Origin of the sequence: Chryseobacterium sp. AG363, from assembly GCF_003610675.1 — a bacterium.
Classification (GTDB): Bacteria; Bacteroidota; Bacteroidia; order Flavobacteriales; family Weeksellaceae; genus Chryseobacterium; species Chryseobacterium cucumeris.
On record NZ_RAQF01000004.1, the window covers coordinates 222,629 to 280,299 of the forward strand.

Consider the following 57,671-nt stretch of genomic DNA (forward strand, 5'->3'; position numbering starts at 1 on the left):
ATAGTTTTGGAAACAAAATTGCGGAAGTAGCTCAGTTGGTAGAGCGTCAGCCTTCCAAGCTGAATGTCGCGGGTTCGACCCCCGTCTTCCGCTCAACAAAAAATCATGCTGCTTAGTATGATTTTTTTAGTTGATGCCGACTTAGCTCAGCGGTAGAGTGCTTCCTTGGTAAGGAAGAGGTCACGGGTTCAAGTCCCGTAGTTGGCTCTCGATTTTCCCGAATCTCTTCGGGATTTTTTTATGCCCAAAAGAATTTAATTTTACTATCTGATCATTTTACAGTTAAACATCTGCTTAGATAAATCCTAAAATTATTTCCTTCTTCAATTTTTTTTTAGATTCGTTTCTTGATGATAGCGCTATCATGAAAACTTTTACTTCATCTTTAGAATCACAATCATAAAATTTTCTTTAAATTCGTGTAAAATAATTTTTTGATGAATATTCTTTTACTGGAAGATGATCTCATTCTGTCTGCGGAATTGTGCAGATTTTTAGAATCAAATAATTTTAACTGTGATAAGATCTATGACGGGGAGACTTTTCTTCGTCAGATAAAAAATAGTACTTATGATCTGTATTTACTAGACATTAATGTTCCTAAAATAAATGGACTTGATGTCTGTCAGACGATCCGTTCTTTTGATAAAAATACTCCTATCATTATCATTTCTGCTTATGGGGATATCTCTGATAAAAAAGATGCCTTCACCAGGCTGGCTGATGATTATCTTGTAAAGCCATTCCAGTTTGAGGAACTTCTGTTAAGAATCAATTCACTATTAAGAAGAAAAGCACCTTCTGATAATTCTGATCAGGATATTTTAAGAATTGATGATCTTATTATCAACAAAACAGAGCAGAAGGTTTATCGTGGAGGAAATGAAATAACCCTTACCTTAAAAGAATTCCAATTGTTGGTTTATCTTGCGGAAGCGCAGGGAAGAACGGTTTCCAAGCAACAGATCACAGAACATGTCTGGGAACACAATTTCAATACAAATACCAATACGGTGGAAGTTTATATCAATTTCCTGAGGAAGAAGATCGATAAAGATTTTAAAATAAAACTGATCCACACCCGTTCAGGTTTCGGATATTACCTAAGTCCATTATAAATGTCTTTAAAAAGAAAGATCGCTTTAACAATAAGTATTGCCTTTTCATTATTATTTGGAATGGTGATGGCGGTCATTTATTTATCTTTTAATGATTTCAGAAGAGATGAGTTTAAAGAAAGATTCAGGCAGAGACTTGAGTTTACTTCTCATTTCATCTCAAAATCCAAAGACTTTGAAGAGGAAGCACCCGTTTTTTTCAATGAAAATTCAGATAACATTCTTTTGAATGAAAAGATTTTAATTTTCAATGAAAAAAAAGAATTGATCTACAGTACGATCAAAGACAGAAATGTCATCTGGGACAGTGCAATGCTTAAAGAGCTGGATAAAAAGAAGATTATCTATACCGAAAAAACCGTTCCCGAAATCTATGCAGCCCTCAGGAATATCAACGGTGAAAATTATTATATCCTTACCAGTGCTTTTGATACCAATGGGAAATCCAAATTGGGATATCTTAAATATCTTTTGATTACAGCTTATGTGATGAGCACTATGCTTATTGGGTTCTTTAGCTATTATTTTGTGGAAAAGTTCCTACGTCCTCTTGAAGATTTGAACAAAGAAATTTCTGAAGTTACGGCTCATAAGCTTACCACACAGATTCCGGTAGAGCAATCCAATGATGAAGTAAGTGTTCTTGCAAAATCTTTTAATACAATGATTGGGAGGCTGGATGATGTATTTCAGTCACAAAAAGATTTTACGGCCAGTGCTTCACATGAGATCAGAACTCCTATAACAAGAATGGCATTTCAGCTGGAAAACCTTATCAAGTTTGAAGAGCATTCTCCGGAAACTCTGTCTTCTTTAAAACAAATTCAGAGAGATGTCTATCAGCTGTCGGATCTGACAAATTCACTTTTACTGCTTACAAAATTTGATAAAGAAAATATCCAGAGTATTTATGAGGAAGTAAGGATTGACGAAGTTATTTTTGAAGCTTTTGAAGCGGTGGAGAAAAGTTATCCGCAACTTAAGCTGGATTTTCTGATTAATGAAGAAAGTTCTGAAAATGCTTTTCTGACTATAAAAGGAATTCAGTCACTATTGGTAATTGTATTTATCAACTTGTTTAAAAATGCAGCGGTGTACTCAGATAATACAGAAGTGAATGTTCTCATCACTGAAACCAATGATAATCTTTCCATCGAAGTTATTTCCCATGGTAATACTATTTCTGAAGATGAGCAGGCTAAACTGTTTGAAGCTTTCACGAGAGGGAATAATGCACAGAATATAGCAGGATCAGGATTAGGTCTTAGAATCGTCAAAAGAATTCTGGAATATCATGATGCAGATATTGTATATTCTTCACCTAAGGAGTATATGAATAAGTTTACCTTATTTTTTAAAAAATAAAATGAAAAGCAACTGATATGAAAAACAGTTGTTTTTTTTGTTAAACTCCTGATTGAAATTTTTAATAAAAATTCAATAGTTGGAGAAAAATTCACTGCTTTTTGTATGATGGGTTATTGCATAAACAGCTTGTTCAGGCCTATTTTAATATTTTTTTAAGCGTCATTTAAGTTTCTTTTAATAGCATCAAAGCAATTTTGTAATTTAAAAAGAAAAATAATGAACAGAATTGCAGTGCTGTGCCTAGCCGTTTCCTCATTCATGGCAGCACAACAGCAGATGTCTCTTTTGGATTGCGAAGAAGCTTTCCAGAAGAACAACCTCCAGCTGCTCGCCGAACAGTACAATATCAATATGGCTGATGCGGATATTCTGCAGGCTAAAATCTGGGAGTTACCTCAATTAAGCGGGCAGTTCAATGCTTATAATCCTCAGGACAAGAAGTTTTTTGATGTAGGACATTCTAAAGGAGCGGGTATTACTCAATTGATTTATATGGGGGGGAAAAAGAAAAACGAAATCGCTTTTGCCAAATCCAATAAAGAACTTGCGCAGCTTCAGTTTTCACAATTGCTGGTAGATTTAAGATCTCAGCTCCGTTCTACCTATTTCAATCTTTATTATGAAAAACTAAAACTGGAGAATACCAACAGGCAGCTGGGGTATATGAATGATCTTTTAAATGCCTATCGTGTGCAGTCAGCAAAAGGAAATGTTTCCCTTAAAGACGCTGTAAGACTGCAGAGTATTGTGATCCAGCTGAATCATGATAAACTGGAGATCAATAAAAATATTCTTGATTTTGAACAGAATTTGAAAGTTCTGACAGGAGTTACTGAAGAAATAGAGCCTACGATGTCTGAAACCGAAGCTAAAGAAGCTCTGGTGGCACAGCCTTTCGGTGATGAAGAAGAACTGAAAAGCAAAGCCTTGGAAAATAATGCGGATTACCGATATAATTTGAAACTTATTGATAACAGTAAGTTGTATGCACAATGGCAGAAATCATTGAATGTACCGGATGTTACCGTAGGTGCTGCATGGGACCAGGCAGGCGGAACCTTCAATAACGAAGCGAATCTTACCTTGGGAATTCCTTTACCGCTATGGAAAGCCAATCAGGGAAATGTAGTGAAAGCAAACTATGCTATCCAGCAGAATCAGAAAAATGCAGACTTTCAAAAACTGACTTTGGAAACTAAAGTTCAATCTGCCTATAAAACCTGGAAAGCACAATATGACCAACTTCTGGATGTGAAAACGACTGACCTTCAGAATATGGAACTTGTTTACAACGGAATGCTGACCAATTTCAGAAAAGGAAATGTCAGCCTGATTGAATTTACAGACTTTATGGACAGTTACAGGGAGACAGACCTTCAGATCTATGATATGAAAAATGAAATCATGCAGTCCGCAGAACAGCTTAATCAACTAGTACAAACGAAAATCTTCTATTAAAATGATGAAAACATATATTATTCCCGCATTGATGGTCCTTTCATTAATGGCCTGTTCCAAAAAAGAGGAAGAGAAAAATATTCACCCCAAAAAAGGGTTTGAGCTCAGTAACACCATGCTGAATTCTATTTCCCTGGCAAAAGTTGAAAAAAAGAATATAGAAGATGAATACAGCTTTTATGGAAAGATTTCTGCAGACAAAAACAGCTATATAGATGTATACCCATTGGTTGGAGGAAATGTGATGAGTGTCAATGTAGAATTGGGTGACTATGTGAAAAAAGGGCAGGTACTGGCAACCATCAGAAGTACTGAGCTTGCAGAAATTCAAAAGGATGTAAGTGATGCAAAAACAGATCTTGTAGTGGCAAAAAATAACCTCCGTGTTGCAAAAGAACTCTACGAAGGAAAGCTTAATACGGAAAGGGATGTCCTGGAAGCTAAAAGCCAGTTACAAAAAGCAGAAGATCAGTTGCAGAGAGCAGCGGCTGTAAGTACGGTTTATAATGTGAAGACCGGAAATATATACAGTGTTGTAGCACCTATCAGCGGTTATATTGTTCAGAAAAGTATCAATAAAGATATGCAGCTGAGAAGTGACAGAAGTGATAATATATTTGATGTGGCCAATACTACCAATGTATGGGCGATTATGAATGTCAATGAATCTGATATCGATAAGATTAGTCTTGGAATGAAAGCCCAGGTATCCACACTTTCTTATCCGGACAAAGTTTTTGATGGAAAAATTGATAAAATATTCAAAATTATTGATCCACAGACCAACGCCATGCAGGCAAGAGTAGTATTGGACAATGCCAACGGACTTTTAATCCCGGAAAGTAAAGCCACAATAAAAGTTTCCAGTCTGGAAAGCAACGCTACGCTTACCGTTCCATCAAAAGCTGTGATTTTTGATGATAATAAAAGCTTTGTGGTGATTTTTAAATCCAGAACAGATGTAAAGATCAGAGAAATCAAAGTGTTAAAGCAGGTTGGTGATGTTACTTATATTGCAGAAGGTCTGAAAGAAGGAGAAGAAGTGATTACCAACAACCAGCTGCTGATATACCGCTCGCTGAACAGCTAGTCTTATTAAACCATTAAGAATACTGATATTTTTCTTTAACGGCTTTTTTAGGTCATCAATGTATCTATCATGAATAAATTCATAAAAAATATAATTGCTTTTTCATTAAAAAATAAAGCATTTACCTTTATCTGGGTAGCGATTTTAGCCATCTCCGGTTTTATCAGTTTCAAAAATATGCCTATTGAAGCTTTTCCGGATGTAACCAATACCCAGATTGTCATCATCACCCAATGGAATGGACGTAGTGCAGAAGAAGTAGAGCGTTTTGTCACGACACCCATTGAATTGGCGATGAGCCCGGTTCAGAAAAAAACAAGTGTAAGAAGTACCACCATGTTTGGGCTTTCTATTGTTAAAATTCTGTTTGACGACGGGGTGGACGATACTTTTGCCAGAAATCAGGTCAATAACCAGTTACGAACCATTAGCCTTCCTGATGAGGTAGATCCCGAAGTACAGCCACCCTACGGGCCAACCGGTGAAATTTTCAGATATACACTGGAAAGTAAAACAAAAGATTCCCGTGCATTGCTTACCCTGCAAAACTGGGTAATAGACCGTGCTCTAAGAGGTGTTCCCGGTGTGGCGGATATCAACGTTTTCGGTGGACAGGATAAAGTTTTTGAACTCAGTATTGATCCGAGAGCATTGGATAAATATAACCTAACTCCGCTTCAGGTATATGATGCCGTTACCAAGAGCAATCTGAATGTAGGAGGTGATGTGATTGAAAAAAATGGTCAGGCTTATGTGGTAAGAGGTATTGGTTTGGTAAAATCTGTTGCGGATATTGGAAATATTACCATTCAGAATGACAGTGGAAACCCTGTTTTGGTAAAAAATGTAGCAGAAGTTCATGAAAGCTCCATGCCTAGAGTGGGACAGGCTGCACTGAATCATCATGATGATACCGTGGAAGGAATCGTTGTGATGAGAAAAGGGGAGAATCCAAGAGAAGTACTGGTAGGAGTGAAGGCTAAGATTAAAGAGCTTAACGAAAAAGTACTTCCAAAAGATGTCAAAATGGTCACTTTCTATGATCGCGACAATCTGATGGACTTCACAACCCATACCGTAATGCATAATCTTATTGAAGGAATTGTTCTGGTAACGGTAATCGTTTTAATCTTCATGGCAGACTGGAGAACTACGCTGATTGTTTCCATCATCATTCCTCTGTCCTTGCTATTTGCCTTTTTATGTTTAAAACTGGCCGGGATGAGTGCCAATCTACTTTCCTTAGGCGCCGTAGACTTCGGGATTATCATAGACGGAGCCGTCGTCATGGTGGAAGGTCTATTCGTGATGCTCGATCATAAAGCGAAGCGCTACGGAATGGAGAAGTTTAATAAACTCGCAAAAGGAGGCTGGATCAAGCAGACCGGAACCGGATTAGGAAAAGCAATCTTCTTTTCGAAATTAATTATCATTACCTCCCTGATTCCTATTTTCTCATTTCAGAAAGTAGAAGGGAAAATGTTCTCTCCACTGGCATTTACATTGGGATTTGCATTAATGGGGGCGTTGATATTTACATTAACATTAGTTCCTGTTCTTTCCCATATTCTTTTAAATAAAAACGTAAGAGAAAAAAATAACCCTTTTGTTAATTTCTGGGACAGAATTGTTTTGAAAGGCTTTAATTTAACTTTCAAGCACAAAAAGATGAGCATGATTGTAGCGATCTCTTTTCTGGCTGTTACCTTATTTTCAGGAAAGTTTTTAGGAACCGAATTCCTGCCTCAGTTGAATGAAGGTTCATTGTGGATCACTGCAGAAATGCCGATGAGTTCCTCCTTAAAAGAATCTCTGAAAACAGCTGATCTTTTAAAGAAGGACATTATGAGCTTTTCAGAAGTGACAGATGTGCTTGCCCAGACGGGAAGAAGTAATGATGGAACAGATCCCAACGGATTCGGATTTGTACAGTTTGCGGTAAATCTTAAGCCAAGAGAAGAATGGAAGCGTAAAATTACTTATGATGAACTGATCAATGAAATAGACAAAAAACTCAGAAGTTATCAGGGAATTACGTTCAACTACTCCCAGCCGATTTCCGATAACGTAGCAGAAGCAGTGGCTGGTTTTAAAGCTGAAAACGGAATCAAAATCTATGGTGATAACCTGGAAACCCTTGACAAATTAGCCCACGAAGTTTTGCTTAAAATTAAAGACGTACAAGGCGTAAAAGATCCGGGAATTATTAAAAATATCGGACAACCGGAAGTGAGCGTGGTTCTGGATAGAGATAAGATGGCTGCTTATGGAGTAATGCCTGCGGATGCACAAGCTGTGCTGGAAATGGCATTTGGTGGAAAAACGGCCTCTGAAATGTTTGATGGGGAAAGAAAGTTCCCGATCCGTCTTCGGTATTCTCAGGAATACAGAACCAATGAAAATGACATTGCAGCTTTGATGGTGCCTACACAGGATGGAGCAAAGATTCCTCTAAAAGAAATAAGTACCATTGTGAAAGATAACGGAGCCGCATTTATTTACAGAGACAATATCAAAAGATATATTGGGGTTAAATTCTCCATTCGTGACAGAGATTTGGGAAGCACTATTGCGGATGCCCAGAAAAAAGTGGAAACGATTGAACTTCCGGACGGCTATTCTGTAGGATGGACAGGTCAGTTTGAAAATCAGCAGCGTGCTTCACACAGGCTGGCACAGGTAGTACCCGTGAGTATTCTGATGATTTTCTTCCTTTTGTTTATTCTGTTTGGCAATATGAAAGACTCTCTTTTGGTGTTAGCGAACGTACCTTTTGCTTTGATTGGAGGAATTATTGCTTTACATGTTACCGGTATCAATTTTGGAATCTCTGCCGGAGTAGGGATGATTGCTCTTCTGGGTATTTGTATACAGAACGGGGTTATTCTCATCACAGAGTTTCATCAGAATGTTAAAGACGGAATGGATATAGACACAGCCATCTTAAATGGAGTGAAATCCAGAACAAGACCTGTTATTATGACAGCGCTTATGGCTTCCATCGGATTGATGCCGGCAGCCTTGTCTACAGGAATCGGATCGGAGTCTCAGAAACCTCTGGCCATTGTTATTATCGGAGGATTGATTACAGCTACAGTACTTACCCTGCTTATTTTTCCAATTATTTTCTGGATCTTTAACAGGACAAAAAAGCTCAGTCAGATTTAAATTATCTTTCATTTATATTAGTAAGAAGCGCGGAAAACAAAGTTTTCCGCGCTTCTCGATTATTGAAATAAAGAATGAGTTTAAAATCCTAACCCCAGCGTAAAAGCTTTTACGGTATTGGGATAATCGGAAACAGAAGTGGCTGCTCCTGTCATTGTATTAATAGAATAAATTCTTGTAGATAAACCTACTGATGCTATTAAGTAAGCCTTTTGGCTCATACTTCCAATATCAAAACCATTAGCATTGGTAATGTTGATTCCTAAAGAACCTGTTTCGACTAAAGTTCCGTTATTGGGTGGATTTTGCTGATATAATTTATCAGTATTATGATCAATTACAAATAAGGTAGTTGAGGTAGCTCCGGCAAAGTTGTTGGTATAGGCCGCTGCACTTATCATTGGACTTCCCGGATTCAGTGTGAGATCTGCAGCAGCAATTGTTCCATCGTTAGGATTCAGGCGGAGATTTTGTCCTGTATTACTTACTACTCTTATTCTGTCAACTGTTGGATTGAAGTCAAATCCGAAATCCGTGCCCGAAAGCAAGGTAGAAAATGGAGATGCTCCCACAGCAGTAGCGGCACCTGTACCTAAGTTAATTGTATAGATTCTGCTTGAGCTTCCCAAAGCATACAATTGTCCGTTCGCAGGACGGAAATCTATTCCTAAAATACTCTCACCGCTTTGTAATCCGGTCACTGTTTTAGAAACAGGCATAGGATTGTTGGGATTGAAAATCTGGAGATTATTTGAATTGTCAATGGCATAAGCTACCGGTTCTGTAGGGATGGCCATATCGATTATTCCCTGCTGGAGTGATCCTATGGAAGTTGCTTTTCCATTATTCAGATCCAGAATATGCAGTTTGTCATTAAAAGCTAAAAGAGCAGTACTGTTATCGTATTTGATGTCAAAAGCTGTCTGTCCTGTAAAAGTAGTTCCAAGACTTCCAACCTCTACCAAAGTTCCATTGTTGGGAGGATCCTGTTTATATAATTTTCCCAGCATCGGATCAATATCATATAAAATAGTAGTAGCAGCGCCTGCTTTACTGTTGGTATAGGCTAATCCTGTTATGGAAGGACTTCCTGTTCCATTAATAGTAATATCAGTAGCAGCAACAGCTCCGGTTTCCGGATGTAAACGCAGATTTTGTCCCGAATTACTCACCAGACGAATTCTATCAACGGTAGGATTGAAATCAATAGAAGCTATTGTTCCGGAGATCATAGGCGTAAATGCTGTTGAGCTTACTGTTCTTGCTGAAGCATTGGAGGTATTGATGATATATAATTTGCTTGCATTGGATAAAGCATACAATTCACCTGTTGCAGGTCTGAAGTCTATACTTAATAATTTTTCTCCTGAGGCGACACCGGTTACGGTTGTTTTTGAAGTAAAAATTTTGGGATTGCTGGCATTAAAATAAACAAGCTCGTTCATTGCCGTTATTCCATATACCATAAGATCCGGGCCTTGAGGTATATTTTCTGACATACTGTTTTCATCGGAATGATCGCATGAAAATAATGTTGTAATAGCAAACAAGGCTAAATACATGTGTAATAGTTTTCTCATAATATTAATTTTAGTTGTTATCTTTATATGTACGAGAAAAAACTACACTAGGATTTATGGATACGGGTAATGATCAATATTTTTTTTTGTCTGTATATCCTGTTCATAATTAACAAGATAGTTTATATTTTAAATAAAACGTTTCTAAGGATTTTTTCTATTCGGAAAAATGTGTAAATTTGCAGTCTCAATACGTTAAATATAAGGTTTGTCCTTCACTGGATGAGAATATTGAAAGTTTTTTTAATAAAAAGTTTTTGGTATTTAAAAATTCATTATATTTGCACACCGAAAATTTGAAAAACAATAAATAAATAATTTTAAATCATGGCAAAGGAAACGTTTAATCGTAACAAACCACACTTGAACATTGGTACTATTGGTCACGTTGACCATGGTAAAACTACACTTACTGCAGCTATCAGTAGTGTATTAGCTAACAAAGGTCTTGCTGAGAAAAAAGACTTCTCTGCTATTGACTCTGCTCCAGAAGAAAAAGAAAGAGGTATCACTATTAATACAGCTCACATCGAGTACGAAACTGAAAACAGACACTATGCACACGTTGACTGTCCAGGTCACGCCGACTATGTTAAGAACATGGTAACTGGTGCTGCTCAGATGGATGGAGCGATCTTAGTATGTGCTGCAACTGATGGACCAATGCCTCAAACTAGAGAGCACATCCTACTTTGCCGTCAGGTAAATGTACCAAGAATCGTTGTTTTCATGAACAAAGTTGATATGGTGGATGATGCTGAGCTTTTAGAGCTTGTTGAACTTGAACTTAGAGATTTATTATCTACTTACGAATATGACGGAGATAACTCTCCAGTGATCCAAGGATCTGCTCTTGGTGCTCTTAACGGAGACGAGAAGTGGGTTAAGACTGTTGAAGAATTAATGGAAGCAGTTGATACATGGATTGAGCAGCCTGTTAGAGATCAAGATAAAGCATTCTTAATGCCAATCGAAGACGTATTCTCTATTACAGGTAGAGGTACTGTAGCAACTGGTAGAATCGAGGCTGGTGTTATCAACACTGGTGATCCGGTTGATATCGTAGGTATGGGTGATGAAAAATTAACTTCTACTATTACAGGGGTTGAGATGTTTAGAAAAATCCTAGACAGAGGTGAAGCTGGTGATAACGTAGGTCTATTGTTGAGAGGTATTGAAAAAACTGACATCAAGAGAGGTATGGTTATCGCTAAGAAAGATTCAGTTAAGCCACACAAAAAATTCAAAGCTGAGGTTTATATCCTTTCTAAAGAAGAAGGTGGACGTCACACTCCATTCCACAACAAGTACCGTCCTCAGTTCTACGTAAGAACTACTGACGTTACAGGTGAGATCTTCTTACCAGAAGGTGTAGAAATGGTAATGCCTGGTGATAACTTAACAATCACTGTTGAATTACTTCAGCCAATCGCTCTTAACGAGGGTCTTAGATTCGCGATCAGAGAAGGTGGTAGAACAGTAGGTGCAGGTCAGGTAACTGAAATCATCGACTAATCCACATCTAAAACAATATAAAAAGCTTCCGTAAGGAACACTCTTTACGGAGCTTTTTTAACTACGGGCATCGTCCAATGGTAGGATACCGGTCTCCAAAACCGTTGATCAGGGTTCGAATCCTTGTGCCCGTGCAAATATAAATTATGAGTTCATTTGTCGATTTTTTAAAAGGTTCTTATAACGAATTCAGACATAAAGTTGAATGGCCAAAATGGGCTGACCTTCAGTCTTCTACAATTGTAGTGACTATTGCGACAGTTATTCTGGCTTTATTTACCTTTGGAGTTGATGAATTGTTTTCAAAAGCAATCAGCAACATAATAGGAATGCTAATCAACTTGTTCAATTAATAATTAAGTATTTTCCATAATGAGCGAATTGAAATGGTATGTGCTGAAAGCAATCAGCGGACAGGAAAATAAAGTGAAAAACTATATTGAGACAGAAATCAAACGTCTAGGGTTTGAACAGTACGTTACTCAAGTGGTTATTCCTATGGAAAAGGTAATCCAAATTAGAAACGGTAAAAAAGTTCCTAAAGAGAGGCCTTACTATCCTGGATACTTGATGATTGAAGCTGACCTGATGGGAGAGATTCCTCACGTTATTAAAAATATCCCTGGAGTTATTTCTTTCTTAAGTTTAACAAAAGGAGGTGATCCTGTTCCAATGAGAAAATCAGAGGTGAACAGAATGCTTGGAAGAATGGATGAACTTTCAGAATTTGCAAGCGATGTTGAAATTCCTTATGTAATAGGTGAAAACGTTAAAGTAATCGATGGACCTTTCAATGGATTCAATGGTACAGTTGAGAAGATTCTTGAAGACAAAAAGAAAATTGAAGTTTCTGTATTGATCTTCGGTAGAAAAACTCCAATGGAATTAAGCTACATGCAAGTAGAAAAAGTATAATACATTACTTATAAAATATAAAAAGACTGCTTTAAAGCGGTCTTTTTTTATATATATTCTTTTCAAATTTTTTTTGGTGATGAATTGCTTATTATTTAGTAATTCTGTAATCCTATTAATTCATAATGAAATATTGGAACTTAGTTTTTATATTTTTTCCCTATTGTTAGAGTTTTTTTAAGTTTATTAATATTATTTTGTTGATTCTCAAATTTCGCAACTCTGTGGGTTACTTCTATAGTGTACTTTGCTTTAATTTAATTATCACCATTCAGTGATCATACTTTCTTTTTAAGCATTGAGTTTTTTTTAATTGCTTATTTCACCTTCAGATGGCATACTTCTTGCAACCAAGCTGTTAGCTAATCCATAAAATTTTATATTTTTTATTTCATGCACTGGTAACAGAGGTATGGGTAATTTATGTTATTGAATAAATATAAAATTCGGATCAGTTATTCAAAACACAAGCTTTTATATAAACACATAACCCAATGACAAAAATTATTTCGATGATCACTTTGGTGGGTACATCTGTGCTCATAAGTGCGCAGGTTGGTATCAATACTACGACACCGGAAAAGGAACTTACCGTGAATGGTACTATGAAGACATCAGGAATTGTTTTCAAGCAACCTCTGGAAAAACTGAAAGCGGACGAGAATTACACTTTCATTATTAAGTCTCCGGCTCCGGAAAACAAAATTACAGCGTACAATGATTCTTTTGTACCTAATTCACCGGCACCTATTAATCTTATTCAGTTCAAAATTACCTGTGATCCTACAGATAAGGATTGGGTGAATCAATTTGACACAAAGATCAATTCCAGTAAGTTTTTGGTGGTAATCTCTTCCTTTGGATTTACACAGCCTACAAGAACGTATTCTGCAGATTGGCTTACACCAATGCCTCAGATTTTTGCCTACTCTTCAGGAGGAACATGGAAGCTTAAGGCAGATTACCAGGGATTCGCCCCTGATAATTCTTTTCCTACAGGTGTCTGGACACTGAACTTATTGGTGTTTGACAGATCGTATGCCAAAGATTTTAATTCAACACAAAGCCTTAGTGGGGCAGCTACTGGTGCTGCAACAGCTCCATTAATTCAATAAAAACATAAACTCTATGAAAAAAATTATTGCGATACTCTTCACGGGTTTTGCTGCTTTAAGCATAAATGCACAAGTAGGAATCAATACTGCAACACCTAAAGGAACTTTGGATGTTGAAGGGGAAACATTAGTAGAATCCTATTTAATAGATACTGAAAATACAAAGGCAGGCGGAAATTATCTTCTTCTTACCCGATCAAAAGATTCTTCGCCGGTAGGTAAAGTAAAGCTGCTGGATATATCGCTCCGTAATGTAGCACCTGTAAATATGTATAATGTTGTATTGAAAAATGTGAGACAGGATGAAGTTGTGAATCTCAATACAGGATTAGATGCGAGTAAATATGTGGTGGCTATTACAGGTGCTGTTTTTACTGGAGCGGTTTCGGCAGCGAATACCACCACCAGCCCAAAATCGTACGGTTCCTATGCCACTGAAATTACACAGGTAACCAGTGGAGGTAAAAAATACCATGCTATTAATTTAGCTTTTAAAGGAGCAGGAACTGTTTCCTCCATCAATGGAACCTGGACACTTACCTTAAATGTCTTTGAAAAATCATTAGTGAAAGACTGGGGAACTTTTAACGGTTCTGTTTCTGCATCTGCTTCACCGGGATATTCTGGAGTATCAACCAATACGCCTTTAGGGCTTCAATAAAAAAACTATGAAAAGAAAAATTTATATCACAATAATCATGTGCCTTGGGATATTTTTGAATGCCCAAAAAGGAAAAGTAGGGGTGAATACAGCTAATCCTACAGAAACACTTGATGTTAACGGAAAGACCTATACGAATTCTTTGTACTTGAGAAATCCGGGAGAGCCTACCATGACAGGAGGTAGCTTTTTAGCAACTTCTCAGAATGCTTTACAGTTGTATGATCCGGCTCTGGAAAGCAGCGGACTGTTCAATTACCTTAAGCTTACTCTTACTGGTGTACCTGGGACAGGAATTACAGATTATGATACTAAAATTGATGCCACCAACTTTTTGGTTATACTTCACAACTACTCATTTAAGCTGAATGAGGGAAATACCAGCGTAATGCTTGATTACGGAGATAATGGTGTGAATGACAATAAACAGGGCTCACCGGATGTAGTAGCCTTCAAAAGTAACGGAACATGGCATATAAGAGCAAGATTTACGGATAGCAGAATGATTGCAACCAATACAAGTACACCATCAAGAACTTATAACAACTTTACGGTTGACCTTTACCTGATGGCCTATAGAAGATTGATTGAAAAACAAAATATAAACGACATCAATGATGATCTTGGAGGAAATGACGGTTCTACAAAAACAATTAATAAACCTTCCGGTTTTTAATCAATCTTTCCTTTTAAAAATAAAAAACGGTTATTTAATGCAAATAACCGTTTTTATTTTTCTGGCTGTATTTTAAATTATACAATAATGGGTAATGATTTTTTTTTCTAAAACTTTTTAAAAATCAGCAATTTCCGTTTGCTATTTCAAAAATATTTTATACTTTTGCAGTCCAAAAAGTAGGTTTATTGTTATGTGAGTGCATAACCTACTGAATAATAAATGCTTCCAAACTCATTAATTATTCAAATTTAAAAAACAAACAATGGCTAAGAAAGTCTTTAAAATGGTAAAGCTTCAGGTGAAAGGTGGCGCAGCTAACCCTTCTCCACCAGTAGGTCCAGCATTGGGTTCTGCAGGTGTGAACATCATGGAGTTTTGTAAGCAATTTAACGGAAGAACCCAAGATAAGCCAGGGCAAGTTTTACCTGTAGTAATTACAGTATACGAAGACAAATCTTTTGAATTCGTTATTAAAACTCCACCTGCAGCGATCCAGTTAATGGATGCCGCTAAGATCAAGGGAGGTTCTGGTGAACCAAACAGAAACAAAGTAGGTTCTGTAACTTGGGAACAAGTAAAGAAAATCGCTGAAGATAAAATGGCGGATCTTAACTGTTTTACAATGGATTCTGCTCTTTCTATGGTTGCAGGTACTGCCAGATCTATGGGATTAAGAGTAACAGGAACAAAACCAACTAACGCTTAAAACTTAAAGAAATGGCAAAATTAACTAAAAAGCAAAAGGAAGCTTTAAGCAAAGTAGAAAAAGGAAGAATCTATAACCTTGAAGAAGGTTCAGCTCTTGTAAAAGAAGTGAACACTACAAAGTTTGATGCTTCAGTAGATATCGCTGTAAGATTAGGTGTAGACCCAAGAAAAGCAAACCAAATGGTAAGAGGTGTTGTATCTCTTCCTCACGGTACTGGTAAAGATGTTAAAGTATTAGCTCTTGTAACTCCAGATAAAGAAGCAGAAGCTAAAGCTGCTGGTGCTGACTATGTAGGTCTTGACGAATATTTACAAAAAATCAAAGAAGGTTGGACAGATGTTGACGTAATCGTTACAATGCCAGCTGTAATGGGTAAATTAGGTCCATTAGGTAGAGTATTAGGTCCAAGAGGTTTAATGCCAAACCCTAAATCAGGAACTGTAACAATGGAAATTGGTAAAGCAGTAACTGAAGTTAAAGCAGGTAAAATTGATTTCAAAGTAGACAAGTATGGTATTATCCATGCTGGTATTGGTAAAGTATCTTTCGATGCTGCTAAGATCAAAGAAAATGCTCAGGAATTAATCCAGACATTGATCAAAATGAAACCAACTGCTGCTAAAGGAACTTATGTGAAGAGCATCTATTTGTCTTCTACAATGAGCCCAGGTATTGCAATTGATACTAAATCTGTTAACTAATAATAATCCTTAAGACAATGACAAAAGACCAAAAAGTTGTAGCAATACAAGAGATCAAAGATTTGCTTCAGGATGCAAAAGTAGTATACGTAGCAGATTTAGAAGGTTTGAACGCTGGTAAATCTTCAGATTTCAGAAGACAAGCTTTCAAACAAAATATCAAAGTGAAAGTTGTAAAAAATACACTTTTACAAAAAGCAATGGAGCAAATTGAAGGAGTAGATTACTCTGAAATGTTCCCATCTTTCAAAGGAAATTCAGCGTTAATGATTGCTGAAACAGCAAACGCTCCTGCGAAATTGATCCAAGGATTCAGAAAGAAAGAAGAAAAGCCAGCTTTAAAGTCTGCTTTTGTTCAAGAAACTTTCTACGTTGGTGACAATAACCTAGATATGTTGGCTAACATCAAGTCTAGAGAAGAAATGATCGGTGAAATCATCGGATTACTTCAGTCTCCAATCCAGAGAGTTGTTTCTGCTCTTCAAAACAAATCTGAAACTGTAGAAGCTCAAGCTGAAGAAGCTGCTCCTGTAGTAGAAGAAACTCCTGCTGCTGAAGCTCCAGAAGCTGCTGCAGAAAGCACTGAAGAAACAAGTGCTGAATAATTACACTCAAAAAATTAAATAAATAATCAACAAAAACATTACAACAATGTCAGATTTAAAAAATTTAGCTGAAACGCTAGTAAACCTAACTGTAAAAGACGTAAACGAATTAGCTGCTATCCTTAAGGATGAGTACGGAATTGAGCCAGCTGCTGCTGCTGTAGTTGTTGCTGCAGGTGGTGCAGGTGATGCTGCTGAAGAAAAGACTGAATTCGACGTAATTCTTAAGTCTGCAGGTGCTTCTAAATTAGCTATCGTTAAATTAGTAAAAGATTTAACTGGTGCTGGTCTTAAAGAAGCTAAAGATATCGTAGACGGAGCTCCTGCTGCAATTAAGCAAGGTGTTTCTAAAGACGAAGCTGAAGCTCTTAAGAAGCAATTAGAAGAAGCTGGTGCTGAAGTAGAATTGAAATAATTTCAATTGTATTATAAATATAGAAGTCCGGGCATTTGCCTGGGCTTTTTTTTTATATGTAAGTAATTGTAAATGTGATTCTTATTTTGTAACAGTATTTCAATATTTTTATTTCTGATTTTAATATATCTTTTTACGGTTGAATATTATTTAATAATTAACATGATATTTTAATAGTATTTTTAATATTGGTTATTTTGTGTGAGTTTTTATTAATAAAATATTGTTTTGGTTGAAAAAATATTATATTTGTATCGAAAAAAACACAATATAATTGGAGAGAAATTATTTTCTTTCCTACGGCCATAAGATTACACTTTTGTTGCTTCTGGCAGCTGTAGGAAAATTAAACACTAAGTTGATATCTGTAATGAGAATAAAACCTGAGTTATCATATCGTACAGATATTAAAAATCATCTGCAGGATTACTTAGCCGATGTTTCTGTTCATCTGTGCTCTGAGACCAAAAATGACGGGTCTGTTTCCGAATGTCTCTCTGCTCATCAAAAGGAAACTCATATATTTTATGATGAAGATTCTCAGTCTAAACTCCCTATCTTTAATACTACAAAACTTGTAGCCATATCAAATAAATGGAGCTATTCGTATCAGCAATATACGGAGAACGTTTGCCCAATATTTAAAGGCATTAAAAAGTTCTACAGCAATTCCATAAAACTGGTTGACGGTTTTAAATTTATCATCAAAATTCCTGATAAACCAGTTCTTTCCCTTATTCCATAACATTCCTTACAATTTTAAGCACCTTCTTACAGCATAAGCTGTTATTTCATTTATGATTTAGATGAGAATGCCTGAGAATTGCCCTTTCAAAAAAAACACATTTACATAAAAACAGCAAACATCATTAGAAATGAAAAACAAATTATTAACCATCGCTCTGTTATCACTAAGTTTTCCAACATTCGCTCAGGTAGGGATTAATATTAACCAACCACAGGCAACTTTTGATATCGTAGGATCACCTTCTAATCCGGGCAAACTTGACGGTGTGATTGCCCCAAGACTTACAGGAATACAATTGAAAGCTAAAAACTATACTGCAGCCCAAACCGGAGCAATAGTATATGTTACAGCAGCTGAGACTACACCTACAGGACAAACTGTGGATGTTGTTTCATCGGGCTACTATTATTTTGACGGTTCAAAATGGAGCAGCTTAAGCGGTAGCTGGCGGCTAGTAGGGAATACTGGCACAACAGCAAGTACTGCAAACTTAGGAACTGACATCACTGCTGGAAATTACCTGGGAACAAATGACGGTCAGAACTTGGTTTTAGCAACCCAGAAAAACGTAAAAGGAATTCTGGATATTAACGGAACCTTGCAGGGAGGAAATTCTAATTCTGCATCTGGTCCTTATGCTTCATTAACATGGGGATCAAACAATACCCTTACCAACAGTACTTCCTCAAATATTGCACTGGGAAAAGATAATACTGTTTCAGCACAGGGAAATTTTCCGGCTGTAGCTATTGGATTAAACAATGCCGCAAACAATGGAGCTAAAGTAATAGGAAATAATAATACAGCAACAGGCGCTAATAACCTTGTCTTTGGAAATCTGAATACAGTAACAGGACTCACAGGGCTGACCATCGGAAATAATCACAATAACAATGGTGGGATTGCCATTGGGAGCGGAAATACCACTTCATTAAACAATATAGCTGTTGGCTCAGCAAATACAGCGACAGGGACTGAAGCTTTTGCTATAGGATTTTCAGCTCAGGCTGCTGCGGGACAAATGGTGTATGCCAATAAGGAACATGTTTTCTTCAATAAAGGAAACGGAACAGATACCATACTGGGAATTAATATGGCTCCTACAGCGGCTACTTCTACAGGGGCCGCCCTTCAGATGAAAGGAATTGCTTCCGGCGCCAATGCGGTATGTACAGCAGCGGAAGAAGGTGCAATCCGATATAATACAACCGCTAAAGTTCATGAAGGCTGTAACGGTTCCAACTGGAAGGCGCTTTACTAACTCAATAAAAACACAAACCTTAAAAAAATAAAAAATGACCAGAAAATTATTCGAAAAGTTAGCTGTGCTGCTCATGATATTGATGATGTCTGCAGGAGTTTTGGCACAGCAGGGTTATGAACCAATCCGTGGGATGGGTGTAGAAGCAAAACCTGTCAACAATTCAGGGATATGTCTTGCCTGTTATAACGGAAGTATGAATCCCGTCGTGGATGCCAGCCTTGATAATAATGTAAGTATGGGTAATTTCGCTTCTCTTTTAAGTGGAAACGGAATCTCTGTAAAGAATAAAAATACAACTTATCCCGCGGGATATATTACCGGTTTCAATGTAGATATTGGAACAAGTTTTATCACGATAGATCTTTTGAGTTCTTTAAGAATCAGTACTTATAAAAATGGGATTCTTCAGGAAATAACTACTAGCAGTACGCTTTTGTCAGTACCTGCATTCGGAGGAAGTAAAAACAGAATATTTCTTCATTTTAAAACTTCAAAAGAATTTGATGAAGTAAGATTATATCAGACCAATGCTCTTTCTGTATTCAGTGCAATGAATGTATATTATGCATTTGCATTTGATTCTGCAAAAGTACCTACGGATAACAATGGTATTTGTGATGATATCATTGCGGGAAGCGGTGTGGATGGAAATGTATCCGGAAGCAGCAGTTTTCTTGCTCCGCTTTCCTATGTTCAGAATAAAGAAAAAATAGGTGATGGAAACAAAAATTCTTATGGATCAATAGTTCTGCCAGTGGGATTATTGGGTTCTTATTCAGTAGGCGTTTTAGACAAAAATCAGACCTACCCGGCAGGAAACAGAACAGGTTTTGTAATAGAACCGGATGATCAGGGTAAACTGTTAAGTGCAGAGTTTTTAAAAAATATTACCATAGAAACTTATCTTTTTGGACAGCTTCAGGATTCAAAACAGTTGTCCGACGGAGGAGGCTTGATTAATATCAAAGTATTAGGTTATGGCTCAGGAAAACAAAAGGTTACCTTGACGACTACTAAACCTTTCAATGAAGTAAGGTTAAAAGTTACTCAAACCCTAGGATTTAATTTAGGAGCCCTGAAAGTATATTATGCATTCGAAGAACCTGTTACTTGTGATTGTGATGATAAAATCCAGACCAGTGGTTCTGCTGTACCGGGAAATCTAGTTGCAGGTACTCCATGGACTTCCGGACCAGGATTCCTCGGTCTTATTTTAGCTAAAATGACCAGTCCCGAAGCGATTGTAGATAATAATCCTTCCAATTATGCTACGGCTGCTGTTCCGGCTGCCTCTATTTTCAGTCTTTTCTCAGCGTTTGCTACGGTAGGAACTAATGCAGTGCTTCCTGCCAATACAATGGCTGGATTTACTGTAGAAAAAGCAGGTAATCTTCTTGGAGTAAGTGTTCTGGAAAATATCACTGTGACATTGTACAACGGAAATATATTGACAGATACTTTTACGAGTTCAGGAAGTCTTATCAGTGGAAATTTCTTCACAACGGATTCTAATAAATTCTATGTTGGAGGGAAATCAACAAAACCTTTTAACCGTATTAAAATCACTTTCAACAGCGGAACGGCTATTCGTATTCCTCAAAACTATTATATCTACAATGCTTTTGCAAGCAGAGATGATGATAATGATGGAGTTCCGAACTGTTTTGATCAATGCCAGGGAGGAGATGACAGCATAGATAATAACGGAAACGGAATTCCTGACTGTGCGGAAGGATGTACAGCCGTAAATGACAAATCTCCTGCACTCGATACAGATGGTGACGGAATTGTAGATGCCTGTGATCTGGATTCTGATAATGACGGAATTCCGGATGCAGTAGAAGATTTTGATAAAAACGGCAAGTTTCAGGATGATGATAATGAAGGAGACATTCTGCTGACGCCGGTATTGGGAGATTCTGTTCCTAATTATCTTGATCTTGATTCTGATAATGATGGTATCCTGGATTTATTTGAGTCTGGAATTCCGACCTCAGTCATCAATCAGATTGATTCTGATCATAACGGTATTATTGATGCAAATGTTCCGGTAGGTAAAAACGGAATTGCAGATATTCTGGAAACTTCCCCGGATTCAGGCATATTGAAATATCCACTTAAAAATACAGACGGAGATGATAAACCGGACTTTCTGGATATTACTTCCAATGGTTCAGATCCTGACCTTTATCAGATCGGAAAAGCAAACCTTGATACATTAGGAGGAGGTTTTATCTCAATAATTAATGATAAAGAAAAAGATGGGATTCAGGCTGTTGTAGATACAGATCTTGTAAAAAGAGGATCTCCGGATTCCCCACTTTCACCTTATGCTTCATTATTGAAAAATGCATCCAGTACGGCAAAAATTACCTCCGCAGAAATTATCGATGCAGTGAATGATGTAAAAGTATATCCGAATCCTGTAAAAGCAGGAGAAAATCTTAGAATTATATCAGGGGAGGAAGGTGTATATACTTTGTTCTCTGCACAAGGACAGGTTGTTAAGACAGATCGTTTTAATGCTCATACAGGTATTGATACTTCTTCACTTCCTACAGGAGTGTATATTATTAAAATAGAAACTAAATCAAAAATAAAATCTTATAAGGTTATTGTGAAATAATCATAGGATTAGCTTGTGTTGTGGAGGGGTTGCTCATATTTGGGCAGCCTCTCTTGTTTTAAGAGTCTCAAAATGAGAGGTTTTATTTGTTATTGTGGATAACTTTTTGTATCTTTGCCCCTCTTTTGGCGCGAAAAATTGTTTGTAAATTTATAAAATACTGAAAATCAACTCTTTCATTGTGGTAAACATGGAAGGGATTTCGTGTATGTAAATACTGCGGTAATACTGCCTCAAAAGTAATAAAAATATTTTGCATTACGCTGTGAAAAGATATACCAGTGTTGCAGTTAGAAAGAACTATGTACAAAGTTTAAAAGAGCTTAAGGTCCTTTGTGAGCGCCAAAAACACTTTTACCTTTTACTTTTATCTTGTTTGTTGTTCTTTTCTGATATTTTTTAATGAATCAAAATATTTTTTAACCCTTTCTTAAAAGTTTTATGAGTAAAACAAAATCAACAACTCAAGGAAATCCGAGAATTAATTTCTCATCAGCGAAAGGAAAAATCATCACTCCAGACTTTTTGGATATCCAAATTGAGTCTTTCAGAGAATTTTTCCAGCTTGATACACTTCCTGAAGCCAGAAAGACAGAAGCTCTTTACAAGACTTTCCAAGAGAATTTCCCAATTACGGATTCAAGAAACCAATTCGTATTAGAATTCTTAGACTATCTGGTAGATTCTCCACGTTATTCAATCGATGAGTGTGTGGAAAGAGGACTTACGTATTCAGTTCCTCTAAAAGCTAGACTTAAATTGTATTGTACTGACCCGGAACACGAAGATTTCCAAACAGTGGTTCAGGACGTATACTTAGGTCCGGTTCCTTATATGACGCCAAGTGGTTCTTTTATCATCAATGGTGCTGAAAGAGTTATCGTTACGCAGCTTCACCGTTCACCTGGTGTATTCTTCGGACAAACTTACCACGCAAACGGAACCAAACTTTACTATTCAAGAATTATCCCTTTCAAAGGATCTTGGATGGAATTTACAACAGATATCAACAGCGTAATGTACGCGTATATCGACCGTAAGAAAAAATTACCATTAACAACTCTATTAAGAGCGATTGGTTATGAATCTGACAAGGATATCCTTCAGATCTTCGACCTTGCTGAAGAAGTGAAAGTTTCTAAAGCTGCCCTTAAAAAAGTAGAAGGGAGAACATTGGCTGCGAGAGTATTGAACACTTGGTTCGAAGATTTCGTAGACGAAGATACAGGTGAAGTAGTTTCTATCGAAAGAAACGAAATCATCTTGGATAGAGAAACTATTCTTGAAAAAGAACACTTGGATCTTATTCTTGATGCTGGTGTGAAATCAATCCTGATTCACAAAGAAAACAGCAACGAATTCTCTATCATCCAGAATACATTACAAAAAGACCCTACTAACTCTGAAAAAGAAGCAGTAGAGTATATTTATCGTCAGTTAAGAAATGCAGATCCGCCAGATGAGGAAACTGCAAGAGGAATTATTGAAAAATTATTCTTCTCTGAGCAAAGATATTCATTAGGTGAGGTAGGACGTTACAGATTGAACAAAAAACTAGGTCTTAATATTCCAACCACAACTGAAGTTCTTACAAAAGAAGATATCATTGCTATCGTAAGACACTTAATCGAGCTTGTAAACTCTAAAGCTGAGGTTGATGATATTGACCACTTATCAAACAGAAGAATTAAAACTGTTGGTGAGCAATTAGCTGGACAGTTCGGGGTAGGTCTTTCAAGAATTGCAAGAACAATCAAGGAAAGAATGAACGTTAGAGATAACGAAATCTTTACTCCACTTGACCTTGTAAATGCTAAGACATTAACATCTGTAATTAACTCATTCTTTGGTACCAACCAGCTTTCTCAGTTCATGGACCAAACCAACCCTCTATCAGAAATTACTCACAAGAGAAGATTATCTGCACTAGGGCCTGGTGGTTTATCAAGAGAAAGAGCAGGTTTCGAGGTTCGAGACGTTCACCATACTCACTATGGAAGAATTTGCCCGATTGAAACTCCGGAAGGACCAAACATCGGTTTGATTTCATCCCTTGGTATTTATGCTAAAATCAACAGACTAGGTTTCATCGAAACTCCATATAGAAAAGTAGAAGAAGGTAAGATTAATCTTAATGCTGATCCTATTTACCTTAATGCAGAAGACGAAGAAGACAAAGTAATTGCTCAGGCAAACGTTGAATTGAGCGATAACGGTGATTTCTTAACAGATAGAATTATTGCAAGATTAGATGGTGACTACCCTGTAGTGGAGCCATCTCAGGTTAACCTTATTGATGTTGCACCAAACCAGATCTCTGGTATTTCTGCATCATTAATTCCGTTCCTTGAGCATGATGATGCGAACCGTGCATTGATGGGATCTAACATGATGCGTCAGGCCGTTCCTCTATTGAAGCCACAGGCTCCAATCGTGGGTACAGGGCTTGAGCAACAAGTTGCAAGAGATTCAAGAATTTTAATTAACGCTGAAGGTACAGGTACTGTACAGTACGTAGATGCTGACAGAATCGTTATTAAATATGAAAGAAGCGAAGACGAAGATTTAGTACAATTCGAGTCTGCTACTAAAACATACAACCTTACTAAGTTCAGAAAAACTAACCAGAGTACAACCATTACCCTAAGACCAAACGTAAGAGTAGGTGATGTAGTGGAAAAAGGACAGGTACTTTGCGACGGTTATGCTACTGAAAAAGGAGAATTAGCTCTTGGTAGAAACTTAGTGGTAGCGTTCATGCCTTGGAAAGGATACAACTTCGAGGATGCCATCGTAATCAACGAAAAAGTTGTACGTGAAGACTGGTTTACTTCAATCCACGTGGATGAATATTCTCTTGAAGTTCGTGATACTAAATTAGGTATGGAAGAGCTTACGGCAGATATTCCAAACGTATCTGAAGAAGCTACGAAAGATCTTGACGAGAACGGTATGATCAGAATCGGTGCTGAAGTGAAGCCTGGAGATATCATGATTGGTAAAATTACTCCAAAAGGTGAATCTGACCCGACTCCTGAAGAAAAGCTTCTTAGAGCAATCTTCGGTGATAAAGCTGGTGATGTGAAGGATGCTTCATTGAAAGCTGACTCTTCATTAAGAGGAGTTGTTATCAACAAGAAATTGTTCTCCAGAAACATTAAAGACAAAAAGAAAAGAACTGAAGAAAAACTTAAACTTGAAGAAATTGAAAACACTTACAAGGCTAAGTTTGACGAGTTGAGAAATACTTTAATTGAAAAATTAAACACACTGGTAAGCGGTAAAACTTCTCAAGGGGTACAAAATGACCTTGACGAAGAAATCATCGGTAAAGGTGTGAAATTCACTCACAAGTTATTAACTTCAGTTGAAGATTATGTAAACGTTAGCGGTTCAGACTGGACAGTTGACGCTGACAAGAATGAATTGATCAAACAATTGATTCACAATTACAAAATCAAATATAACGACATCCAGGGAGTTAAAAACCGTGAGAAATTCGCAATTTCAATCGGAGATGAGCTTCCGGCAGGGATCATGAAGTTGGCTAAGGTTTACATCGCTAAGAAACGTAAACTGAATGTAGGAGATAAAATGGCAGGACGTCACGGTAACAAAGGTATCGTTTCAAGAATCGTTCGTGAAGAAGATATGCCATTCCTTGAAGACGGAACACCGGTAGATATCGTATTGAATCCACTAGGGGTACCTTCTCGTATGAACATTGGTCAGATCTACGAAACCGTTCTTGGATGGGCTGGTAGAAAATTAGGATTGAAGTTCGCTACGCCAATCTTCGACGGAGCAAGTCTTGATCAGATTACTGAATATACTGAGAAAGCAGGTCTTCCTAAATTCGGTCACACTCACCTTTATGATGGTGGTACCGGAGAAAGATTTACTCAGGCTGCAACAGTAGGTATCATTTACATGTTGAAACTAGGACACATGGTAGATGATAAGATGCACGCACGTTCTATTGGTCCTTACTCATTGATTACTCAGCAGCCGTTAGGAGGTAAAGCTCAGTTCGGAGGTCAGAGATTCGGAGAGATGGAGGTTTGGGCACTTGAAGCATTCGGTGCATCTAACATCCTTAGAGAGATCCTTACTGTGAAGTCGGATGACGTGATTGGTAGAGCAAAAACTTATGAAGCCATTGCAAAAGGTGAATCTATGCCTGAACCAGGTATTCCGGAATCATTCAATGTATTACTTCACGAGTTACAAGGTCTTGGATTAGACGTAAGATTGGAGGAGTAAGATATCAGATGTCAGACACAAGATGTCAGACTACGACACTCTAAGAATTTTATAATCCTTGAATTTGGAATGATGATTTCGTCTGAAATCTGAAATCTGAAATCTAAAATCTAAAAAAAATTATGTCAAATAAAAATAAATCAAGTAGATTTAATAAAATAACCATCGGTCTAGCTTCACCGGAGTCTATTTTACAAGATTCAAGAGGGGAGGTTTTAAAGCCGGAAACTATTAACTACAGAACTCACAAGCCTGAAAGAGACGGGCTATTTTGTGAGAAAATCTTTGGTCCTGTAAAGGATTACGAATGTGCTTGTGGTAAATACAAGAGAATTCGTTACAAAGGGATCGTTTGTGACCGTTGTGGAGTAGAAGTTACTGAGAAAAAAGTAAGAAGAGAGAGAATAGGGCACATTAACCTTGTAGTTCCAATTGCACACATCTGGTATTTCCGTTCATTACCAAACAAAATCGGATACCTTTTAGGAATTCCTTCTAAGAAATTAGATATGATCATCTACTACGAAAGATATGTAGTGATTCAGCAGGGTATTGCTAAAAAATTAGACGGTTCTGATTTTGAAAATATGGAATTCCTTACAGAAGAAGAGTACCTTGACATCATGGAAACTCTTCCTGTAGAAAACCAGTATCTTGATGATTCTGATCCAAACAAATTCATCGCCAGAATGGGTGCTGAAGCTGTAGAAGATCTATTAAAAAGAATTGATCTTGATGCATTGTCTTTCGACTTGAGACACAAAGCTCACAACGAAGGTTCAAAACAAAGAAGAACAGAAGCTCTTAAGAGATTAAACGTTGTAGAAGCATTAAGAGGTGCTAATACAAGAATGATCAACAGACCAGAGTGGATGATCATGCGTGTACTTCCTGTTATCCCACCAGAACTAAGACCATTGGTTCCATTGGATGGAGGACGTTTCGCTACTTCTGACTTGAATGACCTTTATAGAAGAGTTATCATCAGAAATAACCGTTTGAAGAGATTATTGGAGATCAAAGCTCCTGAAGTAATCTTGAGAAACGAGAAGCGTATGCTTCAGGAATCAGTAGATTCATTATTCGATAACACAAGAAAATCTTCTGCAGTAAAATCTGAATCAAACAGACCATTGAAATCACTTTCTGATTCATTGAAAGGTAAGCAGGGTCGTTTCCGTCAGAACTTACTAGGAAAAAGGGTTGACTACTCTGCGCGTTCGGTAATTGTTGTTGGTCCAAACTTACAGCTTCACGAATGTGGTATTCCTAAAGATATGGCAGCTGAACTTTACAAACCGTTCATCATTAGAAAGCTAATTGAAAGAGGTATTGTAAAAACAGTAAAATCTGCAAAGAGAATTATCGACAGAAAAGAACCGGTAGTTTATGATATCCTTGAAAACGTGATGAAAGGTCACCCTGTTCTATTGAACAGAGCACCTACTCTTCACAGACTGGGTATTCAGGCTTTCCAACCTAAGATGATCGAAGGTAAGGCAATCCAACTACACCCGTTAGTAACTACGGCCTTCAACGCCGATTTCGATGGTGACCAGATGGCAGTACACTTGCCACTAGGACCAGAAGCGATCCTTGAAGCTCAGTTATTGATGTTAGGTTCTCAAAACATCTTGAACCCTGCAAACGGTTCTCCAATTACGGTACCATCTCAGGACATGGTTCTTGGTCTTTATTTCATGACTAAAGAATTAAGCTCTACTGAGACGATGAAAGTAAAAGGAGAAGGTCTTGCATTCTATTCTCCTGAAGAAGCAGAAATTGCTTACGCTGAAGGTAGAGTATCTTTAAATGCTAAAGTAAGATGTAGACTACCTATCAAAGAAGATGGAAAAATCGTTACAAGATTAATCGAAACTTCTGTAGGTAGAATCCTGTTCAACCAGATTGTACCTAAGCAGGTAGGATATATCAATGAACTTCTTACGAAGAAATCATTGAGAAACGTTATCGGTAAGATCCTTGCTGATACAGATTTCCCTACAACTGTGAAGTTCCTTGATGCAATGAAAGACCTAGGGTATTCAAACGCATTCAAAGGTGGTCTTTCTTTCTCACTTGGGGATATTGTAGTTCCTGTTGAGAAAAAACAGATGATTGCACAATCAATTGAAACTGTAGACGAAATTAGAGCTAACTATAACATGGGTCTGATTACCGATACAGAACGTTATAACCAGGTAATCGACGTTTGGACAAATACCAACGCTGGGTTAACTGAAATGATCATGAGCAGAATGAAAACTGACCAAGGTGGTTTCAACTCTGTATATATGATGCTTGACTCTGGAGCGAGGGGTTCTAAAGAACAGATCCGTCAGTTATCAGGGATGAGAGGTTTGATGGCAAAACCGCAGAAAGCCGGTTCTACCGGAGCGGAGATCATCGAAAACCCGATCCTTGCCAACTTTAAGGAAGGTCTTTCGATTCTAGAGTACTTTATCTCTACCCACGGTGCTCGTAAGGGTCTTGCGGATACCGCTCTTAAGACAGCCGATGCCGGTTACTTAACGAGAAGATTGGTAGACGTTGCACAGGACGTTATCGTTACAGAAGACGACTGTGGAACATTGAGAGGTACTGAAGTTACTGCACTTAAGAAAAATGACGAGATCGTTGAAAGAATCTCTGAAAGAATCTTAGGTAGAGTATCCCTTCATAATATTTACGATCCTGAAACTGACGAACTTATTGCAAGCGCAGATCAGGTGATCATTGAATCTTTGGCGAAGAGAATCGAAGAGGCAGGATTAGAAGCTGTGGAGGTTCGTTCACCATTAACTTGTGAAGCTAAGAAAGGTATCTGTGCAAAATGTTACGGTAGAAACTTAGCAACAGGTAAAGTGATCCACATGGGTGAAGCGGTAGGTGTAATTGCAGCACAATCCATTGGGGAGCCAGGTACTCAGCTTACGTTGAGAACCTTCCACCAAGGGGGTACTGCAGGTAACGTATCAGAAAACCCATCTATCGTTGCAAGAAGAGATGGTATCGTGGAAATGGATGAAGTAAGAACCATTACTTCTGAAGATGAAAACGGTAATACAGCTGAGGTTGTAGTTTCCCGTTCAACAGAATTCAGATTAGTTGCTGATAATGAGTCAAGAACTCCATTAATGGTAGCTAACGTACCTTACGGATCTATATTATCTGTAAAACCAGGTGATAAAGTGAAGAAAGGTGATACAATCTGTAGATGGGATCCGTATAACGCGGTTATCATTGCTGAAACTTCAGGTAAGGTAGAATACGAGGATATCATCCAGGGTATTTCATTCCAGCTTGAAATTGACGAACAAACAGGATTCGAAGAGAAAGTAATCTCTGAATCCAGAAATAAGAAAGCCGTACCTACCCTGAAAGTGGTAGACTCTAAAGGAGTTGAGCAAAAAGCTTACAACTTACCGGTAGGAGCCCACTTAATGGTAAACGATGGTGAAAAAATTAAGGCTGGTAAAGTCTTAATCAAGATCCCAAGAAAATCTGCAAAAGCAGGGGATATCACCGGAGGTCTTCCGAGAGTTACCGAATTATTCGAAGCAAGAAACCCTTCAAACCCAGCGGTTGTTACTGAAATCGACGGGGTAGTTTCTTACGGAAAAATCAAGAGAGGTAACCGTGAACTTATTGTTGAGGCTAAAACTGGAGAAAGAAAAATTTACTTAGTAAAACTTTCTAACCAGATTCTTGTTCAGGAGAATGACTTCGTAAGAGCAGGTTCTCCACTTTCTGACGGTTCTATTACACCGGAAGATATCTTAAGAATTAAAGGCCCAACAGCCGTTCAGGAATACTTAGTAAATGAGATTCAGGAAGTTTACCGTCTACAGGGGGTAAAAATCGACGACAAGCACTTCGAAATTATCGTAAGACAGATGATGACGAAAGTATCTATCGTAGATGGAGGTGATACTCAGTTCCTTGAAGGAGCTCTTGAGCACAAGTATGATTTCTTGGAAGAAAACAACAGAGTATTTGGTCTTAAAGTAGTAGTAGATGCTGGTGATTCTAAAGAATTCAAACCAGGTCAGATGATTACTGCAAGAGAATTAAGAGATGAAAACTCTAAGTTGAAGCGTGAAGATTTAGCATTGGTAGAAGTAAGAGAAGCTCTTCCTGCTACTGCAACTCCTGTACTGCAAGGTATTACAAGAGCTGCCCTTCAGACTAAGTCATTCATGTCTGCAGCATCGTTCCAGGAAACAACTAAAGTTCTTAACGAAGCAGCAGTTGCTGGTAAGATAGACGATCTTAACGGTCTTAAAGAAAATGTAATTGTAGGACACAGAATCCCTGCAGGTACAGGTCTTAAAGAGTATCAGAACGTTATTGTAGGTTCTAAGAAAGAATTCGAAGACCTTAACTAAAATTAATGATTTGAAATTTGGGATTTGAAATTATTTTTATATTTTCACAATCTCAAATTTCGAATTTTAAAAACATAATTTATAACAATGGACAACAATCAAAATCCACAAGACGGAAACATCAACATCGAATTAAACGAAATGGTAGCTGCTGGTATCTATGCTAACCTAGCTTTAGTAAACCACTCTCCATCTGAATTTGTAGTAGACTTTATTCAGTTGATGCCAGGTGTTCAGCAGGCTAAAGTAAGATCAAGAGTAATTCTTGCTCCACTTCACGCTAAAAGAGTATTAAGCGCTCTTCAACAGAACATCGCTAACTACGAGCAGCAGTTCGGAGAAATCAAAGAAGTTGAGCCTTTCGTATTAGGAGGAAACAACGTTCAAGCGTAAGATTTCTTTTACATAAAATAAAGGATACCCTGGTTTTTACCGGGGTATTTTTTGTTACCTGCTTTTGCATATCATTCACTAATCAGTTTCTTTTTTTCTTTTTTTATATTTTTCGCAATTTTATTTAAAAAACATATTAAAAAAACACAAATTATTCAATTTAATGTATAATGTTAATTTTTGCTGTAAATTATTGATAATTAATTTAAATTGGTTGAATAATTAATTTTCTTTATTAAATTTGTAAAAAAATTGAATGAAATGAAAATATACCCTATTGCAGCGGTTCTACTCTGTATGAATGTGTATGCACAAAAGCAAAATACACTTAAGGACAATCAAAAACACCTACAGGAACTTTATGCTAAATATGACAAAAACCTTAAAAAGGCTCATAAAATTGCAAAAGCAGCAGGAATACCTCCTAATTTATACAATGAAGAGGATTACAAAAGAACAATGGATCCTGTAACAGGGAGAACCAACTTTGAAGGACTGGCAAAGGTAAATGAGGACATCTTAACAGGTAAATATCAGCCTTCACAACCTATGTCTTTTATTTCTAATCACAATACCTCTACTACGGGCAAAATAGTAGACGAGCCTTGGATTGAAAGAGGACCATATAGTGTAGGAGGAAGAACAAGAGCAATTATGTATGACCCAAATGATCCTACAGGGAAAAGAGTTTTTGCAGGAAGCGTTTCAGGAGGGCTTTGGGTAAATCAGGACCCTTCAGTGGCAGCCAATGAATGGCAACCATTAAGTACATTCTGGGCCAATACCTCTGTTTCAAGTATTACGTATGACCCCAATAATCCACAAATTTTTTATGTAGGAACAGGAGAAGCACCAACCGGTGATGCAGTAGGATCAGGAATATGGAAATCAACGAACGGAGGAACCACCTGGACGCAGATTTTCACCATTCCGGTAACTTATTCTTCTTCCGGAGTAAGAAATGGTAATTTCTATATCAATGATATTAAAGTAAGGAATAATAACGGCGTTTCAGAAGTATATGCCGGAGTAAGTGGTGCTTATGTAGGAATTTCGTTTAATGACGGATGGCAGGGATTAAGCCAGGCTGGATTGTACAAGTCTACAGATGGTGGAACAACATTTACAAAAAATAACAGCTTATTAGCTCTTAATACAACTACTGGCGTGACCAGCACAACAGGATATTCTATTCAACAGATAGAAATTGGAGCAGACAATGCAGTATGGGTTTCTACCAGATCTTCCAGATTTTCCAATATAGATTCCGGAGGACGAATTTTTAAATCCACAGACGGGAATACTTTTAATCAGGTATATAATGTAGGAAGCAGTGGCTCGAGAGTTAACTTTACTCTTTCAAGAACAGATGCCAACAAAATATATGCATTTATGCAGGGTGCATCTTCTGCAGAACCTATCAGAATAGCAAAATCTGCAGATGGCGGAGCAACTTGGCAGGCAACAAATGACGCTGCGCCTGTTTTGTCGCTGCCTACTGCAACCGATACTAGTATTCCTGCTAATGACTTTACAAGAGGACAATCTTTTTATGACCTGATCATTGCAACAGATCCTCTGGACGATAATACCTTGTATATAGGTGGTATTGATCTGCATAAATCTACCAATGGAGGAACAAGCTGGACACAGATCTCAAAGTGGTCCAATAATAATAACATGGCAGCCCTACAGGTTTCACAGGTACATGCTGACCAGCATGAAATTGTATTCAATCCTTATAATAATTATGCAACAGGGCAAATGATGTTTGGTAATGATGGAGGAATCTATTATGCTGCCAATAAAGCTAATGTCGGAGCTGTTGGTGGGCTAGCCTCCAGAAATACCAGATACAATGTAACGCAGTTTTATTCTGCCATGCTGAACCCCACAAAAACACCGGCAGATGAAGAACTATTAGCAGGAGCACAGGATAATGGCTCATGGTGGCTGTATGGAGTACCACAGGCTAATAATTTCCTTACCAGCCAATCGGCTACAGGTGGTGACGGGATGTATACAGAATATGATGATCAGGATAACTACGAAATTGCAAGTTATACAAACAATAACCACTATTTATTGACAAATAACGCATATAACCTTATTACTACCAGTGCTAACAGAAGTTTAGGGCACTTTGTGAACGAAATAGCGCTGGACAGAATAAATGATGTCTTCTATTCTTACCGTTCCGGTCTTACCCTTTTCAGAACAAGTGGACTTTCTGCATCAGCAACATCTTTTACCAATAATGTGGTGACAGTAGGAACCGCACAAACAAATGAGCAGATTTCATGGATGAAAGTATCTCCCTATACAACCGCTTCTACAACACTTTTTGTAGGAACCAACCTGGGGAGAATATTTAAAGTAACAAATGCCAACACTACTGGATATGCAGCTACCTTGTTGACCTCACCCATAACAGGAACTGTTTCTGACATAGAATTTGGCGCCAACGAAAATGAAATTATCGTAACCTTATCCAATTATAACCTTACCAGTGTTTTCTACTCTACAGACGGAGGAACTACATGGCAGAGCAAAGAAGGGAACCTTCCTGATATGCCTGTAAGAACTGTATTAAGGAATCCCGACAATCCAAATGAAGTAATACTAGGAACAGAAATGGGAGTTTGGGGAACAACTAATTTCCTTGCAACAACTCCGGAATGGGCTTCAGTAACAGGAAATATAGGAAATGTAAGAATTACCAACTTAGATTACAGACCTGTTACCAAAACAGTTTTGGTTTCTACATATGGTAGAGGAGCATGGACAACCCAGAATACACTACCTGCTTTATCAACAGCTGAAACCAAATCAAGAAAAAACATGAACATTATATATCCGAATCCTTCAAAAGGAATTTCTCATCTGAGATTTGATACTGCTAAATACAGCAGTGTGGATATAAGCATAGTGGATGGCTCAGGAAGATTAGTATACAGTAAGAAAAATGTAAAGTCTGATGAAGAATTCGGACAAAAACTTGTTTCTGGAAATTATATTTTGAAGGCGGAGTCTAAAGGTGAAATCGTATATAGTGGTAACTTCCTTGTGTTAGGACGTACGGGAGGTGATGATGATTAGAAAATGAATAATCAATTGTATTTAATATTATTTTGGATGCTGGCTTCCTGCGGGATGCCGGTATCCTCTTTATACCAGGATAAGAAAGTATCTGTGATCTCTGCTGAAAAATCAGAATGGATAGGAGGAAGAGCAGGAGTAAGAGGAGCTGTATATATTGTTAAACTGAAGAAGAACAATAACAGTGTCATCACTGTAAAAGCTTTTAGAGCGGAAGGAAATACCATTCCGTTTGTACAGAATAATTCAGGCAGTACGATCATAATAAGAGGAAATCTTCCTTACAAAAATGGTGTAGATACAAAGACTGCTGATCAAATGCAGGCTGGAGTACCTGTAGAAAATTCTGTTCCGCAAAAATTAAATCCAAAAGACAATTGGATAGAGTATACTGTCCAGGGATCTCAGGTACCGTATAAAATTAATATTTCAAAATTTACCTTTGTGGTGTCTTCAGAAGAACCTGCCCCTTAAATTTTTCCATTTTTTGAACAAAAAACTACTTTTTATTTTTCTATGTATTCCTGTAATCATATTATTCAGTAATGTGATGTATTCTGTAGTTTCTCATGTTAAAAGAGAATTATATAAAAAGACGCAATACTGTATTGCGCAAAATCATTTCAGAAAGTACGAAACCATATGTTTTACTGAAAGAGACCTGGCAGAAGCAGAATGGAAAGAAGTAAACGAATTTAGCCTTCACGGAGCTTCTTATGACATTATCAAAATAAGTATGGTTAATGGTGAAAAATATTTTTTATGTTATATTGATAAAAAAGATATTATCATCAATTCTTTGTTGAGCTTTTCGAAAAAATTTGCATTCAAAAAAAAATACTTAAAACTACAGATTGATCTTCCCGGTCACAACAAAAATATACTTAAGATACCAGGTTCCTTTGCCGTTTTTGATGAAAAAGAATTCAGTTTTTTTTCAAATCATTTCTTAGAAACCATTTCAAAATATTATAATCAACAGAAAAACACTCATTATTTAGCCATTATTTTTCCTCCACCGGAAATGAGCTTTGCGATAAAAAGAATATAATAGTAATGGTAAAAAAAATAAATAATGAAAAAATATATATGCATTGCAGCTTTGCTAGGCTGTACTATTGCACATGCTCAGCAGACACAGGAAGGATCAATTGATGAGGTGAATATCCTTGGCAGAAAAAAAATTAAACAGGAACGGGCAGAATTCAAAAGGCATGCACAATCTGTAGAAACTCTTTCTGAAGAAGATCTTAATAGAAATAACCCTGCGGCAATAGATCAGACGTTATCTACCATGCCAGGACTTCAGGTGGATAAACGAACAAATTTCGGAGGGCAGAGACTTGTGTTGAGAGGATACGGGAATGATCAGAAATTTAATAATTGGGGAGTAAAAGCGTATTGGAATAATATACCTTTAACAAACGCTGAAGGGATTACTGTACTGGATGATGTGGATTTTGCTTATGTAACCAATGTTGAGGTAATCAAAGGTCCAGCAGCTACTATGTACGGTGGAGGTGTAGGTGGAGCAGTCCGCTTTTATACCCGTCCGGATTTTACAAAAGGAGCATCGGTTTCAGAAAATGCGATGTTTGGGGCTTTCAAAACCTTTCAGTCCAGAACACAGTTGAATGTTGCAGATGATAATTACTCGATAAGTGCAGCGTATGGACATCTTGAAACAGACGGATACAGGCCTAATGGAGGAGGACTGAAAAATTTCTTCAATGTAAATGGTACCGTGAAATTAAGCAAAAAAGATCAATTAAGTTTCTTTGCAAGCCAGGCTTACTCGTACGAGCACACTTCAGGACAAATTTCATATGACGATTATTATGCAGGCATAGATAACGGAAACCCAGCATATATCCGTAAAAATTCAGGAACAAAAATAAAATCAACAAGAGTAGGATTGAGTAATACAGTAAGTCTTACTTCAAACTTAAGAAACTATACAACCTTGTTTTATTACAATGCAAATACAGAAAGTGTTTCAGCAGGAGCTTATGGAATTACAAGTTCTCCGAATGTAGGGTTGCGTTCCACTTTTACCTTAAAGAACGAGTTTAATGATTTTGAAAACCGATTGGATTTTGGAGCAGAAATACAAAACTCTGTTTCCACTACTTCAAGTTACAGGTTTACAGGCTCAGAAACAGAACCTTTACAAACAACAGGCATGAACGGTGCCTCATATTTTAAATATAATAATAACCAATCCACCTATTTTGTGATCGATTATCTTACTTATAAACCTTGGGGACTTACATTATTAGCCGGAATAAGTGGTAACAGAACCAACTATGACAGGAAAGATCTTTTTGCTTTGCCAGGATTGGTAGCGGGACGTAAGGACCAGTCTTTCAATAAGAAATATGACATGGCCTATACTCCTCACTTTGCCTTGCAAAAAGAATGGAAGCATCAGATCTTTAATCTAAGCTACAGTGAAGGCTATAATTCTCCTACGGCAGCTTCTTCATTTATTACAGCTACAAATACAACGAATGATGATTTAAAACCTGAACGTGCAAAAATGTTTGATTTCAGTGTACATGGCCTTTTACTGAATACAAAGCTGGATTACCGTATTTCTGCATTCAGAATAGACTATTCCGATAAACTTACACAGCTGCTTTTACCAGGTAATACAAGCGGGCAAACGTACTGGGCTAATACCGGAAGTCAGAAAAATACAGGACTTGAGTTTAGTGTAGGATATCAGTACAGAACAGAGAACTCATTTATTGAGAGAATTGTTCCTTTTGTAAATCTTTCTTATTATGATACAAAATATAAAGATTTTTCAATCTATGATCCTAAATATCAAGATCCTGTTACAGGGAAAACTGTAGGAAAACTAATGGTGTACGACCATAAGACAGTAGTAGGAGTACCAAGAAATAAGTACGCTGTTGGATTGGATATCTTTACCAAACCGGGGTTCTATCTTGTAAATACCTATAATTATCTTGGAAATGTATATTCTGATTTTAATAATACAAATCTCGTAAAAGGATTCGGACTTCTTAATTCCAAGCTAGGATTTAAAAAATCTTTCAATAATTTTGATCTTGATTTATATGTGATGGGAAATAACCTTACCAGTCAGATCAATTATACCTTCCTGTTCTTAGGAAACAGCATCAATGATTCTGATACAGGAAATGGTTATCCCAAAGGAGTAAGTACAGATCTTAATCCGGGACCAGGAAAAGCATATTTCTTTTACGGATTCAATGTTAAGTACAGATTCTAAATTCAAAAGCTTACTCTACAAGCTTGTTTGATAATAAAATACCTTGGTTTTTGCCAGGGTATTTTTCTTGGATGAATGTAAGAAAGATGTTAATATGGATTAATTGTTAATTTTATTTAATAAGATGAAAATATATAGTAACGATATATCAATTTTATATCTTTGTTTAAGAAAAATCAGAAAATATAAGATATGATTGATAACTCGTTCGCTGTAAGTAAATTTGGTTTTTTAGGTGCTGAATTTTTATCTGAGCTTGAAAAACATGCTGTTGCTATTGATATAAAAGCAAAGACTGAAATCATTAGAGAAGGACAGAAAAATAAATTTGTTCCTTTCTTAATAAAAGGTTCTATCAAGGTTTTTACCCTCAATGATGGAAGAGAACTTATCTACTATTATATTAAACCGAAAGATAGTTGTCTGATGACCTTTTCATCTATTCTGACAGATTATATCAGCAGGGTATATGCCGTTGCAGAAGAAGATTCGGAAGCGATTCTTATTCCCGTTTCTATTATGCACGAATGGCTTACCAGATTTCCGGAGATTAATAAACTCTTTTACCATGAATATGACCGAAGATTTTCAGAAGTGATGAACATGGTGAATGATGCTGTTTTCCACAGGCTGGATAAGAGGGTTCTGAACTATATTAAACAACAGATTTCATCCACAGGAAACAATCCTATTAAGATTACCCATCGTGAAATTGCCAATAGTTTGGGAACTTCCAGAGAAGTGGTGAGCAGAGTTTTGAAAAAAATTGAAAGCGAAGGTGAAATTGTTCAGACTAAAGAAGGAATAAAAGTTCCTGTAAATGAAAATGTTAGAATTGTCTAATTTCAATTGTTTGAAAAGTTTATTTCTGTCATTGATAAAAACAATTTGACTGGTGACTTTTATCACCTATTTTTGAATTGAGAACTCAATAAGTTTGTTGTATCATAATTTAATTCAAATTGTATATGACAAAAACTCTCTTATTTTTGTCAATGTTTTCTTCAGGTCTTGTCTTTGCACAGGAAGATCTGCTGAAAGATATTGACACTGTTAAAACCAATACAGAAACCTCACAACCGGCCTTCAAGGCCCTTCAGATTGTAACAGGACAATCTACGAAACTAGCCGCCAAAAAAGAATGGTACATGATTGTTGCCCACAGATTTGGTGACATAAGTGCAGGATTTAAAGATTTCTTCGGACTGGATAATGCCTCAACCAAATTAGGTGCTATCTATGGTATTTCAGATGCTGTTTCGGTAAGCCTGTCCAGAGAAACAAATATGAAAACCTTTGAAGGAGCAGTGAAGTACAGGCTGGTAAAACAAAGTGAAAACTTTCCGGTGGATATTGTGGGGTATAATGTAATGGGGGCTAATACTGAACTGGATAAAGATACTTATCCACACCTTACATTCAGTGACAGGCTTTCTTATCTTACCCAGGCATTGATCTCAAGAAGATTCAGTGATAAGCTTTCCGTACAGCTTACGCCTTCCTTTGTTCATAAAAACCTTTACGAACCGACCATTGAAAACAAAAATCAGTTTCTGGCAGGTTTGGGAGGACGCTATAAAATCTCAAAAAGAGTTTCTTTAAATGCAGAATACTTTGTGAATTTTGACGATCACAGTTTTTATAAAAACCCTTTATCATTGGGCGTAGATATAGAAACAGGAGGACACGTGTTTCAGCTTTTACTCACAAACTCCCAGATCAATTCTGATATCGGATATCTTACCAATGCCACAGGAGCATGGGGAAAGGGACATATTTTCTTTGGGTTTAATCTTTATAGAGTTTTTTAATATGAAAAAGCTAACATCCTTATTGATATTGTCGTCAGCAATCATACTGACGGCTTGTGACAGCAGAACGTATGAAGAGATTTCTGATAACACACCGATAACGGCATCTGCAAAATATACAGCAGATGTAAAACCCATTATGGATAACAGCTGCGCAGGCTGTCATTCTGCAGGAAGTTTTAAACCTTTAGTTACATATGATCAGGTAAAAAATAATATTGACGGAATTCTGGATCGTATCCAGAGACCTAATGGTGATCCGGAGAAAATGCCAAAGGGAGGATCTATGTCCGCAGCTCAAATCAATATGTTTATCAAATGGAAAGCTGACGGACTAAATGAAAATTAAAAAAAATGATATGAAAAAATTAGCATTATTAAGCGTATTACTTCTTTCTGCAGGGTACGCTTCAGCACAAAAATATAGCTCCAAAACAGGGAAAGTAACTTTTGAAGCTTCGGTACCACTGTTTGATGATATTTTTGCTCAGGATGACAACAATGTTGTCATTCTCAATGCAGACAATGGTGAAATGGCGTCAGTTTCAAACGTCAAAAACTTTCATTTTAAAACAAAATTAATGGAAGAGCATTTCAATGAAAGCTATGCTGAATCTGCAAAATATCCGAAAACCACTTTCAAAGGAAAGATTGTCAACTTTGATAAAACAAAGCTTACCACAAGTCCTCAGAAATATACGGTGCAGGGAACATTAAACTTTCATGGAGTAGATAAAGCCGTTACCTCTGCTGCCACTTTATATGCCAAAGACGGGAAAATCTATATGCAGGGAGGTTTTGTAGCAAGACCTGTAGATTATAAAGTGACTATTCCCAAAATGGTTACCAAGAAAGTGGCTGAAAATGTCAATATTGAATATAACTATGTAATGGTAAAACAATGAGACATTTCATCTTAATATTAGGACTGTTCCTGAGTTCATTAGTATCTGCTCAGGAAAAAGCGAAATCAATATTTGATATTGCAAGAAATGGGACTGTAACTGAAGTACAGGAGTTGATGAAGCAAAATCCGGATGTGATTAATCAGATCAACGAGAACGGATTTTCACCCCTTATTTTAGCATGTTACAGAGGGAATACAGACGTTGCCGATTTTCTGATTGAAAATGTAAAAGATGTCAATTACAAAAGCCGTGAAGGAACAGCATTGGCAGGTCTTGCGATTAAATACAACAAAGACCTTGTAGAACATCTGCTGAAGAAAAAAGCAGATCCCAATATTGCAGATGAAACAGGATATACTCCTTTATTCTGGGCTGTAAAATCCGGAAATAAAGATTTGGTAGAACAGCTGCTGAAATATAAAGCAGATAAAACAAAGAAAGATTCAATGGGAATGACCCCTTTCGAATATGCATTACAAACCAATAACAAGGAAATTATTAATCTTTTAAAAAATTGATATGAAAAAAACTCTACTAGCGCTAAGCGTACTTCTTGCCAATTTCGCATTGGCACAGTTTTCGTCAGGAACGGTAAACTTACCGGCAACTTCCATGACGGTGAAATTAGATACAACTCCTTCAGGAGTAACGATTACGGTAACAGGTGACAGCAACTCTATGATGGGAATAGGTTTTGGAACTACCGGGATGGCTGCTGGATCAGACGGATTTATTTATAACTCTTCTGCCAATAGAGACTATTCGTTCAGTAATGTTCCTAATGCACCTTCGGCCGATGCATCTCAGGACTGGACAGAAACTTCGAACACCGTATCCGGATCTACAAGAACTGTAGTAGCAACAAGGTCACTTACAGGTGGAACAGGAGATTTTGCCATTGCCAATGCGGCTGGAACAATCAATATCTTCTATGCCCGTAAAAGTGGAGGAACTTCTTTAGGATACCATGATGCAGGAAGAGGATATGCAACATTGACGATGACAGCTGCCTCTTTATCTACCAGTGAAATTACAGCCAATAGCAATAAGGTAAATCTATATCCTAATCCGGCAAAATCAACCGTTAATTTCAAAAATTCTGACAAAATAAAATCCGTTGATATCTACGAAGCAACGGGCAGAAAAGTACTGTCAGTAAAACCGGATGGAGAAAGCATCAGTATTGAAAATCTGAAATCAGGAAGTTACTATCTTGAAATTCAGTTTAAAGACGGAAGTACATCTTATGAAAAACTGATCAAAGAGTAATTTTTCTGAAAAAACACACCTCAATATTTAATAATGAATACCTCTGATTTTTCAGGGGTATCATTTTTTTCTTAAAGTCCCAATTTCAGGGAGTTTGCTTTAAAATTCATATATTTGTGTAGATCATGATTCTTAATAAAGGAAAATTTTTTGACCTTATAATTTTTACGACCCTATGGAATTCAAAACCTTAGCAGATATCACAATAGATGAACTTTTATCCGTATTCAATTACTCATTTTCTGATTATGTTGTTCCTTTTCACTTGACAAAAGAAGTACTTGTTTCAAAAATCGCAGCAGAAAAATTAGATCTGAACTTGTCTGCCGGAGCATTTGAAGATGGGAAACTGGTAGGCTTTATTCTTCAGTCTGAAAAAATTGAAAACGGGGAGAAAATTATTTACAATGGCGGTACTGGAGTAGTTCCGGAAAGCAGAGGTAAAGGCTTGGTAAGAAAAATGTACGATTTTATCATTCCTGTTTTAAAGGATAGAAATGCCAATACCTTACTGCTTGAAGTAATTGAAGGAAATCAGCCTGCTATCAGGGCTTATGAAAATTTAGGTTTTACAATTGTCAGAAGACTGCTTTGCTTTAATGGGAATATTAAACAGGAAAAAGGAAATACTGAAGTATCCATACGAGATTTGAAAGACTTTCAATGGGAGTTGTTATGTTCTTTCTGGGATATTGAACCTTCATGGCAGGGATCTGTTTACGTATTGGAACCGATGCCTGAAAATTATGTGACTTTAGGGGCTTATGAAGGGGAAAAGCTCGTCGGATATATTGTTTATGGTCCTGCATCGAAAAAAGTATACCAGTTTGCTGTAGATAAGAATTACAGAAATAAGGGAATTGGTACAAAGCTCTTTAATGCTATCAGAGAAAAAAATCACGGGCAGGCGATAGCGTTAAACAATGTGGATGATTCTTCAGAAAGTACAGATAAGTTTCTTAGCGAAAGAGTAGGACTGAACAACTGGTTGTCACAGTTTGAAATGAAAAGGTCTATTTAACAGCGATTAATTTTGATTCAAACAAAATAAGAGGTTTTAATATACTTTTAATCTCTTAAACTTTTCAGGGAGAAGGATAGGATGTAACTTTGCCGAAAATTTTTAAAATAATGAAGCGAGGAATCCATTTTTTACTGCTGCTCATTTCCTTTACGGCTTTTGCCCAGCAGGCCAATATTGATACTGCCCAGGTTGTAATACCAGGAAGACAAAACAGTACTGAAGCACAGTCGAAACCTTATGTGATTATGATATCAACGGATGGTTTCCGTTATGATTATGCTAAGAAATATAATGCTGAAAATCTTTTAAAACTGGCTAATGGCGGTGTAAAGGCTGAAGCAATGATTCCAAGCTATCCAAGTATTACTTTCCCCAACCACTGGAGTCTTATCACAGGGCTTTATCCTTCCCATCATGGCCTGATTGATAATTTTTTCTATGATTATAAGAGAAAAGAAGGCTATGCGATGAGCAGTAAGAAAAATGCTGAGGACGGAAGCTGGTATGGAGGAACTCCGCTTTGGGGGCTTGCTGAAAAACAGGGAATGGTATCTGCCTCTTTAATGTGGGTAGGATCTGCGAGTGACGCAGGAGGAATGCGACCTACTTATTATTATCCTTATCACGAAAAATTTACCCCTTCAGAAAAAGTAGAAAAAGTAGTCAACTGGCTGAAATTACCGGAAGATAAAAGACCACACTTTATTTCATTATATTTCCCGGAAGTAGATGGAAGCGGACATCATTATGGTCCGGATACCAAAGAAACGGAAACTGCTGTTCATCTTATAGATCAGGCTATTGGTGATCTTGTTCAGAAAGTAAATGGTTTAGGATTAAAAAATGTCAACTTTGTTTTTGTTTCCGATCACGGAATGATTAAAGTAGATGGAGGTACACCGTTGGAAATTCCGGCTCTTCTTTTTGATAAAAACAGATTTGATTTTTACAATTCTCAGACTTTGTTAAGAGTTTATGTTAAAAACCCTGATGAAGTAAAAGCGGTTTATAAACAACTGAAAGCCAATAAAACAGACGACTACGAAGTATATCTTGATAAAAAACTTCCCAGATACCTGCATTTCGCTACAAGAGATGACCAGTACAACAGAATAGGGCAGATTCTTCTGATTCCGAAAGCACCAAAGATTTTCCTGGAAAAAGGTAAGAAAACATCAGTGGGGAAACATGGTTATAATCCTAAAGTGGTACCGGAAATGAAAGCTACTTTTTTTGCCTGGGGACCGGAATTTAAAAACAATCTGGTGATTGATGAATTTGCGAATATCAATGTTTATCCTTTGGTGGCTGAGGTTTTAGGATTAAAAATTGATCAGCCTATTGACGGGAAACTGAAAGTTTTAAAAAGAACTTTAAAAAACAAAAAATAGTATTGATTTAAAGATATTATAAAACAAGATTCGGCGCACCAAAGGTGCGCCGAATCTTGTTTTATAAATTGACTTAGGGATTAAAAGCGTTAAAAAAATAAGTTTTGTGAGCGTTAAGAAAATTCTACTGTTTGAAGCGCGGGAATTAAATTCGATACTAAATTAATAGTGAAACCGCGCGAGTTTAGAATTTTTAGAGAACAAAAATTATTTTTAGCATTTTAATTCCAGTCTTGAACTTTTGTTTCTTTTGTTTCAAGACAAAAGAAATTAAAATTGAGAAGCAAACTCCTTTGCAAAATCTTCTAATTTAACACTTCCTGTAACCGGGGAACCATGATCAATAAAATCTTTCTGTACAACACCGGTTCTTATTCCTCTTCCCATTTCAACATACAAATTAGCCATATCTTCAGGTAATCCCGCCTGAAGCATTCCGTTTAAAGAATCTTCATCAGAGAACTCTACCCATGGAAGTTCAGGTTTATTAACAGCAGAACCCAAAACTTTAGCAAAGTCAGAAGCTTTTCTTACATCACTTACAATATATCTGATGTTGTTGGCTTTTTCATCTTTTACCAATTCTTCAGCGGCAGCTTTGGCGATATCATTGGGATGTACTACAGGTACTTCAATATCTGCAGGATAATTTCCTCCAATGATTCCTGCATTTTGAATTAAAGGAATATCATTGAAAAAATTATTGTAAAAATATCCGGCTCTTAAAAAAGTAAAAGAAGTGTTTTCTACTTCATTATATATTTTTTCAATATTGTGAAGACCCGCAATAGGACCGTTTTCTACCGGAGATTCTGCACCTACACTGCTTAACATGACGGCTCTTTTTACATTCGTATTTTTCAAAGCTTCAGCATAATTTTTTCCTGCATTGGTCGTGTTTTCCACAATTTTATCCGGGCTGATCGCTGGAGGGGTCATCACAAAAACTGCATCCGCTCCATCAAATGTTTGCGTTAAAAAATCAACGTCTGTGATAGACCCAATGGCCGGAGTTGCACCCAGAGATTCAATATCCTGTTTTCTGGCATCGCTGCTGCTTACTATGGTAATATTGTGCCCGTCGGCAATTAACTTTTGTGCTAATGGTTTAGCTACATTTCCTAGTGAGCCTGTGATTATAATTTTCATATGTAAATATTTTTTATTTCTGAGAACAAAGTTATATTTGTACTTACTTTTATACAAGTACTTACCCTAAAGTATGTAGATATGACAGCGATTAAAGAAAGTTCAACCATTCAGGAGAATAAAAAAACAGTGCAGGATTGTCCTGTAATGTACGTTATGGAAAGAATTGGAGGATTCTGGAAACCGATTATCCTGTTCAATCTTTCCACAGGAGAAAAAAGATACAGCGAATTGAAAAAAGCAATTCCTGCTGTAACAGAAAAAATGCTTATCCAGCATTTGAAACAGCTTGAAACAGACGGACTCATTATCAGAACAGCAAAACCTGTAGTGCCACCTCATGTGACCTATAAACTGAGTGAAGCAGGGAATGAACTGGCTCCCGTGATTGATGCCATGGCAGCATGGGCTTTTCAGGATATGGAAAGAAATGATAATAAATGTGCTGAAGGAAACAGATATATAACGAATCAGGATCAAAATGCTTTTAGCCAAAACCTGAAAAAATAAAACAGGCTCTTCAATCTGAAGAACCTGTTTCTGTTACTATTTTATAGAAGAATTATAAAGACTGCATATCAATAACGAAACGGTATTTTACATCGCTTTTAAGCATTCTTTCATATGCATTGTTGATATCCTGCATTTTAATCAGCTCGATATCAGATACGATATTATGTTTTCCACAGAAATCTAACAGTTCCTGGGTTTCTGCAATACCTCCGATCAAAGATCCTGCTACAGAACGGCGTTGGAAGATCATAGGTCTTGTACTTACCTGCGTTTCCTGAAATTCACCAACGAATCCTACAAGAACCAGAGTTCCGTTCAGAGAAAGAGTCTGCATATAAGGATTGATGTCATGTTCGTAAGGTACCGTATCGATGATAAGGTCAAATTTACCTTTTACAGCATCCATTTGGGAATCATCCGTAGAGATTACAACGTGATCTGCTCCAAGTTGTTTCGCATCATCCGTTTTTCCCGGAGTTCTTGAGAATAAAGTAACTTCTGCTCCCAGTCCTTTTGCTAGTTTAATAGCCATATGACCTAAACCGCCTAATCCTACAACGGCTACTTTTGAACCCGGACCAGTGTTCCAGTGTCTTAACGGTGACCATGTGGTAATTCCTGCGCACAGAAGGGGTGCTACTGCTGCCAGATCTAAATTTTCAGGAACACTTAAAACAAAATGTTCATCAACAACTACTTTTTGAGAATATCCTCCAAAAGTATGACCTCCAAGGTGCTTATCTTTTCCGTTATAAGTCCCTGTAAATCCATTCTGGCAATATTGCTCCAGATCGTGCTGACAACTGTCACAATGTCCGCATGAATCCACCATGCATCCTACTGCTGCCAGATCTCCCGCTTTAAATTTGGAAACCTCACTTCCTACTTTGGTAATTCTTCCTACAATTTCATGTCCCGGAACTACAGGATACAAAGATCCACCCCAGTCGTTTCTTGCGGTATGAAGGTCAGAGTGGCATACTCCACAATATAGAATTTCAATCTCTACATCTTTTGCGGTTACCTCTCTTCTTTCAATATTCATTTCTTTCAGATCTGCTGTGGTAGACGCTGCACCATAAGCTTTTACTGTGATTGTACTCATTTTTATATTTAGTTTATTTAGGGTTATAAATTATGATATTCAATATGAACCTATGCTGTTCCTTAACAGAACTCATCTGAAAAAGCTTTTCCCTTTTTGAGGAATGTCCGTATTAAAAGTTTCTATAACGATACAAAAGTCGAAACTTTCCTGTAAACAAAACTTATACAGATTACCGAATTACTTACCAATTTTACAGGCACCATTTCAGTTACAAATGAAAGTGGTAATTTTGAATAGCAATAAAAATATACTTCATGGAAAATCAGGAGGTTGAAATTTATAACACGGTCTCAGAGTATAATAAAATGGCGAATCATGAAACCCTGCATCCGCTGGTAAGTATCATTGATTTTTCCAAGTCTGATCCTATTTGTCAGTATAGAAGAAAATTCGGGTTTTATACCGTTTTTCTGAAAGACGTCATGTGTGGTGATATGCAATACGGAAAACACAGCTACGATTATCAGGAAGGAACATTAGTTTTTATTGCTCCCGGCCAGACCTATGGAATTTATAATAAAGACAGATTTGTTCAGCCTGCAGGTTTTGCCCTGATTTTTCATCCGGATTTAATAAAAGGAACCAATCTAGGAAAGAATATGAAAGATTATTCTTTTTTCTCCTATGATGTACATGAAGCCCTTCACCTGTCAGAAAAAGAAAGAGAAGTGGTATTGGATTGCTTTAAAAATATTAAACTGGAACTGGAACAGTCTATTGATAAACACAGTAAATCTTTAATTGTTAATAATATTGAACTCTTTCTGAACTACTGTATGCGTTTCTATGACCGTCAGTTTATTACAAGAGATCATATCAATCAGGGTGTCATCGGTAAATTTGAAAATCTGGTAGATGATTATTTAAAATCTGAAAATCCGAAGAATATAGGTTTTCCTATGGTGAACTATTTTGCGGAAAAGCTAAATCTTTCTGCCAATTATTTCGGAGATCTGATAAAAAAAGAACTGGGAATTTCCGCACAGGAATTTATCCACAATAAACTTATTGATATTGCCAAAGAACAGATTCTGTATCAGGCAAAAACAATCAGTGAAATTTCTTATGATCTGGGCTTTAAATATCCACAGCATTTTACAAGGCTGTTCAAAACCAAAGTAGGAATTTCTCCCAGCGAATATAAAACCCTCAACTAGTTTTTTAACACGAATAACACTAATTTTTACACGAATCACACAATAATGGTTTGTGGATATTAGTGCTCATATTTGTGAAATTTGTGTTTAGATTTTTTCAACACTAGTCACACTAATTTTTTCACTAATCACACAATGTTGTTTGTGAATATTTGTGCCTGCATTTGCGGAATGGATGGCTAAATTATTTTTAACACGAATAACACTAATCTTTCCACCAATGATACCATAATTAATAGTGAATATTTATGTACTCATTTGTGAAATTTGTGTTTAAATAATTAAATTTAAAGAGAAAAGTTTTCACAGTTTTAAGATGACACCAAATCACCAAGACACTACTGTTTTTAATACCAGATTCGGGAGAATTACAGCACTAAATGAACAAGGAATTATAAGGATTAAAAGTATCCGGTACGCCTATTCTGAAAGATTTAAAAAACCAGTCGCCGTAGAAGCTTCTTTATCTTCAATCATTATTTCTCCGGGAAAAACTCCGGTGTGCCCGCAGGCTTTAAGTCCGCTTGTAGAAAAAATGATCGGAGCGACACCTGTTGAAAGTTTTGAAGCAGATGAATCTAACCAGTATCTTTCCATAACCCGGCCGCAAATTATATCTGAAAATGAAAAACTCCCTGTTGTTGTCTGGATCCATGGAGGCTCTCATGAAATAGGCTGTGGAGATCTGGCCACTGCTGATCCTGCAGAATGGGTGAAAGAGCAACATATTATTGTAGTTACCGTTTCCTATCGCTTAGGATTATTTGGTTTTTTAGGTGGTGATGAAAAAAGGCCTGCCAATCTTGGATTGCTGGATATCATTGAAGCCTTAAAGTGGATTAAAAACAATATTGCAGATCTGGGAGGTGATGAAAAAAATATCACCCTTCTCGGGCAGTCTTCAGGAGGTGATGCTATTGCCCATTTAATGATATCAGAAGGAGTGGAGGATTTGTTCCAGCGCTTGATCATCCAGAGTGCTCCATTAGGATTACGTCATAAAAGACAAAAAATGTCTGCAGAATTTCTGAAAAAAACAGAAGTGCTGAAAGAGGAAACCGATGTTTTAAAAATGATGGATGAGTACAAAGCATTTGTGCCTTCCGTAATAAAATACGGTTTGAAAGCTGCGATGCCTTTCGGAACTCAATACGGACATTTTCCTTTGTGTAAAGAAGAAGATTCTGTGGAAATGTGGAAAAAAAATGCTCAGAAATTTGATGTCCTGATTGGTTTAAATAATGATGAAACGGCATTCTATCTTAAAACCTCAGAGGCTTTAAATAAATATTTCGGAAAAGGATTAGGTTTAAAAATTATGGATAAAACGGTTGAAAAAACGACTGCGCTTATCTATGGAAATCCAGCAAGACAGTTTGCCCGGAATCTGGCGGATGCCGGTGGAAATGTCTATCTATTCAGAATTCATTCAAAACTGAAAGACAATCATATCGGAGCACCGCATTGTATTGATCTTCCTTTAATTTTCGGGAATGAATCAGCCTGGAAATCTTCCGAATTGCTGAAAGATATTCCATGGAGCCGTATTCATGAGAATGGTAAAAAACTGAGAGCGCTCTGGGCTGAATTTGCCCGCACCGGAAAAATATCAGATACCTCCGAAAGACCGGAAATCCTTGAACTCCGAAAAATGTAAGTAGAGATCAAGCTCATCTAATCTTAACAAATATCCCAACTAAAGACGTAAGAATTCGGCTCCCTTGGAATGGTGGCAAAAATTCTTTGATCTTTTGCCGGGGTGTTTCATCATATTCTCAAAATTTATCTTTAATAATTAATATTATATATACTTAATCAAGTATTTGGTATTGAATGTTTATTCATAATTGTGATTTTTAATGTATATTTAATAACTAAACCATAAAAAATAACAATTATGAAAACGTACAAAGAAATCAAAGTAAAAAAATTGAACCGTCAGGAATTAAAGAGTTTAAAAGCCGGAGATTTAAATTGGGGAAAAGTATGCTGTACTTCCAACGAAGATGGACAATGCTGTGAATGGGCTATAGATGTTTGGAATTGCAGATATATTTACTGCTAAATCTTAAAGACCCCTGTCAAGGTTCCAAACCTTGACAGGGGTTTCTGATAAATTAATCTTATTCAGGAATCCAGACACTCACATTTCCTGCCGGAGCAGGAAAATCTCCCCAGCCGTTTTCATCAATCATTACTTTCTCTTTGAATCGTTTCAAAATATCTTTAAATTTTTTCCCAGCGTAAAGCGTTCCCACTTCCATAGGCTTATTGTAAGCATCCTTATTACTTAAAACTACGACACATCCGGTATGTTCATCATCTCCTGTACGTACCCAGCCAAGACAGTTGGCATCTTCAAAATAATCATGCTGCTCACCGTAAGCATGATCCTTCCTCGCTTTTAATAGCTCTTCAATACCATCTACTTTTGGCATAAATATTTCCTGATCATTACCTTCTCTGTCTTTGTCCACATAATGAGCACCATAAAGATCGGGGTAAAATACACAGGGATAACCGTCTTTTCTCAATAAAATAAGGGCATAGGCAATTGGCTTGAACCAAGGTTCTACGGGAGCTTCAAGATCCTGTAATGGCTGAGTGTCATGATTGGCTACTAAACTTACAGAATGCATAGGATCTGCCTGAGTAAGAGTTTCATCGAAAATTCTTCGGAGATCATAAGAATCACCTTCTCTGGAAGCTGTATGAAAGTTATTTTGCAAAGAACTGTCGAAAAGACTCATGCAGCCTTCCGTGACCTCAATATACTTTTGAAGAAGATGAAGATATCCCGGAGCCCAGTATTCTCCTACAGCAAAAATATCTTTTCCGGAATTGGAACGGAGCAGTGTGAGCCATTCTTTATAAAAATCAAAAGAAATATGTTTTAAAGCATCAAGCCTTACCCCATCAAAATCGGTCTGATCAAAATACCATTTTGCCCAGGTGTTAAGTTCTTCCCGTACAAAAGGATTCCGGTGCTCAATGTCATTATACATCAGGTAGTCGTAATTCCCTTTTTCATCATCAATCATTTCCTCCCAGTCGTTTCCGTATTCTGACTGTATTTTGAAAATATGGGAATCCATCCCTTCAGCATAATCTACACCACTGAAACAGGTGAAATTCCATTCAAAATCTGAATATTTTTTTCCTCTTCCCGGAAAGGTAAATTTCGTGTAAGATTCTATTTCGATCACTTCGGAAATCACCTTTTCCCTGTTTTCCTCATCTACTTTGACAACCTTGAATTTCTCCAGCTCATCACCTCCTGCTTTATGTCCCAGAACAATATCTACAATGATCTGTATATTTTGCTTCTTTAAGGCTTTAATGGCTTTTGTGTAATCTTTTTTAGTACCATATTTGGTAGGAAGAGTTCCCTTTTGATCAAATTCTCCGAGATCATACAGGTCGTAGGCATCATAACCGATGGAATAGCCGCCATTTGTCCCTTTGTAGGCAGGAGGAAACCATACAGAAGTAATTCCAAGTTTTGCTAAATATCTGGCCTGTTTTTCGGCTTCTTTCCACAATTTTCCGTCTCCTTCAGAATACCAGTGGAAAAACTGGATCATGGTTGGGTTCATAAATTTGCTGATTTGGTCGATACAAGGTAGCAAAAAAATATGATTTAATCATTTTCAAATTCTTCAAACGGAATTTTTAGTTGAACCGAAACCTGCTTTTTTTCTTCTGTATTCAGGTGAGAGAGAGATAATCCGAGCAAACGAACAGCTTTATCAAAAGGACGAAGTTCCCAAAGTTTTTTTCCGGTGTTATAATACTGTTCCGGTGATGAAAAATAATCTTCCTTTGTGATACTTCTTGTGAAAAGAGAGAAATCTTTGTATTTTATTTTTAACGTTAAAGTTCTACCCAGAATATTATTTTTCTGTAGCCTTTGATGAATTTCTTCTGCAAGACTTTCCAGTTTTTCATTGATCTGTTGTTCATCCAGTAGATCTTCAAAAAAAGTTCTTTCTACAGCCACACTTTTCTGAATCCGATGAGGTTTTACTTCAGAAGTATGAATTCCGCGAACCACATTATAATAGTGCTGGCCGGATTTTCCAAAAAGTCTTATCAGATCTTCAAGTGATCTCTTTTTTAAATCTTTTCCTTTGTAAATTCCTAAACTAAACATTTTGTTAGCCGTAACCTTTCCAACGCCGTAAAATTTTTCTACAGGCAGCTCTTCCAGAAAATGCTCCATTTTATCAGGATGAATGGTTTTCTGGCCGTTCGGTTTATTAATGTCGGAAGCGACTTTAGCTAAAAACTTATTGACGGAAATTCCTGCAGAAGCTGTTAATCCGGTCTGTTCAAAAATTTTCTGACGGATTTCTTTGGCGATCAGATTCGCAGATTCCATACCTTTTTTATTTTCGGTGACATCCAGATAAGCTTCATCCAGAGACAGAGGTTCTACCAGATCAGTATATTCATAGAAAATTTCCCGGATTTTTTTGGAGATCTCTTTGTATCGGGCAAATCGGGGAGGAACAAAAATAAGCTGCGGACATTTTTCTTTGGCTGTTTTGCTGGGCATTGCAGAACGAACACCAAATTTTCTGGCTTCATAGCTTGCGGCTGCCACTACACCACGGTGTTGTCCTCCTACGGCGATGGGCTTGCCTTTCAGTGTGGGATTATCATGTTGCTCCACAGAAGCATAGAATGCATCCATATCCACATGAATAATTTTACGAAGAGGCAAAGAAAAATCCATATACAAAGATATGGATTCCTTTATTGACGGTAAATTTTTTGTAGAAGGTAAGTTTTTTATAAAAGTTTGTAGCAGGAGGCCGGAGGTTAATAAGTATGATATGGAAATTGATGACCTGTTTATTGAAAATTAATTTAAAAAAATAACAGATTATTCAACGTACTAAGATTACTTCCATCTCCCATCTTCTTTCTTCCGCCTTTTAAGCCTTCAGTCTCATGGTAAGAAGATGAGGTTCAAAACCTGCCTTTTCATACGCTTTTATGGCAGATTCATTTTGTGCATACACATCAAGTCTTACCTCATTGATTCCCTTTGATTTTGACCAGGAAATGAGTTCATCCGTAATGACTTTATTGATTCCTCTTCCCCTGTGTTCGGGCTTTACATACATAAAACCGAGATAGGCATATTCTTTAAACTGATAATAATCTTTTGCCGCTTTCTTAATCAGAGCATATCCTGATGCAATGATTTCATTATTTTCTTCGGCAACAATTACGGTTGCTTCGGGAGATTGTATCAGATGTTTTAAATCGTAATAATGAATCTCTCCTTCAATCAATGTACTGTTGAACGGTCTTTCGGCAGTAACAACTCCCTGTTCAAATTCTAAAAGGATTGCTAAATCCTGTTCTGTGGCTTCTCTTGTAATCATGGTGCTATGGGTATAAAATTTGAAACCCACTGAAAGTTTTTGGTTTTCAATGAGTTTTTTATGTTTTTTTCGGATTAGATAAATAATAATTATTTTAAAAGCCTGTCTATGGTTTGTTGAAGTTCAGGGTCTTCAGGAGATATTGCATAATATTTTGCAATGGAAGATTTCTGATCAATCACCATATATCTCGGGATCCAGTTTAGATCTACATAATTATTGAAATCGTTCTTCCAGCCTGTAGAAAACCAATAGTTTTCTTTGTCTTTCATATCAAATCTTTCCAGACTTTTTTCAAACCCTTCTTTTGAACGGTCCAATGACAGAAATACAAAATCAATATTCTTATTATTTTCTTCTAATTCTTTGGCTTTTGGAAGTGCATTTAAGCAATCTCTACACCATCCTGCCCAAAAATCAATCACTAAAACTTTTCCTTTATGCTGAGCCAAAATCTGTTTGATGGTAATGGTTTTTCCATTTTCATCTTCCAGTTTCTGCTGTAAAGCTTCTTTTGAAAATCCCGTTTTAAGGACGGCAGGCACTTTTTGTGAATAGCTTATTCCAAAAATACCTATCATAAAAATTAGTATCAACTTTCTCATCTCGTACAATTTCATTTGTACAAATCTAAACAATGAATTGCAATCTGAGATTGATTTCTCCTGGAATTAGGAAAAATTTATAATATTGATGGATTCTATGGGATGGGAGAGTGGGAGTATGAAAACCACCCCGTCAAAAATTCTTTAAATTTTTGCCAACCCTGCGTGGGAGGGGAATGTTACGCCTTCAGTTGTAATATTTCTGATTGAAGTTTTTTACTGATAGTTTTTAACCAAGCCTTTTACAACGGCAATTACGTTGGGCATTGCTTTGTTGGCTGCATTCAGAACCTCTTCGTGAGAAACGGCAAAAGCTATATCCGGCCCGCCAAGATCCGTGATCACAGAGATACAGAAAACATCCATTTCCATATGTCTGGCAACAATAACTTCGGGAACGGTACTCATTCCTACCATATCACCGCCGATGGCTTTAATCATTCCATATTCGGCAGGAGTTTCAAAAGTTGGTCCTTGTAGCGCTACATAAACTCCCTGATGAATTTTAATCTGGTGGTCAGCAGCAGCCTTTTCCGCTGTGGCAATCATTTTTTTGTTGTAAGGTTCGCTCATATCTACAAAACGAGGTCCGAGCTCATCTATATTTTTCCCACGTAAAGGATGCTCAGGCATCATGTTGATATGATCTTTCAGAATAACGATGTCTGCAACATTGTAAGCTGGGTTTACACCACCACAGGCATTGGAAAGAATAAGGTTTTGAATTCCCAGCAAATGAAAAACTCTTATGGGGAATGTCACCGTTTCCATAGAATGTCCCTCATAATAATGGAAACGTCCGCTCATCATCAGTACTTTTTTCCCTTCCAGAATTCCGTAAATCAGTTTTCCGGTATGTCCGGCCACTGTAGTCTGTGGAAAATGAGGAATGTCTTTGTACTCTAAAATATGGATCGGTTCTATTTCATTTTGTAATTTACCAAGTCCGGATCCTAAAACAACTGCAAAATCAGGGGTTTGCTGAATAATATTTTTAATAAAATCTGCAGTTTCTTTAATTTTTTCTAACATAATCTAAGATTATTTGATTGAATTCTTCTTTCTTATCAATCAATACATTGATAGGCCAGTAGTAAACAATTTCTCTAAGATAGTCAAAAGTTTTCAGACGTACATAGTCTTTCTCTGTGGTTAATATCAGTTTATATTCCCCTAATTTTTTATACTCGGCAAGGATTTTTTTAATATCATCATCCGTGAAATTGTGATGATCTCTGAATTTTAAATGCTTTACTCTTTTTGAGAATTTTGCCAGATGTTCCAAAAGCGGTTTAGGATTGGCAATTCCGGTGATCAGTAAAATATCATAATAATTCAGGTTATTATCCGGAAGCATTTTATCTTTTCCGTATACATTTTCGTCATAACCGATGGATGAAAAGAATACTTTCTGTCCGTAAGAAGGTCTTATTCTTGAAATATAATATCTTTTGGTTTCCTCTGTCAGTTCATCAGGGCATTTGCTGACCATGATGATGTCGGCCCTTTTATATCCTGCTCTTGACTCTCTCAGGTCTCCGGCAGGAAGAAGATAATCCTTGAAAAAAGGATCACTGAAATCGGTCATCAGAATATTGAATCCGGCTTTGATAGCTCTGTGCTGCATGGCATCATCCAATACAAGAACTTCAAGATCCATATCGTCAATTACTTTTTTGGCTCCGGGAACACGTTCTTCGGAAACGGCAATTACGAAACGGTTTTTAAAACGTTCAAAAAGCTGCATTGCTTCATCACCCACCATTTTGTAGTTGCTTTCGTAATTTGTTACTTCATAACCTTTGGTAAGCCTTCCGTAACCACGTGAAAGTACTCCTGTTCTGTAATGTTTGGATAAGAATTGAGCAAGATACATCACCATGGGTGACTTCCCGCTTCCGCCCACAGAAAGGTTTCCGACATTGATTATCGGTGTCTTGAATTTTGTCGACTTAAAAACTCCCAGATCATACATTGTGTTCCGGATACCCGTTACCAAATGATAACCGAGGGAAAAAGGATAAAGGTACCATCTTTTCATACGATTGCAAAAATAGGAATTTTCATAAGCATTGATGTAATATTCTCGAAGACTTTTCGATAAATATTTCGTTAAATTAAAGTATTTTTGTGGAGTTATTACAATACATTGAGATACTTTATTGAATTTTCTTACAACGGAAAGAATTATTTCGGCTACCAGATACAGCCGGATGCCATTTCTGTGCAAGAAGAACTGGAAAAAGCGCTGTCTACCATTTTGCGCGAAGAGATAAAAACTACAGGAGCAGGAAGAACCGATACAGGCGTTCATGCTAAAAAAATATTTGCCCATTTTGATACGGAAAAAGAATTGGATGATCAGCTTGTAAGAAGACTGAACAGTTTTCTTCCTCCTGATATTTCCATTAAAAAAATTTTTCCGGTAAAAGATGATTTTCATGCCCGTTTTGATGCCACGTACAGAACCTACGAATATTTTATCTCATTGGAAAAAAATCCCTTCACTCAGGAATCTGCATGGCAGCACTGGAAAAGAGGTCTGGATGTGGATGCGATGAATGAGGCCTGTAAGATTCTTTTTGAATATGAAGATTTCACCAGTTTTGCCAAGTTAAAAACAGACAACAAGACCAATATCTGTAAAATTTATAAAGCAGAGTGGGAACAGAACGGAACGGAATTGAAATTTACCGTTTCTGCCAATCGTTTTCTGAGGAATATGGTTCGCGCAATTGTCGGAACGATGGTAGAAATAGGAACAGGAAAACTGAAACCGGAAGATCTTCGTAAAGTAATTGAAGACAAAAACCGCAATGCTGCAGGTACCTCAGCGCCGGGACACGGGCTGTATCTGGTAGATGTAGGGTATGAATTTTAAATAAAAAAACTAAAAACAAAATAATAATCATGTTATCAATTTTTATTCTTATCGGTGCCTATCGATATTATGCCCAGCTGGCAGAAAGATTTGGAAAAACAAAATGGCAATACGGTGTTTTAGCTATTGGAATTTATCTGGGAACCCAGATTGTATTAGGTATGGGTTACGGTGTGTATTTGGGAATAACAGATCCTGAGTCCGTAGATAATGTAAATTATACAGGCTTTTCCGGAGTGAATATTGTAGGTTGGCTCATCTCTATTGTTGCCGTTTGGGGAGTTTATAAATTCCTTGAAAATAAGTTTATAAAAGAAAGACCGGCAAAAACCATCGAAATTGAAGAAATAGGGAAGACTATTGATCAGCAGTAAGTATCACATCGTCTCTTTTTCCTGCATTGAGAAATAAGAGAAAAAAGTGGAATATGTACTGGATTGGATGTAAAATGAAGTTTAATATATTCATATTGTAAATGGTAGGTATCTGATATTTTCTATGACGATTTGCAAAAGTTGTAAAGGCAGTCCGATTATAATGTCTTATTTTTGCATAGAATTTTATTTTAATTCTTTCTTTCGATTCGTACAATGAAAAAACAAGATACCTGGGGAATTATAAAAAGGCTGTTCTTTATCGGAATGAAATTTCGTTCTTGGTTCATCCTTACCCTTATCATTTCCATATTCCTTTCCATCGTTTCTACTTACAGACCTTATCTTACCATGCAGGTGGTGGATAATGATATTACAAAGCTGCATGATAAAGCTTTGATGATGAAACACATCTACGTCCTTGTGGGATTGGTGTTTGCTGAAACGATATTAAACTTTTTCCTGGTTTATTTTTCAAATTTTATCTCGCAAAATGTGATCAGGGATATCAGAGAGCGTTTATATGCTAAACTGATTTATTTCAAAACTTCATTTTTTGACAAAACACCTATCGGGCAGTTGGTGACGCGTGCCGTAGGAGATGTGGAAACCATTGCAACAGTATATACAGACGGTTTCCTGATGGTATTCGGAGATATTCTGAGAATTCTGTTTGTATTGGTGATGATGTTCAGCACCAATGTTCACCTGAGTTATATTACGTTAGCTATTTTACCTTTAATGGTGGTAATTACAAGATTCTTTCAGAAAAGACTGAAAAAAGCTTTCGGCGATGAAAGAAACTGGACGGCCAATCAAAACTCATTTGTTCAGGAAAGACTGGCAGGGATGTCGATCATTCAGGTCTTCAACAGACAGGAATCTGAGTTCAAAAAGTTCGATGATATTAATATTACGCTGAAGGGAGCATTGCTGAGAACTGTG

At 37.0% G+C, this 57,671-nt stretch carries 49 protein-coding genes and 3 tRNA genes (1 of these 52 cut by a window edge); 43 read left to right on the forward strand and 9 right to left on the reverse strand.

What is annotated here, in order from left to right:
- Positions 1 to 20: 20 nt before the first annotated feature.
- From DEU39_RS17315 to DEU39_RS17345, 7 genes are all read left to right on the forward strand, one after another.
- A tRNA-Gly gene (locus DEU39_RS17315) sits at positions 21 to 93 on the forward strand.
- A 42-nt stretch (positions 94 to 135) separates the two neighbouring features.
- A tRNA-Thr gene (locus DEU39_RS17320) sits at positions 136 to 207 on the forward strand.
- 230 nt (positions 208 to 437) lie between these two features.
- The gene (locus DEU39_RS17325; protein WP_047435426.1) at positions 438 to 1,118 is read left to right on the forward strand and encodes a response regulator transcription factor; all 681 of its coding nucleotides are present in this window, start codon (positions 438 to 440) and stop codon (positions 1,116 to 1,118) included.
- Positions 1,119 to 2,483, forward strand: coding sequence for an ATP-binding protein (locus DEU39_RS17330; RefSeq protein ID WP_120232782.1), 1,365 nt, complete (start codon positions 1,119 to 1,121; stop codon positions 2,481 to 2,483).
- Positions 2,484 to 2,702: 219 nt separating this feature from the next.
- Positions 2,703 to 3,944 carry a TolC family protein gene (locus DEU39_RS17335; protein WP_120232783.1) on the forward strand — a complete coding sequence of 414 codons (1,242 nt, stop codon included), beginning with the start codon at positions 2,703 to 2,705 and terminating at the stop codon, positions 3,942 to 3,944.
- Positions 3,945 to 3,948: 4 nt separating this feature from the next.
- The gene (locus tag DEU39_RS17340) at positions 3,949 to 5,034 is read left to right on the forward strand and encodes an efflux RND transporter periplasmic adaptor subunit (RefSeq protein ID WP_120232927.1); all 1,086 of its coding nucleotides are present in this window, start codon (positions 3,949 to 3,951) and stop codon (positions 5,032 to 5,034) included.
- A gap of 69 nt (positions 5,035 to 5,103) precedes the next feature.
- Entirely contained in the window at positions 5,104 to 8,202 is a 3,099-nt protein-coding gene (locus DEU39_RS17345) for an efflux RND transporter permease subunit (protein WP_120232784.1), read from the forward strand.
- Between the two features lie 80 nt (positions 8,203 to 8,282).
- Here DEU39_RS17345 and DEU39_RS17350 read toward each other — a convergent pair whose 3' ends face one another.
- A complete protein-coding gene (locus tag DEU39_RS17350) occupies positions 8,283 to 9,782 on the reverse strand; it encodes a DUF4394 domain-containing protein (RefSeq protein ID WP_062675814.1) in 1,500 nt (499 codons plus the stop codon).
- Between the two features lie 327 nt (positions 9,783 to 10,109).
- Here DEU39_RS17350 and tuf point away from each other — a divergent pair, with 327 nt between their 5' ends.
- The 29 genes from tuf to DEU39_RS17495 all read left to right on the forward strand — a co-directional run bounded on the left by tuf (position 10,110) and on the right by DEU39_RS17495 (position 43,543).
- A complete protein-coding gene (tuf, locus tag DEU39_RS17355) occupies positions 10,110 to 11,297 on the forward strand; it encodes an elongation factor Tu (protein WP_062675815.1) in 1,188 nt (395 codons plus the stop codon).
- A gap of 63 nt (positions 11,298 to 11,360) precedes the next feature.
- Positions 11,361 to 11,431, forward strand: a tRNA-Trp gene (locus DEU39_RS17360).
- Between the two features lie 12 nt (positions 11,432 to 11,443).
- Positions 11,444 to 11,650 (forward strand): preprotein translocase subunit SecE, encoded by a 207-nt coding sequence (gene secE / locus DEU39_RS17365; RefSeq protein WP_002976410.1) that lies wholly within the window; start codon positions 11,444 to 11,446, stop codon positions 11,648 to 11,650.
- A 19-nt stretch (positions 11,651 to 11,669) separates the two neighbouring features.
- Positions 11,670 to 12,212 (forward strand): transcription termination/antitermination protein NusG, encoded by a 543-nt coding sequence (nusG, locus tag DEU39_RS17370; RefSeq protein WP_120232785.1) that lies wholly within the window; start codon positions 11,670 to 11,672, stop codon positions 12,210 to 12,212.
- Positions 12,213 to 12,706: 494 nt separating this feature from the next.
- Positions 12,707 to 13,327 (forward strand): hypothetical protein, encoded by a 621-nt coding sequence (locus tag DEU39_RS17375; RefSeq protein WP_062675816.1) that lies wholly within the window; start codon positions 12,707 to 12,709, stop codon positions 13,325 to 13,327.
- A gap of 13 nt (positions 13,328 to 13,340) precedes the next feature.
- Positions 13,341 to 13,988, forward strand: a complete 648-nt coding sequence (locus DEU39_RS17380; protein WP_062675817.1) for a hypothetical protein — start codon at positions 13,341 to 13,343, stop codon at positions 13,986 to 13,988.
- Between the two features lie 7 nt (positions 13,989 to 13,995).
- Complete coding sequence (locus tag DEU39_RS17385) at positions 13,996 to 14,664, forward strand: hypothetical protein (RefSeq protein WP_120232786.1); 669 nt, start codon at positions 13,996 to 13,998, stop codon at positions 14,662 to 14,664.
- A gap of 265 nt (positions 14,665 to 14,929) precedes the next feature.
- Entirely contained in the window at positions 14,930 to 15,373 is a 444-nt protein-coding gene (rplK, locus tag DEU39_RS17390; protein WP_047435399.1) for a 50S ribosomal protein L11, read from the forward strand.
- An 11-nt stretch (positions 15,374 to 15,384) separates the two neighbouring features.
- Positions 15,385 to 16,077 (forward strand): 50S ribosomal protein L1, encoded by a 693-nt coding sequence (rplA, locus tag DEU39_RS17395; RefSeq protein ID WP_002976422.1) that lies wholly within the window; start codon positions 15,385 to 15,387, stop codon positions 16,075 to 16,077.
- Positions 16,078 to 16,094: 17 nt separating this feature from the next.
- A complete protein-coding gene (gene rplJ, locus DEU39_RS17400) occupies positions 16,095 to 16,682 on the forward strand; it encodes a 50S ribosomal protein L10 (RefSeq protein ID WP_062675819.1) in 588 nt (195 codons plus the stop codon).
- A 46-nt stretch (positions 16,683 to 16,728) separates the two neighbouring features.
- A complete protein-coding gene (rplL, locus tag DEU39_RS17405) occupies positions 16,729 to 17,097 on the forward strand; it encodes a 50S ribosomal protein L7/L12 (protein WP_062675820.1) in 369 nt (122 codons plus the stop codon).
- Between the two features lie 274 nt (positions 17,098 to 17,371).
- The gene (locus tag DEU39_RS17410) at positions 17,372 to 17,842 is read left to right on the forward strand and encodes a hypothetical protein (protein WP_120232787.1); all 471 of its coding nucleotides are present in this window, start codon (positions 17,372 to 17,374) and stop codon (positions 17,840 to 17,842) included.
- 130 nt (positions 17,843 to 17,972) lie between these two features.
- Positions 17,973 to 19,106, forward strand: a complete 1,134-nt coding sequence (locus tag DEU39_RS17415) for a hypothetical protein (protein ID WP_120232788.1) — start codon at positions 17,973 to 17,975, stop codon at positions 19,104 to 19,106.
- A gap of 34 nt (positions 19,107 to 19,140) precedes the next feature.
- A complete protein-coding gene (locus tag DEU39_RS17420; protein WP_120232789.1) occupies positions 19,141 to 21,735 on the forward strand; it encodes a T9SS type A sorting domain-containing protein in 2,595 nt (864 codons plus the stop codon).
- A gap of 441 nt (positions 21,736 to 22,176) precedes the next feature.
- A complete protein-coding gene (gene rpoB, locus DEU39_RS17425; protein ID WP_062675824.1) occupies positions 22,177 to 25,998 on the forward strand; it encodes a DNA-directed RNA polymerase subunit beta in 3,822 nt (1,273 codons plus the stop codon).
- Between the two features lie 122 nt (positions 25,999 to 26,120).
- The gene (gene rpoC / locus DEU39_RS17430; RefSeq protein ID WP_120232790.1) at positions 26,121 to 30,386 is read left to right on the forward strand and encodes a DNA-directed RNA polymerase subunit beta'; all 4,266 of its coding nucleotides are present in this window, start codon (positions 26,121 to 26,123) and stop codon (positions 30,384 to 30,386) included.
- 87 nt (positions 30,387 to 30,473) lie between these two features.
- Complete coding sequence (locus tag DEU39_RS17435; RefSeq protein WP_027375539.1) at positions 30,474 to 30,779, forward strand: DUF3467 domain-containing protein; 306 nt, start codon at positions 30,474 to 30,476, stop codon at positions 30,777 to 30,779.
- Positions 30,780 to 31,040: 261 nt separating this feature from the next.
- Entirely contained in the window at positions 31,041 to 33,878 is a 2,838-nt protein-coding gene (locus DEU39_RS17440) for a T9SS type A sorting domain-containing protein (RefSeq protein ID WP_120232791.1), read from the forward strand.
- A gap of 3 nt (positions 33,879 to 33,881) precedes the next feature.
- Positions 33,882 to 34,352, forward strand: a complete 471-nt coding sequence (locus DEU39_RS17445) for a hypothetical protein (RefSeq protein ID WP_131797549.1) — start codon at positions 33,882 to 33,884, stop codon at positions 34,350 to 34,352.
- 13 nt (positions 34,353 to 34,365) lie between these two features.
- The gene (locus DEU39_RS17450; RefSeq protein ID WP_147367606.1) at positions 34,366 to 34,929 is read left to right on the forward strand and encodes a hypothetical protein; all 564 of its coding nucleotides are present in this window, start codon (positions 34,366 to 34,368) and stop codon (positions 34,927 to 34,929) included.
- A gap of 24 nt (positions 34,930 to 34,953) precedes the next feature.
- Complete coding sequence (locus DEU39_RS17455) at positions 34,954 to 37,140, forward strand: TonB-dependent receptor (RefSeq protein ID WP_120232793.1); 2,187 nt, start codon at positions 34,954 to 34,956, stop codon at positions 37,138 to 37,140.
- A 192-nt stretch (positions 37,141 to 37,332) separates the two neighbouring features.
- On the forward strand, positions 37,333 to 37,983 hold the full coding sequence (locus DEU39_RS17460) for a Crp/Fnr family transcriptional regulator (RefSeq protein WP_062675830.1): 651 nt from the start codon (positions 37,333 to 37,335) through the stop codon (positions 37,981 to 37,983).
- A gap of 125 nt (positions 37,984 to 38,108) precedes the next feature.
- Complete coding sequence (locus tag DEU39_RS17465; protein WP_120232794.1) at positions 38,109 to 38,951, forward strand: DUF5777 family beta-barrel protein; 843 nt, start codon at positions 38,109 to 38,111, stop codon at positions 38,949 to 38,951.
- 1 nt (position 38,952) lies between these two features.
- A complete protein-coding gene (locus DEU39_RS17470) occupies positions 38,953 to 39,300 on the forward strand; it encodes a hypothetical protein (RefSeq protein WP_228436824.1) in 348 nt (115 codons plus the stop codon).
- Positions 39,301 to 39,310: 10 nt separating this feature from the next.
- Positions 39,311 to 39,856 (forward strand): YceI family protein, encoded by a 546-nt coding sequence (locus DEU39_RS17475; protein WP_120232928.1) that lies wholly within the window; start codon positions 39,311 to 39,313, stop codon positions 39,854 to 39,856.
- The gene (locus tag DEU39_RS17480; protein WP_120232796.1) at positions 39,853 to 40,377 is read left to right on the forward strand and encodes an ankyrin repeat domain-containing protein; all 525 of its coding nucleotides are present in this window, start codon (positions 39,853 to 39,855) and stop codon (positions 40,375 to 40,377) included. Before DEU39_RS17475 ends, DEU39_RS17480 begins: the two co-directional genes overlap by 4 nt.
- 1 nt (position 40,378) lies before the next feature.
- Complete coding sequence (locus DEU39_RS17485) at positions 40,379 to 41,128, forward strand: DOMON domain-containing protein (protein ID WP_120232797.1); 750 nt, start codon at positions 40,379 to 40,381, stop codon at positions 41,126 to 41,128.
- A 175-nt stretch (positions 41,129 to 41,303) separates the two neighbouring features.
- Positions 41,304 to 42,149, forward strand: a complete 846-nt coding sequence (locus DEU39_RS17490) for a GNAT family N-acetyltransferase (protein WP_120232798.1) — start codon at positions 41,304 to 41,306, stop codon at positions 42,147 to 42,149.
- A gap of 110 nt (positions 42,150 to 42,259) precedes the next feature.
- Positions 42,260 to 43,543, forward strand: coding sequence for an ectonucleotide pyrophosphatase/phosphodiesterase (locus DEU39_RS17495; RefSeq protein WP_120232799.1), 1,284 nt, complete (start codon positions 42,260 to 42,262; stop codon positions 43,541 to 43,543).
- 270 nt (positions 43,544 to 43,813) lie between these two features.
- Here DEU39_RS17495 and DEU39_RS17500 read toward each other — a convergent pair whose 3' ends face one another.
- Complete coding sequence (locus tag DEU39_RS17500; RefSeq protein ID WP_120232800.1) at positions 43,814 to 44,692, reverse strand: NAD(P)H-binding protein; 879 nt, start codon at positions 44,690 to 44,692, stop codon at positions 43,814 to 43,816.
- 81 nt (positions 44,693 to 44,773) lie between these two features.
- Here DEU39_RS17500 and DEU39_RS17505 point away from each other — a divergent pair, with 81 nt between their 5' ends.
- Positions 44,774 to 45,202, forward strand: coding sequence for a winged helix-turn-helix transcriptional regulator (locus DEU39_RS17505; protein ID WP_082798840.1), 429 nt, complete (start codon positions 44,774 to 44,776; stop codon positions 45,200 to 45,202).
- A 52-nt stretch (positions 45,203 to 45,254) separates the two neighbouring features.
- On the opposite strand, the gene DEU39_RS17510 is transcribed toward DEU39_RS17505, so the two are convergent.
- Complete coding sequence (locus tag DEU39_RS17510) at positions 45,255 to 46,310, reverse strand: NAD(P)-dependent alcohol dehydrogenase (protein ID WP_082798841.1); 1,056 nt, start codon at positions 46,308 to 46,310, stop codon at positions 45,255 to 45,257.
- A gap of 257 nt (positions 46,311 to 46,567) precedes the next feature.
- Here DEU39_RS17510 and DEU39_RS17515 point away from each other — a divergent pair, with 257 nt between their 5' ends.
- The 3 genes from DEU39_RS17515 to DEU39_RS24460 all read left to right on the forward strand — a co-directional run bounded on the left by DEU39_RS17515 (position 46,568) and on the right by DEU39_RS24460 (position 49,535).
- A complete protein-coding gene (locus DEU39_RS17515) occupies positions 46,568 to 47,470 on the forward strand; it encodes a helix-turn-helix domain-containing protein (RefSeq protein WP_062675838.1) in 903 nt (300 codons plus the stop codon).
- 316 nt (positions 47,471 to 47,786) lie between these two features.
- Positions 47,787 to 49,127: a carboxylesterase family protein gene (locus tag DEU39_RS17520; RefSeq protein ID WP_120232801.1), complete on the forward strand. Its 1,341-nt coding sequence runs from the start codon at positions 47,787 to 47,789 to the stop codon at positions 49,125 to 49,127.
- 240 nt (positions 49,128 to 49,367) lie between these two features.
- Complete coding sequence (locus tag DEU39_RS24460; protein ID WP_157885789.1) at positions 49,368 to 49,535, forward strand: hypothetical protein; 168 nt, start codon at positions 49,368 to 49,370, stop codon at positions 49,533 to 49,535.
- Between the two features lie 58 nt (positions 49,536 to 49,593).
- Here the strand turns inward: DEU39_RS24460 and DEU39_RS17525 are convergent, their stop codons facing one another.
- The 6 genes from DEU39_RS17525 to lpxK form a co-directional block, all read right to left on the reverse strand.
- Positions 49,594 to 51,066 carry an alpha-amylase gene (locus tag DEU39_RS17525; RefSeq protein ID WP_120232802.1) on the reverse strand — a complete coding sequence of 491 codons (1,473 nt, stop codon included), beginning with the start codon at positions 51,064 to 51,066 and terminating at the stop codon, positions 49,594 to 49,596.
- Positions 51,067 to 51,110: 44 nt separating this feature from the next.
- The gene (gene dinB, locus DEU39_RS17530; RefSeq protein WP_062675841.1) at positions 51,111 to 52,208 is read right to left on the reverse strand and encodes a DNA polymerase IV; all 1,098 of its coding nucleotides are present in this window, start codon (positions 52,206 to 52,208) and stop codon (positions 51,111 to 51,113) included.
- Positions 52,209 to 52,410: 202 nt separating this feature from the next.
- The gene (locus tag DEU39_RS17535) at positions 52,411 to 52,866 is read right to left on the reverse strand and encodes a GNAT family N-acetyltransferase (protein ID WP_120232803.1); all 456 of its coding nucleotides are present in this window, start codon (positions 52,864 to 52,866) and stop codon (positions 52,411 to 52,413) included.
- Between the two features lie 89 nt (positions 52,867 to 52,955).
- A complete protein-coding gene (locus DEU39_RS17540; RefSeq protein WP_120232804.1) occupies positions 52,956 to 53,471 on the reverse strand; it encodes a TlpA family protein disulfide reductase in 516 nt (171 codons plus the stop codon).
- A gap of 216 nt (positions 53,472 to 53,687) precedes the next feature.
- Entirely contained in the window at positions 53,688 to 54,503 is an 816-nt protein-coding gene (locus tag DEU39_RS17545; RefSeq protein WP_120232805.1) for a purine-nucleoside phosphorylase, read from the reverse strand.
- On the reverse strand, positions 54,487 to 55,512 hold the full coding sequence (lpxK, locus tag DEU39_RS17550; protein WP_062675845.1) for a tetraacyldisaccharide 4'-kinase: 1,026 nt from the start codon (positions 55,510 to 55,512) through the stop codon (positions 54,487 to 54,489). Before lpxK ends, DEU39_RS17545 begins: the two co-directional genes overlap by 17 nt.
- Positions 55,513 to 55,620: 108 nt before the next feature.
- Between lpxK and truA the strand changes: the two genes are divergently transcribed.
- From truA to DEU39_RS17565, 3 genes are all read left to right on the forward strand, one after another.
- On the forward strand, positions 55,621 to 56,352 hold the full coding sequence (gene truA, locus DEU39_RS17555) for a tRNA pseudouridine(38-40) synthase TruA (protein ID WP_062675846.1): 732 nt from the start codon (positions 55,621 to 55,623) through the stop codon (positions 56,350 to 56,352).
- Between the two features lie 29 nt (positions 56,353 to 56,381).
- The gene (locus tag DEU39_RS17560) at positions 56,382 to 56,726 is read left to right on the forward strand and encodes a hypothetical protein (protein ID WP_062675847.1); all 345 of its coding nucleotides are present in this window, start codon (positions 56,382 to 56,384) and stop codon (positions 56,724 to 56,726) included.
- A gap of 216 nt (positions 56,727 to 56,942) precedes the next feature.
- Positions 56,943 to 57,671, forward strand: the 5' end (the start) of a protein-coding gene (locus tag DEU39_RS17565; RefSeq protein WP_120232806.1) for an ABC transporter ATP-binding protein. 1,029 nt of this gene lie beyond the right edge of the window; only the first 729 of its 1,758 coding nucleotides appear in the window; it begins with the start codon at positions 56,943 to 56,945; its stop codon lies beyond the right edge, outside the window.

Bases quoted from the DNA above. Each gene is read 5' to 3' on its own strand.
- DEU39_RS17325 (WP_047435426.1), top strand. From the start codon at position 438: ATGAATATTCTTTTACTGGAAGATGATCTCATTCTGTCTGCGGAATTG.
- DEU39_RS17330 (WP_120232782.1), top strand. From the start codon at position 1,119: ATGTCTTTAAAAAGAAAGATCGCTTTAACAATAAGTATTGCCTTTTCA.
- DEU39_RS17335 (WP_120232783.1), top strand. From the start codon at position 2,703: ATGAACAGAATTGCAGTGCTGTGCCTAGCCGTTTCCTCATTCATGGCA.
- DEU39_RS17340 (WP_120232927.1), top strand. From the start codon at position 3,949: ATGAAAACATATATTATTCCCGCATTGATGGTCCTTTCATTAATGGCC.
- DEU39_RS17345 (WP_120232784.1), top strand. From the start codon at position 5,104: ATGAATAAATTCATAAAAAATATAATTGCTTTTTCATTAAAAAATAAA.
- DEU39_RS17350 (WP_062675814.1), bottom strand. From the start codon at position 9,782: ATGAGAAAACTATTACACATGTATTTAGCCTTGTTTGCTATTACAACA.
- tuf (WP_062675815.1), top strand. From the start codon at position 10,110: ATGGCAAAGGAAACGTTTAATCGTAACAAACCACACTTGAACATTGGT.
- secE (WP_002976410.1), top strand. From the start codon at position 11,444: ATGAGTTCATTTGTCGATTTTTTAAAAGGTTCTTATAACGAATTCAGA.
- nusG (WP_120232785.1), top strand. From the start codon at position 11,670: ATGAGCGAATTGAAATGGTATGTGCTGAAAGCAATCAGCGGACAGGAA.
- DEU39_RS17375 (WP_062675816.1), top strand. From the start codon at position 12,707: ATGACAAAAATTATTTCGATGATCACTTTGGTGGGTACATCTGTGCTC.
- DEU39_RS17380 (WP_062675817.1), top strand. From the start codon at position 13,341: ATGAAAAAAATTATTGCGATACTCTTCACGGGTTTTGCTGCTTTAAGC.
- DEU39_RS17385 (WP_120232786.1), top strand. From the start codon at position 13,996: ATGAAAAGAAAAATTTATATCACAATAATCATGTGCCTTGGGATATTT.
- rplK (WP_047435399.1), top strand. From the start codon at position 14,930: ATGGCTAAGAAAGTCTTTAAAATGGTAAAGCTTCAGGTGAAAGGTGGC.
- rplA (WP_002976422.1), top strand. From the start codon at position 15,385: ATGGCAAAATTAACTAAAAAGCAAAAGGAAGCTTTAAGCAAAGTAGAA.
- rplJ (WP_062675819.1), top strand. From the start codon at position 16,095: ATGACAAAAGACCAAAAAGTTGTAGCAATACAAGAGATCAAAGATTTG.
- rplL (WP_062675820.1), top strand. From the start codon at position 16,729: ATGTCAGATTTAAAAAATTTAGCTGAAACGCTAGTAAACCTAACTGTA.
- DEU39_RS17415 (WP_120232788.1), top strand. From the start codon at position 17,973: ATGAAAAACAAATTATTAACCATCGCTCTGTTATCACTAAGTTTTCCA.
- DEU39_RS17420 (WP_120232789.1), top strand. From the start codon at position 19,141: ATGACCAGAAAATTATTCGAAAAGTTAGCTGTGCTGCTCATGATATTG.
- rpoB (WP_062675824.1), top strand. From the start codon at position 22,177: ATGAGTAAAACAAAATCAACAACTCAAGGAAATCCGAGAATTAATTTC.
- rpoC (WP_120232790.1), top strand. From the start codon at position 26,121: ATGTCAAATAAAAATAAATCAAGTAGATTTAATAAAATAACCATCGGT.
- DEU39_RS17435 (WP_027375539.1), top strand. From the start codon at position 30,474: ATGGACAACAATCAAAATCCACAAGACGGAAACATCAACATCGAATTA.
- DEU39_RS17440 (WP_120232791.1), top strand. From the start codon at position 31,041: ATGAAAATATACCCTATTGCAGCGGTTCTACTCTGTATGAATGTGTAT.
- DEU39_RS17445 (WP_131797549.1), top strand. From the start codon at position 33,882: ATGAATAATCAATTGTATTTAATATTATTTTGGATGCTGGCTTCCTGC.
- DEU39_RS17455 (WP_120232793.1), top strand. From the start codon at position 34,954: ATGAAAAAATATATATGCATTGCAGCTTTGCTAGGCTGTACTATTGCA.
- DEU39_RS17460 (WP_062675830.1), top strand. From the start codon at position 37,333: ATGATTGATAACTCGTTCGCTGTAAGTAAATTTGGTTTTTTAGGTGCT.
- DEU39_RS17465 (WP_120232794.1), top strand. From the start codon at position 38,109: ATGACAAAAACTCTCTTATTTTTGTCAATGTTTTCTTCAGGTCTTGTC.
- DEU39_RS17470 (WP_228436824.1), top strand. From the start codon at position 38,953: ATGAAAAAGCTAACATCCTTATTGATATTGTCGTCAGCAATCATACTG.
- DEU39_RS17475 (WP_120232928.1), top strand. From the start codon at position 39,311: ATGAAAAAATTAGCATTATTAAGCGTATTACTTCTTTCTGCAGGGTAC.
- DEU39_RS17480 (WP_120232796.1), top strand. From the start codon at position 39,853: ATGAGACATTTCATCTTAATATTAGGACTGTTCCTGAGTTCATTAGTA.
- DEU39_RS17485 (WP_120232797.1), top strand. From the start codon at position 40,379: ATGAAAAAAACTCTACTAGCGCTAAGCGTACTTCTTGCCAATTTCGCA.
- DEU39_RS17490 (WP_120232798.1), top strand. From the start codon at position 41,304: ATGGAATTCAAAACCTTAGCAGATATCACAATAGATGAACTTTTATCC.
- DEU39_RS17495 (WP_120232799.1), top strand. From the start codon at position 42,260: ATGAAGCGAGGAATCCATTTTTTACTGCTGCTCATTTCCTTTACGGCT.
- DEU39_RS17500 (WP_120232800.1), bottom strand. From the start codon at position 44,692: ATGAAAATTATAATCACAGGCTCACTAGGAAATGTAGCTAAACCATTA.
- DEU39_RS17505 (WP_082798840.1), top strand. From the start codon at position 44,774: ATGACAGCGATTAAAGAAAGTTCAACCATTCAGGAGAATAAAAAAACA.
- DEU39_RS17510 (WP_082798841.1), bottom strand. From the start codon at position 46,310: ATGAGTACAATCACAGTAAAAGCTTATGGTGCAGCGTCTACCACAGCA.
- DEU39_RS17515 (WP_062675838.1), top strand. From the start codon at position 46,568: ATGGAAAATCAGGAGGTTGAAATTTATAACACGGTCTCAGAGTATAAT.
- DEU39_RS17520 (WP_120232801.1), top strand. From the start codon at position 47,787: ATGACACCAAATCACCAAGACACTACTGTTTTTAATACCAGATTCGGG.
- DEU39_RS24460 (WP_157885789.1), top strand. From the start codon at position 49,368: ATGAAAACGTACAAAGAAATCAAAGTAAAAAAATTGAACCGTCAGGAA.
- DEU39_RS17525 (WP_120232802.1), bottom strand. From the start codon at position 51,066: ATGAACCCAACCATGATCCAGTTTTTCCACTGGTATTCTGAAGGAGAC.
- dinB (WP_062675841.1), bottom strand. From the start codon at position 52,208: ATGGATTTTTCTTTGCCTCTTCGTAAAATTATTCATGTGGATATGGAT.
- DEU39_RS17535 (WP_120232803.1), bottom strand. From the start codon at position 52,866: ATGATTACAAGAGAAGCCACAGAACAGGATTTAGCAATCCTTTTAGAA.
- DEU39_RS17540 (WP_120232804.1), bottom strand. From the start codon at position 53,471: ATGAGAAAGTTGATACTAATTTTTATGATAGGTATTTTTGGAATAAGC.
- DEU39_RS17545 (WP_120232805.1), bottom strand. From the start codon at position 54,503: ATGTTAGAAAAAATTAAAGAAACTGCAGATTTTATTAAAAATATTATT.
- lpxK (WP_062675845.1), bottom strand. From the start codon at position 55,512: ATGAAAAGATGGTACCTTTATCCTTTTTCCCTCGGTTATCATTTGGTA.
- DEU39_RS17560 (WP_062675847.1), top strand. From the start codon at position 56,382: ATGTTATCAATTTTTATTCTTATCGGTGCCTATCGATATTATGCCCAG.